This window comes from [Clostridium] citroniae WAL-17108, from assembly GCF_000233455.1.
GTDB lineage: Bacteria > Bacillota > Clostridia > Lachnospirales > Lachnospiraceae > Enterocloster > Enterocloster citroniae.
In genome coordinates this window covers 1,727,777-1,785,447 of the sequence record NZ_JH376420.1, presented here as the reverse complement: position 1 = coordinate 1,785,447, position 57,671 = coordinate 1,727,777, and the positions used below count along the sequence as shown (strand labels likewise).

Annotated in this window: 49 protein-coding genes (1 of these 49 cut by a window edge); 40 read left to right on the top strand and 9 right to left on the bottom strand. The window is 52.8% G+C overall.

From position 1 onward, the window contains the following. From hflK to HMPREF9469_RS08010, 9 genes are all read left to right on the top strand, one after another. Positions 1–333: the final stretch of an FtsH protease activity modulator HflK gene (gene hflK, locus HMPREF9469_RS08050; RefSeq protein ID WP_007860824.1), read on the top strand. Its footprint begins 738 nt before the window's first position; the window shows 333 of its 1,071 coding nt (coding positions 739–1,071); its start codon lies off the left edge, out of view; it ends in the stop codon at positions 331–333. Beyond that, positions 333–1,211, top strand: a complete 879-nt coding sequence (gene hflC / locus HMPREF9469_RS08045; RefSeq protein ID WP_007860823.1) for a protease modulator HflC — start codon at positions 333–335, stop codon at positions 1,209–1,211. The genes hflK and hflC overlap by 1 nt, the downstream gene beginning before the upstream one ends. Positions 1,212–1,595: 384 nt before the next feature. Next, on the top strand, positions 1,596–2,855 hold the full coding sequence (locus HMPREF9469_RS08040; protein ID WP_007860822.1) for an MFS transporter: 1,260 nt from the start codon (positions 1,596–1,598) through the stop codon (positions 2,853–2,855). A gap of 22 nt (positions 2,856–2,877) precedes the next feature. Next, entirely contained in the window at positions 2,878–4,062 is a 1,185-nt protein-coding gene (locus HMPREF9469_RS08035; protein WP_007860821.1) for a CaiB/BaiF CoA transferase family protein, read from the top strand. A 5-nt stretch (positions 4,063–4,067) separates the two neighbouring features. Then, on the top strand, positions 4,068–4,853 hold the full coding sequence (locus HMPREF9469_RS08030) for an SDR family NAD(P)-dependent oxidoreductase (protein WP_007860820.1): 786 nt from the start codon (positions 4,068–4,070) through the stop codon (positions 4,851–4,853). A gap of 33 nt (positions 4,854–4,886) precedes the next feature. After that, a complete protein-coding gene (locus HMPREF9469_RS08025) occupies positions 4,887–5,939 on the top strand; it encodes a zinc-dependent alcohol dehydrogenase (protein ID WP_007860819.1) in 1,053 nt (350 codons plus the stop codon). A gap of 110 nt (positions 5,940–6,049) precedes the next feature. Then, positions 6,050–7,438, top strand: a complete 1,389-nt coding sequence (locus tag HMPREF9469_RS08020) for a hypothetical protein (RefSeq protein WP_007860818.1) — start codon at positions 6,050–6,052, stop codon at positions 7,436–7,438. Next, on the top strand, positions 7,435–8,724 hold the full coding sequence (locus tag HMPREF9469_RS08015) for a CaiB/BaiF CoA transferase family protein (protein ID WP_007860816.1): 1,290 nt from the start codon (positions 7,435–7,437) through the stop codon (positions 8,722–8,724). The genes HMPREF9469_RS08020 and HMPREF9469_RS08015 overlap by 4 nt, the downstream gene beginning before the upstream one ends. A gap of 77 nt (positions 8,725–8,801) precedes the next feature. Continuing rightward, entirely contained in the window at positions 8,802–9,710 is a 909-nt protein-coding gene (locus HMPREF9469_RS08010) for a LysR family transcriptional regulator (protein WP_007860814.1), read from the top strand. 18 nt (positions 9,711–9,728) lie between these two features. Here HMPREF9469_RS08010 and HMPREF9469_RS08005 read toward each other — a convergent pair whose 3' ends face one another. Further along, positions 9,729–10,127 carry a PaaI family thioesterase gene (locus HMPREF9469_RS08005; RefSeq protein ID WP_007860813.1) on the bottom strand — a complete coding sequence of 133 codons (399 nt, stop codon included), beginning with the start codon at positions 10,125–10,127 and terminating at the stop codon, positions 9,729–9,731. 260 nt (positions 10,128–10,387) lie between these two features. Between HMPREF9469_RS08005 and HMPREF9469_RS08000 the strand changes: the two genes are divergently transcribed. Genes HMPREF9469_RS08000 through HMPREF9469_RS07970 form a run of 7 tightly spaced genes read left to right on the top strand, consistent with a single transcriptional unit; the run spans position 10,388 to position 16,874 of the window. Next, entirely contained in the window at positions 10,388–11,572 is a 1,185-nt protein-coding gene (locus tag HMPREF9469_RS08000) for an acyl-CoA dehydrogenase family protein (RefSeq protein WP_007860810.1), read from the top strand. A 15-nt stretch (positions 11,573–11,587) separates the two neighbouring features. Beyond that, positions 11,588–11,767 (top strand): hypothetical protein, encoded by a 180-nt coding sequence (locus tag HMPREF9469_RS32385; protein WP_040415186.1) that lies wholly within the window; start codon positions 11,588–11,590, stop codon positions 11,765–11,767. Next, positions 11,731–12,873 (top strand): acyl-CoA dehydrogenase family protein, encoded by a 1,143-nt coding sequence (locus tag HMPREF9469_RS07990; protein WP_007860809.1) that lies wholly within the window; start codon positions 11,731–11,733, stop codon positions 12,871–12,873. Before HMPREF9469_RS32385 ends, HMPREF9469_RS07990 begins: the two co-directional genes overlap by 37 nt. 14 nt (positions 12,874–12,887) lie before the next feature. Continuing rightward, a complete protein-coding gene (locus HMPREF9469_RS07985; protein WP_007860807.1) occupies positions 12,888–13,676 on the top strand; it encodes an electron transfer flavoprotein subunit beta/FixA family protein in 789 nt (262 codons plus the stop codon). 15 nt (positions 13,677–13,691) lie between these two features. Continuing rightward, a complete protein-coding gene (locus HMPREF9469_RS07980; protein WP_007860805.1) occupies positions 13,692–14,693 on the top strand; it encodes an electron transfer flavoprotein subunit alpha/FixB family protein in 1,002 nt (333 codons plus the stop codon). Between the two features lie 8 nt (positions 14,694–14,701). Continuing rightward, positions 14,702–16,324 carry an AMP-binding protein gene (locus tag HMPREF9469_RS07975; protein WP_007860804.1) on the top strand — a complete coding sequence of 541 codons (1,623 nt, stop codon included), beginning with the start codon at positions 14,702–14,704 and terminating at the stop codon, positions 16,322–16,324. Between the two features lie 4 nt (positions 16,325–16,328). Then, positions 16,329–16,874 carry a hypothetical protein gene (locus HMPREF9469_RS07970; protein WP_007860796.1) on the top strand — a complete coding sequence of 182 codons (546 nt, stop codon included), beginning with the start codon at positions 16,329–16,331 and terminating at the stop codon, positions 16,872–16,874. 63 nt (positions 16,875–16,937) lie between these two features. On the opposite strand, the gene HMPREF9469_RS07965 is transcribed toward HMPREF9469_RS07970, so the two are convergent. Beyond that, positions 16,938–17,867, bottom strand: a complete 930-nt coding sequence (locus HMPREF9469_RS07965) for a LysR family transcriptional regulator (RefSeq protein ID WP_007860795.1) — start codon at positions 17,865–17,867, stop codon at positions 16,938–16,940. A gap of 83 nt (positions 17,868–17,950) precedes the next feature. On the opposite strand from HMPREF9469_RS07965, the gene HMPREF9469_RS07960 reads away from it, so the two are divergent. The 7 genes from HMPREF9469_RS07960 to HMPREF9469_RS07930 all read left to right on the top strand — a co-directional run bounded on the left by HMPREF9469_RS07960 (position 17,951) and on the right by HMPREF9469_RS07930 (position 26,119). Continuing rightward, positions 17,951–18,400, top strand: coding sequence for an Lrp/AsnC family transcriptional regulator (locus HMPREF9469_RS07960; RefSeq protein ID WP_007860794.1), 450 nt, complete (start codon positions 17,951–17,953; stop codon positions 18,398–18,400). A gap of 36 nt (positions 18,401–18,436) precedes the next feature. Continuing rightward, positions 18,437–19,288: an aminotransferase class IV gene (locus HMPREF9469_RS07955; RefSeq protein WP_007860793.1), complete on the top strand. Its 852-nt coding sequence runs from the start codon at positions 18,437–18,439 to the stop codon at positions 19,286–19,288. A 79-nt stretch (positions 19,289–19,367) separates the two neighbouring features. Continuing rightward, positions 19,368–20,333, top strand: coding sequence for an FAD:protein FMN transferase (locus tag HMPREF9469_RS07950; protein ID WP_040415728.1), 966 nt, complete (start codon positions 19,368–19,370; stop codon positions 20,331–20,333). A 120-nt stretch (positions 20,334–20,453) separates the two neighbouring features. Next, positions 20,454–20,876, top strand: coding sequence for a GtrA family protein (locus HMPREF9469_RS07945; protein ID WP_007860791.1), 423 nt, complete (start codon positions 20,454–20,456; stop codon positions 20,874–20,876). Between the two features lie 25 nt (positions 20,877–20,901). After that, the gene (locus HMPREF9469_RS07940) at positions 20,902–23,847 is read left to right on the top strand and encodes a YfhO family protein (RefSeq protein ID WP_007860790.1); all 2,946 of its coding nucleotides are present in this window, start codon (positions 20,902–20,904) and stop codon (positions 23,845–23,847) included. A gap of 5 nt (positions 23,848–23,852) precedes the next feature. After that, positions 23,853–25,232 (top strand): argininosuccinate lyase, encoded by a 1,380-nt coding sequence (argH, locus tag HMPREF9469_RS07935; protein ID WP_007860785.1) that lies wholly within the window; start codon positions 23,853–23,855, stop codon positions 25,230–25,232. A gap of 194 nt (positions 25,233–25,426) precedes the next feature. After that, positions 25,427–26,119: a Crp/Fnr family transcriptional regulator gene (locus tag HMPREF9469_RS07930; protein WP_007860784.1), complete on the top strand. Its 693-nt coding sequence runs from the start codon at positions 25,427–25,429 to the stop codon at positions 26,117–26,119. A gap of 41 nt (positions 26,120–26,160) precedes the next feature. Here HMPREF9469_RS07930 and HMPREF9469_RS07925 read toward each other — a convergent pair whose 3' ends face one another. From HMPREF9469_RS07925 to HMPREF9469_RS07910, 4 genes are read right to left on the bottom strand one after another with little or no spacing between them, the layout of a single operon-like run. Then, entirely contained in the window at positions 26,161–27,171 is a 1,011-nt protein-coding gene (locus tag HMPREF9469_RS07925; RefSeq protein ID WP_007860782.1) for a DUF4340 domain-containing protein, read from the bottom strand. Positions 27,172–27,184: 13 nt separating this feature from the next. Further along, entirely contained in the window at positions 27,185–28,576 is a 1,392-nt protein-coding gene (locus HMPREF9469_RS07920; protein WP_007860781.1) for a GldG family protein, read from the bottom strand. Between the two features lie 33 nt (positions 28,577–28,609). Continuing rightward, complete coding sequence (locus HMPREF9469_RS07915; protein ID WP_007860779.1) at positions 28,610–29,476, bottom strand: ABC transporter permease subunit; 867 nt, start codon at positions 29,474–29,476, stop codon at positions 28,610–28,612. After that, a complete protein-coding gene (locus HMPREF9469_RS07910; RefSeq protein WP_007860777.1) occupies positions 29,460–30,575 on the bottom strand; it encodes an ABC transporter ATP-binding protein in 1,116 nt (371 codons plus the stop codon). The genes HMPREF9469_RS07915 and HMPREF9469_RS07910 overlap by 17 nt, the downstream gene beginning before the upstream one ends. Positions 30,576–30,837: 262 nt before the next feature. On the opposite strand from HMPREF9469_RS07910, the gene tkt reads away from it, so the two are divergent. The 5 genes from tkt to HMPREF9469_RS07885 all read left to right on the top strand — a co-directional run bounded on the left by tkt (position 30,838) and on the right by HMPREF9469_RS07885 (position 40,542). Then, positions 30,838–32,820 (top strand): transketolase, encoded by a 1,983-nt coding sequence (tkt, locus tag HMPREF9469_RS07905; RefSeq protein ID WP_007860775.1) that lies wholly within the window; start codon positions 30,838–30,840, stop codon positions 32,818–32,820. A 168-nt stretch (positions 32,821–32,988) separates the two neighbouring features. Beyond that, a complete protein-coding gene (locus tag HMPREF9469_RS07900; protein ID WP_007860774.1) occupies positions 32,989–33,909 on the top strand; it encodes an AAA family ATPase in 921 nt (306 codons plus the stop codon). A gap of 82 nt (positions 33,910–33,991) precedes the next feature. Next, complete coding sequence (locus HMPREF9469_RS07895) at positions 33,992–35,782, top strand: vWA domain-containing protein (RefSeq protein ID WP_007860773.1); 1,791 nt, start codon at positions 33,992–33,994, stop codon at positions 35,780–35,782. After that, positions 35,773–39,984, top strand: a complete 4,212-nt coding sequence (locus tag HMPREF9469_RS07890) for a DEAD/DEAH box helicase (RefSeq protein ID WP_007860772.1) — start codon at positions 35,773–35,775, stop codon at positions 39,982–39,984. Before HMPREF9469_RS07895 ends, HMPREF9469_RS07890 begins: the two co-directional genes overlap by 10 nt. 66 nt (positions 39,985–40,050) lie before the next feature. Next, a complete protein-coding gene (locus HMPREF9469_RS07885) occupies positions 40,051–40,542 on the top strand; it encodes a GNAT family N-acetyltransferase (RefSeq protein ID WP_007860771.1) in 492 nt (163 codons plus the stop codon). A gap of 10 nt (positions 40,543–40,552) precedes the next feature. Here the strand turns inward: HMPREF9469_RS07885 and HMPREF9469_RS07880 are convergent, their stop codons facing one another. Next, positions 40,553–41,785, bottom strand: coding sequence for an argininosuccinate synthase (locus HMPREF9469_RS07880; RefSeq protein ID WP_007860770.1), 1,233 nt, complete (start codon positions 41,783–41,785; stop codon positions 40,553–40,555). 290 nt (positions 41,786–42,075) lie between these two features. On the opposite strand from HMPREF9469_RS07880, the gene argC reads away from it, so the two are divergent. The 11 genes from argC to HMPREF9469_RS07825 all read left to right on the top strand — a co-directional run bounded on the left by argC (position 42,076) and on the right by HMPREF9469_RS07825 (position 53,479). After that, positions 42,076–43,116 (top strand): N-acetyl-gamma-glutamyl-phosphate reductase, encoded by a 1,041-nt coding sequence (gene argC, locus HMPREF9469_RS07875; protein ID WP_007860769.1) that lies wholly within the window; start codon positions 42,076–42,078, stop codon positions 43,114–43,116. 50 nt (positions 43,117–43,166) lie between these two features. Next, positions 43,167–43,631 carry a GNAT family N-acetyltransferase gene (locus HMPREF9469_RS07870; RefSeq protein ID WP_007860768.1) on the top strand — a complete coding sequence of 155 codons (465 nt, stop codon included), beginning with the start codon at positions 43,167–43,169 and terminating at the stop codon, positions 43,629–43,631. 72 nt (positions 43,632–43,703) lie between these two features. Continuing rightward, positions 43,704–44,948 carry a bifunctional glutamate N-acetyltransferase/amino-acid acetyltransferase ArgJ gene (argJ, locus tag HMPREF9469_RS07865; protein WP_007860767.1) on the top strand — a complete coding sequence of 415 codons (1,245 nt, stop codon included), beginning with the start codon at positions 43,704–43,706 and terminating at the stop codon, positions 44,946–44,948. A 177-nt stretch (positions 44,949–45,125) separates the two neighbouring features. After that, complete coding sequence (gene argB / locus HMPREF9469_RS07860) at positions 45,126–46,016, top strand: acetylglutamate kinase (protein ID WP_007860765.1); 891 nt, start codon at positions 45,126–45,128, stop codon at positions 46,014–46,016. Further along, the gene (locus HMPREF9469_RS07855; protein ID WP_007860764.1) at positions 46,009–47,250 is read left to right on the top strand and encodes an aspartate aminotransferase family protein; all 1,242 of its coding nucleotides are present in this window, start codon (positions 46,009–46,011) and stop codon (positions 47,248–47,250) included. Before argB ends, HMPREF9469_RS07855 begins: the two co-directional genes overlap by 8 nt. A 279-nt stretch (positions 47,251–47,529) precedes the next feature. Beyond that, positions 47,530–47,718, top strand: a complete 189-nt coding sequence (locus HMPREF9469_RS32885) for a hypothetical protein (protein ID WP_007860761.1) — start codon at positions 47,530–47,532, stop codon at positions 47,716–47,718. A gap of 56 nt (positions 47,719–47,774) precedes the next feature. Next, a complete protein-coding gene (locus tag HMPREF9469_RS07845) occupies positions 47,775–48,959 on the top strand; it encodes an efflux RND transporter periplasmic adaptor subunit (protein ID WP_007860760.1) in 1,185 nt (394 codons plus the stop codon). Between the two features lie 13 nt (positions 48,960–48,972). Beyond that, a complete protein-coding gene (locus HMPREF9469_RS07840) occupies positions 48,973–49,875 on the top strand; it encodes an ABC transporter ATP-binding protein (protein WP_007860758.1) in 903 nt (300 codons plus the stop codon). Then, a complete protein-coding gene (locus HMPREF9469_RS07835) occupies positions 49,865–51,079 on the top strand; it encodes an ABC transporter permease (RefSeq protein ID WP_007860756.1) in 1,215 nt (404 codons plus the stop codon). Before HMPREF9469_RS07840 ends, HMPREF9469_RS07835 begins: the two co-directional genes overlap by 11 nt. A 47-nt stretch (positions 51,080–51,126) precedes the next feature. Then, positions 51,127–52,350, top strand: a complete 1,224-nt coding sequence (locus HMPREF9469_RS07830; RefSeq protein ID WP_007860754.1) for a TolC family protein — start codon at positions 51,127–51,129, stop codon at positions 52,348–52,350. Between the two features lies 1 nt (position 52,351). Further along, entirely contained in the window at positions 52,352–53,479 is a 1,128-nt protein-coding gene (locus tag HMPREF9469_RS07825) for a hypothetical protein (RefSeq protein ID WP_007860753.1), read from the top strand. Positions 53,480–53,497: 18 nt separating this feature from the next. Here the strand turns inward: HMPREF9469_RS07825 and HMPREF9469_RS07820 are convergent, their stop codons facing one another. Further along, a complete protein-coding gene (locus HMPREF9469_RS07820) occupies positions 53,498–54,196 on the bottom strand; it encodes a response regulator (RefSeq protein WP_007860752.1) in 699 nt (232 codons plus the stop codon). Next, a complete protein-coding gene (locus tag HMPREF9469_RS07815) occupies positions 54,189–55,748 on the bottom strand; it encodes an ATP-binding protein (RefSeq protein WP_007860751.1) in 1,560 nt (519 codons plus the stop codon). The genes HMPREF9469_RS07820 and HMPREF9469_RS07815 overlap by 8 nt, the downstream gene beginning before the upstream one ends. A gap of 330 nt (positions 55,749–56,078) precedes the next feature. Between HMPREF9469_RS07815 and HMPREF9469_RS07810 the strand changes: the two genes are divergently transcribed. Next, on the top strand, positions 56,079–57,371 hold the full coding sequence (locus HMPREF9469_RS07810; RefSeq protein WP_007860750.1) for a TrkH family potassium uptake protein: 1,293 nt from the start codon (positions 56,079–56,081) through the stop codon (positions 57,369–57,371). The last annotated feature ends 300 nt before the right edge of the window (positions 57,372–57,671 follow it).

Below are 57,671 nucleotides of genomic sequence, written 5' to 3'. Positions count from 1 at the left end.
AAGCAGGGCATGGACACCAAGATCAATGAGGCCAAGAAGTACCAGTCAGAGCAGCTTCCGGCCGCTAATGCAAAGGCGGATAAGGCTGCCAGGGACGCGGAAGCCTACAGGCAGCAGCGTATCAGTGAAGCCGAAGGCCAGGTGTCCCGCTTTAACGATATGTACGAGGAGTACGCAAAGTATCCCCTGATCACCAAGAAGAGGATGTTCTATGAGACCATGGAGGAGCTTCTGCCAACCCTGAAGGTGATCATCAATGGCTCTGACGGAACCCAGACCATGCTGCCCCTGGATTCATTTGTCAGTGAAAATCAGAACGGAGGTGCCCGGTAATGAAAACCCTAGGAAAATTTATGAGAAATATTGGGATCGTGGTGGTGATCCTGCTTGTGGCCACCATATTTAATCCGATCGTTGTGACCAGGGCCAATGAATACAGCCTGATCATCCAGTTTGGAAAGGTGGTCCGTGTGGAGGAGGCCGCAGGGCCATCCCTGAAAGTGCCTTTCCTGCAGTCTGTGCAGAAGATACCCAGGTACAAGATGATCTCCGACCTGTACCCCAGCGATGTCACCACCAAGGATAAAAAGGTGATGACCGTGGATTCCTTTGTGATCTGGGATATCAACGATCCGGTGAAATACCTCTCCTCCCTAAATGCCAGCAAGGAAAAGGCAGAGGTCAGGCTGGGGAATGTGGTCTACAACTCCATCAAGAACGTGCTGAGTTCCACCAACCAGGCGGATATCATATCAGGCAGGGACGGCGACCTGGCTAAGACCATAACTGATAATATAGGAAGCGCCATGGATTCCTACGGCATCCATATCTATGCCGTGGAGACCAAGAAGCTGGACCTGCCTGATTCCAACAAGGAATCGGTTTACCAGAGGATGATCTCTGAGCGAAACAACATTGCGGCCCAGTACACGGCGGACGGAGACTACCAGTCTTCACTGATTAAGAATGAGACGGATAAGACTGTGAAGGAAACCATAGCAAAGGCCGATGCGGAGGCTGAGAAGATCAAGGCCGAGGGCGAGGCCAAGTATATGCAGATCCTCAGCGAGGCCTACAATGATGAGTCCAAGGCGGATTTTTACAATTATGTCCGCTCCCTGGACGCCCTGAAGGCTTCCCTGAAGGGGGATAACAAGACCGTTATCCTGAATCAGGACAGTGAACTGGCAAGGATATTATCCGGGAACTGATTCAAAAATATTTATATGAAGAAACAGAGCGCATTGGCGAGGGATTGCCAATGCGCTTTTTGTTGCTTTAAATGACAGCATAAAATAAACCTGATAAGCCGGCTGAAATTATGTGCAAATAATATAAAAATGGACAAAAATATGGAACAAAATAATGCATAACTTATATACGAAAAGGTCCACATATAGAAAATACCTATTAAACATGCACGAAACCACCATTGCTTTCAATTGGATATGTATAACAATCGGCTATATAATAAAGACAACCTAAGATTGCAGTTCATCAAATATACCACCCCCTGGCATATAATGCAATCCCCGGGAGATATCTGAGCAGTGATTGTTAAAAAAATAACAAAACGTATTAAAGGAGGGTGTTATATGGCAACAGCACAAGATTACAGCTTAAGAAAGAAGGTATTTGCAGCAGCCTGGGTGGTCATTTTTGTGGCGGCAGGGATTTCGGCCTATTCCGTGTTTAAGGCATCCATCATGGAAGCCACAGGTGGGACGGACAGCCAGATATCCATTGCATATACCATACAGCAGCTGTTTGCGGCCACGCTTGGGATTTTTTCCGGCAGGGCGGTTGACAAGATCGGGCCAAGGATCGTGATATACCTGGGCGGCTTTCTTTATGGGTTTGGATGGCTTGTGGGAGGACTCACCACCTCAGTGCCCATGTTTTATCTGTTTTTCGGCGTGGTCAATGGAATTGGTTCAGGACTTATCTACAACTCCTCGGTTGCCACGGGCCTTAAGTGGTATCCGGAAAAGAAGGGGACCATGTCGGGACTGCTGCTTATGTCCGCATCCATAGGGCCTTTCCTGACTTCCAGGTTCGGGGAGATTTTGTGCAACGGATTGGGGCTTGGAGCCAAGGGCTTGTCGGTGATCGGGGCAGCCTACATTGTTCTTGTGTGGGCAGTGGGCTGGATCATGACTGTTCCGGGCAAGGACTGGGTGGCGCCTCCCATACCTGCTTCTGTCACAAACACGGAAAAGGCGGACCGGGAGTACGGACCGTTTGATATGTTAAAAACACTGCGGTTCTGGCTGATGATTGTGCTCATGTGTCTGGCCAGCATGACGGGGATCATGTTCGTGGGCGCGCTTTCAGGGATTGCCCAGGCCCAGCTGGGGGTGGGGACCGCGGCTGCCTCATGGATCGTTGGTATCAGCGCATTGGCAAACTTTGTGGGAAGAATGGGCTTTGGCCGTGTCTGCGACAGGCTGGGTGAGGCCAAGACGGTTTTGATCATCCTTGTGGTCACTATTTTGTCCCTGTTTGTTATGAGAAATGCGTTTACAATCCCTATGTTTATTGTCTGTCTTATATTTATCGGCGCTGCCTTTGGCGGAGTCCTTGTCTGTTTCCCGCCTTTTACACAAAAGGTATTTGGAATGGAAAACAGCGGGGTCAATTACGGGATCATGTTTTTGGGTTATGCGTCCGGTTCTTACTTCGGCCCCCAGATCGCGGCCAAGACAAAGATGCTGGGACCGGATGGGGCGGTGATGGCCACCTCCTATGCCAATGCCTACAGCATTGCCATTGCAGTGGGGGTTGCGGGAATTGTGGTATGCTTCCTTCTTATGTATGTAAAAGACCGGTATGCAAAGCAGGCAAAAGCCGCATAGGGAAGAACAGGAGATGGAAACAATGAAAAAAAACGAATTTTCAGGACTGACAGTGCTGGATCTGTCCCGGTACCTTCCCGGGGGATACGCCACCCAGGTCCTGGCCGACATGGGAGCGGAGGTCATCAAGGTGGAGGATACGGCGAGGGGGGATTTCTGCCGCTATGATGAGCCCGGGATCAATGGGGTGAGCTATTATTTTACAGCACTGGGCAGGAATAAGAAAAGCCTGTCCGTCAATTTGAAATCAGACGAAGGAAAGGAAATTTTTTACAGGCTGGCAAGAAAGGCTGACGTGATCCTGGAGAGCTTTAGGCCGGGGGTCACCAACCGTCTGGGGATCGGATACCAGCAGATCAGGGAGATAAAGCCGGATATCATATACTGTTCCCTGTCCGGATACGGGCAGTTTCATCCCAGCAGCCTGAAGGCCCTTCATGATATCAACATGCAGGCCCAGTCCGGATACCTGTCCCTGAACGGGGGAAAGACCAGCCCGCTGCATTTGTGCGACCTGGCCAGCGGAATGGTGGCGGCCCAGGCCATACTGGCGGCCCTTTACCAGCGCAGTGTGAGCGGCAAGGGGAATTATATCGACATTTCCATGTTTGATTCCTTTGTGTGGTGGAACAGTATGCTGGACAGCCGCTATTACTTTTACGGGCGTCAGCTGGAGGCCAAGGACCTGGAGTATCCGGCCGTGTGCTACAACATCTACGACACATCCGATGGCGGGAAGATAGCGGTCGGAATGGTGGAGGAGAAATTCTGGAAGGAATTCTGCCGCCTTACGGACGCGCCGGAGCTGGTGCCTGTCCAGATGTGCCGCAGGCATGAGGCGCCGGAAGCATTTGCCAGAATGGAAGGGATCATGGCTTCCAAAACACTGAAAGAGTGGGAGGAATGGCTGGGTGACAAGGACCTGTGCATGGCTCCGGTCCTGAACAAGGACCAGGCTGTCTCCAATATATTAAAGCAGGAAAATGGGCTTATTGAGTATCACACCTTCCCTGGTACAGGCAAGGTACTGCAGACAAATATCCCCCACAAAATGTCAAACCTTCCCCTGTCCCTGGATGAGGCGCTGCCTCCGCCGGTACTGGGAGAGCATACCCTGGACCAGCTGACAGAACTGGGATATACCGGGGAACAGGCTAAGGAACTGGCAGAAAAAGGGGTTATTAGATTATCAATAAAGGAGGAATAGATGATATGGGTAAGAATTGGTTCAGCGTTGACCCAAGGGAGCACCTTGGGGGGAAAGTAGCAATCGTAACAGGCGGAGGAACCGGAATCGGGGCAGCCTGCGCCGAGACCCTGGCGGCAGCCGGAGCAAAGATCGTTGTGGCGGCCAGGAGAAAGGAGAAGCTGGAGGGTACTGTTGCAGCCATCAGGGAGGCAGGAGGAGAGGCGGTCGCGGTGTCCGCGGATGTTACCAAGCAGGAGGATATTGACCGGATCGTGGCTGAGACCCTGAAGGCATATGGGAGGATCGACATCCTTGTATCCAATGCAGGCATGGCTCTTCCCAGGTGCCATACCTTTGATTTTACCAGGGAAGACTGGCGCAGGATCTTTGATCTTAACCTGGATGCGGGGTATTTCCTGGCACAGGCGTGCGGCAGGGAGATGGCTAAGACAGGAGGAGGACGGATCGTGTTCATGACCTCCCAGAGAGGCATTTCCGCCATGCAGAACATTGCCCCATACTGTATTACCAAGGGCGCTGTGATGGCCATGATCAAGGCGCTGGCCATTGACCTGGCTCCTTATCAGATCAATGTAAACGGCGTAGCGCCCGGCTATGTTATGACGGACATGGTATCCGGCCTGCTGGCCGATGAGGCGCGCCTTAAGAACGTGCTGGATAAGACCCCCCTGGGGAAAATGGGAACCACGGATGAGATGGCTGCTGCAGTGCTGTACTTCTGTCTGCCACAGTCATCCTACACAACAGGACAGACCGCTATTTTGGACGGAGGATGGTCCTGCCAGTAAACCGATGTTTAAAAATTGAGAGGAGATAATAATATGAGCGAAACAATGGCAGCAATTATCAAAACAGCCCCAAAACCAGGATGTATGGAGTATGTAACGGATTTTCCAAAGCCGGAGATCAAGGAAGACGAGATCCTGGTGCAGGTAAAAGCCTGCGGTATCTGCGGCACGGACCACTCCCTTTACGGATGGAACGAAGCCATTGCCAAGAACTATAACATTCAGTTCCCAGGCATATTCGGACATGAGTTTTCAGGCGTTGTGGCTGAGATCGGGCCTGCAGCCCCAAAGAACTTTAAGATCGGCGACAGGGTGGTGGTGAATCCGGTCCTGTTCTGTAACGTGTGCTCTTACTGCGCAAAGGGACAGATCAATATCTGTGATAACCGTCCGTTCTATGGAACAGACCTTCCGGGGGCGTTTGCAGAGTATGTGGCGATCCGCGGCACCAACCTGATCCCCCTTCCCGACAATGTATCCTTTGAGGAGGGCGCTCTTTTGGAAGCATTGGGCGTGGCTATCAATGCAGTGGACCGCGTCAATCCCCAGATGGGCGACTGCGCAGTTGTGCTGGGATGCGGGGCCATCGGCCTTCTGATGCTCAAAGTGCTTAAATACATAGGGGTCGAAAAGGTGATGATCACCGGACTCGGCATTGATAAAAAGCGCCTGGCCCTTGCAGAGAAAATGGGCGGGATTCCCATTAACTGTGATGAGTGCGATCCGGTGGAACGTGTAAAGGAACTGACCGGCGGACGGGGCGTACAGGTGGCTTTTGATGCGGCAGGTAACGCCCGTGCCGTGGAGCAGGGCGTACAGATGCTGGCTAAGAACGGAAAGATCGGCATTTCCGGCCTTCCAAAGGAAAAATCCACACTGGATATGACCACCATCTCCATGCGCCAGTTAAGTATCATCGGCAACAGGGCATATGAGAGAAAGACATGGTTCCAGGGACTGGATATGATGGCCAACGGACTGGATATCAAGGAGATCGGAAGCCATACCCTCCCATTCTCGGAATTTGAGAAAGCAATGAAGATGCTGGACAACAGGGAAGGCCTGAGGATCATTTTGGTTCCATAAGGATCAGGGGTATTGGGAAAGACTGCTTGTAAAAGGCCGGGAGGCACATTGCCTGTCCACGCCTCCCTGAGGGGGGCGTCCCGGCCAGATACCAGACTGGAGGGTTACATATGTCAGTGTTAAAAAGAGAATATGGAAAAGAGCAGCCTTACATAGGATGCGGCATGTTTAAGATCAGGCTGCCCTTGATCCATTTTCGTTTTACCGGGCCGGAGGCAATCACCGGCCTTTGCAACAGCGTCACCTCCCTGGCGGCCATTGCCACCCTGGTGGGGATACTGGGGATTGAAGACCGTCAGGCGTGGGCCGTGATCGTGTTCAGCTGCCTGGCTTACTGTCTTCACTGGCTGTTGGGGGACGCCACGGTGGGAGGCTGGATCACTCCGGCCCTGGCCCTGGTCATTGTATATCTCAACGGGTATGGGGAAGGGATCCCAAGGATGCAGGCCATGTGCGCCCTGCAGCTGGAATTGGCTGTTATCTTTATTGTGCTGGGTGTGACCGGAGGCGCCAGGAAGATCACCGGTATGGTGCCGCCCTCCATCAAATCAGGGATTGTCATGGGGACGGCTGTCACGGCGGCCTTTAGCCAGTTTAAGGCAGGGGCAGGGTTGTACACTTACCCTATTACCATTTTTGCCGGTTCCATGGTGGTGTTTTACTTCATGTTCAGCACCTATTTTAAAAAACATTCAGACCGGATCCATCTGTTTAAGATCATGGGCCGGTTTGCATTTGCCTGCGGAGTGTTTGTCTGTCTTCTGGTGGGAGCCGTCACCGGGGAGATCGATTATTCTTCCGTCAGTTTTTCCCAGGTCCTGGCAGTTCCTGATTTTGCAGGAGCAGTCAGATCCATGTCGCCCTTTTTTATCGGCTTTGCGCCCCTAAGGATCTGGCTTCAGGCGCTTCCCATTGCTTTTGTGGCCTATATTATTGCCTTTGGTGATTTTATTACGGTCAAGCAGCTGGGGATGGATGCCGCCCGCGAGGATGAGCTGGTGGATTACAACACAAACAGGACCAATGTGGTGTGCGGACTGAGAAACCTGTTTCTGGGGCTTCTTACCCCGTTCCCTCCTCTGGGCGGTCCCATGAGCGCCCCCTATGCGGTTTCCACCTTCCAGCGCTATAAGAATTCAGGGCGGGAGGGCATGGACAGCATCTGGGACGGATACGGAACCAATATGATCCTGGCAGTGCTGGGCCTGTTCTGTTATCCCCTTTACCTGGTGGCCCTGGCCGGGTCCGGTGCGGTTCTGGCAGTGCTGGTAATGATCCAGGGCTATGTGTGCACCCAGATCGCCGTATCCCTTTCAGGAGATAAGACAGACTTGGGAATTGCCGGTATGATGTCGGGCGTCATGGTGGCAAAAGGAGGCGCATGGGGAATCGGGATCGGGATCCTTTTGTATTTCCTCCTGTGCGGTCCGGAAAAGATCAGGAAGGATTACCAGTTTAACCTGCAGAAACAGAGAGAAGAGGATGAGGTGTTGCAATGAATGGATTAGAGGGAATCAAGGTAGTGGACCTGACCGCCTATGTGGCGGCGCCTGCCTGTCCGCGTATTTTGGGAGAGATGGGGGCCACGGTATATAAGATCGAGCCCTTTACAGGAGATGAGCAGCGCACCCAGGGAGCCAGCTGGGGGATGAAATCCAAAACGGAATTTGACGACCAGGCATATGACCTAAGCTCCATGAATAAACAATGGCTCAGCGTAAACTTAAAAACCGCCCAGGGGCTGGAGTTTGTGTACCGGCTGATCGGGGATTCAGATATTGTTGTCACCAGCTTCCGGGATAAGGCCCTTAAAAAGCTGGGGCTGGATTATGAGACACTGAGTGAAAAGTTCCCCCACATTGTCTTTGGACAGATGCGGGGATATGGGGAGAGAGGGCCTGAGAAGGATTCCAAGGGCTTTGATGCCACTTCCTATTCCTCCAGAGGCGGCCTGGTCATGGCCTTTCCGCAAAAGGGGGAACACTTTGAGCCTGCCAACGTACCTGTGGCCTTTGGGGACTGGAACGCATCCGTGGCCCTTACGGCCGGGATCTTGGCAGCCCTGGTGCGCAGGCTGAGAAGCGGTGTGGGAGATAAGGTGGTGGTAAATCTGTACCACTGCGCCGTATGGGGCATGTCCAGCGCCGTGGCGGTTTCGCAGCAGGGGGGAGAGTATCCGCGTTCAAGGAAAGAAGTGCCCTGTCCCACCAACAACTGTTACCGATCCAGGGACGGCATTTGGTTTTTAATGTGCTTTGGCCATTACAACAAATATTTTGAGCTGGTCATGAGGGTCATGGGGCTGGACCATCTTATTGGAAACAAGGAATACGATACCCTGGAGGTGCTCAACGAGACAGGGAACAATGTGCAGATGATCCGGTGGATGGAAGAGGCCTTTGAAAAACAGGATTTTGCCTATTGGGAAAAGGCGTTTAAGGAAAACGACATCCCATTCCAGAAATGTTTTACCATGGACGACATTTTAAATGACCAGGAGGCCTATGACAACGACATCCTGAGAAAGATCCCTTATGATTCCCTGGGGGAAGTCAGCGTGCCCACCAGCCCCATCCGCCTGAAAAGCGTGGGGGATCCTGTCCTTGTAAGATCCAGACCCATTGGGGCGGATACCAGGAGGGTGATGGAGGAATACGGTTACAGCCGGGAGGAGATCACATGCCTGGAGCAGGCCGGCGCTGTCAAATGCTATGACGGCCCGCCGCTGCCGGAAAGCGTCACAGCCCCCAGCTACGGACCGGGATTTTCTGAAGCAGGAAACTGAAAAAAGGGGTTTTTGCCCTGCCGGAACATGGGCAGGGCAAAAGCCCTCAAGGCGCTTTAAAAAGGAGGTATTTTGTAATGAACCTTTCACAGCTTTATTATTTCCGCAAGCTGGCTGAAGTACAGCACTATACCAAGGCGGCCCAGGAGCTTTACATCACCCAGCCCAGCCTCAGCGCCTCCATCCTGTCCCTGGAGCGGGATCTGGGCATTGACCTGTTTCAGCGGGAAGGGAGGGGAGTGAAGCTGACCAAGTATGGGCGGGACTTCTACGTCCATGTGTGTAAGGCCCTGGTTGAACTGGAAGTTGGGATCGACAATGCAAAGGAAAATTCCGGAACCATAGGAGGTATGATCGATGTGGCCTGCATCCCCACCCTTTGCGGGGATTTTCTGCCCAGGTCCATTAACAGCTACATGCAGGAGTGCAATCCCACGGTCAAATTTAATGTGTTTAACGGCATGACCCCGGCCATTGTGGAGGGGGTCCGCTCGGACGCGTATGATGTTGGATTCTGCTCCATGTCGGAGGGGGAGACGGACCTGTGCTTTACCCCCATTCTGTCCCAGGAGTACACGGCCATTGTCAATAGTACCCATCCTCTGGCTGCCTTTGAGGGCAAGCCCATGAAGCTGGAGGATCTGGAGCCCTATGAGATCCTCACCTATCCGGAGAACAGCCCTGTGGGAAGGATCATAAAAAAGGAACTGAGAAAGCATAACCTGAAAGCCACCCACTATGGCTATGATGAAACCACCATTGGGGGATATGCCGCCATTAACCAGGTGGTTGCCATTGTGGCCGACACCCCGCTTTTAAAACAGTTTGACAACCTGGTCCACCTGGATGTGAAGCTGGAGGCAGAAGCCAGACTGGTCTATATGGTGTACCACAAGAACAATTACCTGACCCCGGCCGTGAAGAATTATATCCAGCATGTACTGGACAGAGGCCCGGAATTTGGCGGGGTATCCACCCTGGCGTAAGCTGTCCCGGGACAGGACCTACACCGGGTCAAAGAGGAACATGGTAAAGGTGGCGTCCGCCACCACTTTTCCCTCCGGGGTGGTGACCCCAACGTGGTGGATGACGGTCCGGCTCCCCTTGTGCACCGCGTCCGCCTGCACATACAGTTTTCCGGAGTTCACGCTTTTGATAAAGTGGATACAGCCCTGCTGGGTCACGTTGGACACCTCGTAGGCATAGGTGGCCATTCCTGCGGCCATGTCACAGAGGGCGAAGATCAAACCGCCGTGAAGATTGCCGTAAAGATTCAGGGCGGACGGATGAACGTCCCAAGCGATTTTGGCATGGCCCGGCGCGATTTCCAGGATCTGGACATGCTCCAGCCCTTCCAGGGATTGGACATGACGCCTGATGCCCTCCAGTATTTCCTGTCTCATGTGAATCATTACCTCCTGCCTTTGAATTGTTATGATTTGGATTGGGATAAATGTATCATATTACCCATTGTGATGGAGACAATATAACACATAAAGGTGAAGTGCACAATAGAAAAAAGATATGATAGACATAATCTATAGATTGTGCACAAAAGTGAGGAAAAGGACGATTGGATATGTGGATCAGATTATATTATAATGGAAACATCAAGAGATTGTTAAAAAATTGATAAAACAATACAGCAAGGAGGAATCACCCTATGAGTAAATTATCACCCCAGCAGTTCCAGGACTATCTGATGCAGATCCGGGCGCTTGCCGAAGGCCCGCTGGAAGAGATCCAGAAGGAAGTGGAAGTGACCAACAAGTTTCCCCAGGAGTTTTATGACCTGGCCATTGAGAATGATCTATACCGGTGTGCACTGCCCGAGGAATACGGCGGATACGGGCTGTCGGAACTTGAGATCCTTCAGGTCCAGGAGGAGTTTTCCAGGGGCCCGGGCGGAATGAGGATGCATCTCCACTATGCAATGGATCTGAACTGGAGAATCCTGGATGATTATGGAAATGAAGAGCTGAAAGCGGAGTATATGCCTAAATTCCAGGATAAGTCGGTCTTTACCTGTTTTGCCCTGACCGAGGCAGCCGGCGGCACCGGCGCCGACCTGCACACCACAGCGGTAAGAGACGGAGACAGTTACATACTGAACGGGGAAAAGACACTGATCTCCCACACGGACTGCTGTGAGTTTGCTTATGTGATCGCAGTGACCAATCCGGAGTCCGACAAGGCCGACCGTTTATCCGCTTTCTTTGTTCCCATGGATGCTCCCGGATTTGAGGTCATTAATATGCCTCATATGATGGGATGCCGGGGAGCCGGACACGGGGATCTTAAGTTTACGGACTGCCGCATTGACAAGAAATACCTGTTGGGAAAGGAAGGACAGGGACTTGAGATCGCCCTTCACTCCCTGTCTGTTTCCAGGGCCCATATAGCGGCCAGCAACCTGGGAATGGCCCAGAGGATGCTGGAAATGTCCTTAAAGTACGCGGCTGACCGTGTAACCTTTGGAAAACCCATCATCACACGTCAGGCGATCAGGATGAAGATCGCCAACATGCAGATGAATATCCATGCCCTGCGCTGTATGGTATATGATTTTGCCAGGGATTACGAGGTGGAGGCAGAGGGACCGTACATTGAGGAAAAGGCTGCCATGTGTAAGCTGTTCAGCATTGATACCGTAAGGCTGGTAAGTGACGAGATGCTGGAGATCTTTGGCGGCGTGGGATACTTTGAGGACAATCCTTACGGGCCTGTTGAGCGCATGTACCGGGACTGCCGCGCCATGTGGCTGGAAGAGGGCGCTCCCACCGTGCAGCGCATCACCATTTCAAAGAGTGCAGTTAAGTTCGGCGGTCAGGTCAAGTATGTGATCTAACCGGACGGCCCTGGGATGTGGCCCAAAAGATCCCGTGGGAGCAGGGCAGCCAGCCAGGATGAACAGCCGGATCTGGCTGCCCTGTCCTCTTATTCCAACAGTGTGGGAAACGGAATAGGGAAGATGTCTCATTATAACGAGAAGGAAGGGGAAAGAAAATGGCATTACTGTATACCGAGGAACAAAAAGAACTGATCGCCCTGGTACGGGATATGGCAGAGCATGAGATCAAGCCTTTTGTTCAGGAAGCGGACGAGAAGGGCGAGTGCCCCAGGGAATTGTTTGACTGGGGATTTAAGATGGGCCTCCACATGCTGGAGATTCCGGCCCAGTACGGCGGAACGGGTCTGAGCTATGAGACCACGGCCATGATTTTTGAGGAGCTGGCAAAGGTGGATGCCGGTTACGCGATCACATTTGTCACCACGTTTGTGGCCCTGCGCAACGTGATCCTGGCCGGAACACCGGAGCAGGCCCAGTACTTTGCGGATATTATAAACAGGGGGAGCTTTGCGGGCTTTGCCCTGACCGAACCCAATGCAGGTTCCGATCCTGCGGGCATCAGGGGAACGGCTGTGGCGGACGGTGACGAGTACGTGCTTAACGCCACCAAAACCTTTATAACCAACGGAGCCCTGTCCGATATTTACGTGGGCTTTTTTAAGACCGATCCGGAAGCCGGACACAAGGGGATTTCCGCCTTTATCATTGACAGGGATACGCCGGGAGTTTCCGTGGGCGCCCATGAAGACAAGATGGGGCTCAGGCTGTCCAACACAACGGATCTGATCTTTGAGAATGTGAGAGTGCCAAAGAGCCGTATGCTGGGGCCGGAGGGCTCAGGCTTTAAGCTGGCCCTAAATGCACTTAACCTTTCCCGGGCCTTTGTGGCAACGCTGGCCGTGGGCATTATGCAGAGGGCGCTGGATGAAGCCGTAAAGTACGCAAAGGAGCGCAAACAGTTTAACACTCCTATTATCAAATTCCAGATGGTCCAGGCACTTCTGGCCGACATGGCCATTAAGGTGGAGGCGTCCAGATGCCTTGTGAACAATACCATGAAGCTGATGGATGCGGGAAATCTGGTGCAGAAGGAAGGCTCCATCACCAAGACCTTTGTGACGGACTGCGCCCAGGAGGTCACCTCCAATGCGGTCCAGGTATTTGGAGGATACGGCTACAGCAGAGAGTATCCGGTTGAGAAGCTGATGCGGGACGTAAAGGTATTCCAGATTTTCGAGGGAACCAACCAGATCCAGCGCATGACCATAGCAAATGTCCTGAACAAGGAATACAAATAAGAAGGGGGTTCACGATGAAGATTGTTGTATGTGTAAAACAGGTTCCGGATACAACAGAGATTAAGATCGATCCGGTAAAAAATACATTGATACGTACCGGCGTTCCCAGCATTTTAAATCCCTTTGACAGAAATGCGGTGGAGACGGCGCTTCAGCTAAAGGATACATACGGCGGAGAAGTGACCGTACTTTCCATGGGGCCGCCTCAGGCCAAAGCCGTACTGAGGGAAGCCCTTTCCATGGGCGCTGACAGGGCGTATCTTATCACGGACAGGGCCTTTGGGGGCTCCGATACCTATGCCACCAGCTATATATTGTCCAGCGCCATCCGGCATCTGGGACCCTTTGATGTGGTACTGGGAGGAAAGCAGGCCATTGACGGGGATACGGGCCAGACAGCTCCCAGCATTGCGGAGCATCTGGGGATGATCCGTCTTACCTATATTGTCTCCATGGAGATCCAGGGGGACAAGGTGATCGCAAAACGCCAGGTGGAAGAGGGCGTGGAGGTGATCGAGGCAAAGCTTCCCGTGCTGTGCACCGCCACCAAGGAAACGAATAAGCCGCGTTACGCCACCATCAGAGGAAAGCTGGAATCCCTAAAGGCTGAGATACCGGAGCTGACCCTGGAGGATATGAAGGATATTATAGATACTGCCAAAATAGGATTAAAGGGTTCGCCCACCAAGGTTAAGGCAACCTTTACCCCCAAGCGCACGGCTGACGGGGTATATATAGCAGGCGGTCCCCAGAGCATGGCGGCATCGCTTCTCGACTGCCTGGAAGAGTCAAAGGTATTGTAGAAAGGGGGAAGAATCATGGGTTTTGAACAATATAAAGATGTATGGGTGTTCATTGAATGTTTTGAGGGAACCCCCAAGAATGTGGGACTGGAGCTTTTGGGCCAGGGCAGGAAGCTGGCGGAAGGCCTGGGACAGCAGCTGTGTGCAGTGGTCATTGGCAAAGAGGTGGAGAACGCGGTCCAGGCAGCGGGGATCTACGGCGCGGATAAGATCTATGTGGTGCAGGGGGATGAGTATGACCATTATTCCGCGGACGGATACGGGTATGCCTTCCTGGAGCTGTGCAAAAAGTATGATCCCAACACCATCCTGGTGGGAGCAACGGTCAATGGAAGGGATCTGGGCTCCAAGCTGGCGGTGAGCCTGCACACCGGGCTGACTGCGGATTGTACGGCCCTCAGCGTGGAAGATACAGGGAACGTGGTGTGGGAGCGCCCTGCCTTTGGAGGAAACCTGTACGCCCAGATCCTCTGCAGCGAGACACGCCCGCAGATGGGGACCGTAAGGCCCGGGGCATTTAAAAAACCGGCTCCCCTGGCTGAGAGCCGGGCCAGGATCATCCGCGAGGAGATCCATGCGGACCATATCCGCACACAGGTGATCCAGTTCATACAGGCATGTACGGACGGCACCATCCCGGTGGGGGAGGCGGATGTGATCGTTTCCGGCGGCCGCGGAATGAAGAACTCGGAAAACTTTGCCATCCTTAAGGAACTGGCCGACCTTTTAGGCGGCACGGTGGGCTGTTCCAGGGCAGCGGTGGATTCGGGGTGGATGCCCCAGTCCAGGCAGGTGGGGCAGACCGGCTCTACTGTGACTCCCAAGCTGTACATTGCCTGCGGAATCTCCGGGGCAGTGCAGCATGTGGCAGGCATGAGCGAGTCAGGAACCATAGTGGCCATTAACAAGGATGCTTCAGCCCCCATATTTGAGGTGGCGGATTACTGTCTGGTAGGAGATCTGTTTGAGATAGTCCCTGCCCTGACCAAGGAGTTAAAAGCCAGGAAGCAGGCCTGAGGATCGCGATGGATGGAATGAAGACAGACCAAAAGCAGATGGAGCATTACCTGAAAGAGGGATACTGGAGCCATGAAACCCTGTTGGACCGCTTTGTTCAGATCACGGAGCGGTTCCCGGACAGGGAATATGTGGTGGACGACAGGGGAAACCGCTGTACCTACAGGGAGATGGATATCCTGTCCTCCAAAGTGGCTGCCTACTTAAGGGACATGGGAGTGGAGACCGGGGACTGCGTATCCTTCCAGGTGCCCGTGTGGAGCGAGTTCATTGTCATTGCCTTTGGATGCATGAAGGCCGGCGCCGTAATGCACCCCATTGCCATGTGCTATGAGGAACCGGACCTGATCCACGCCATGAACAAAGCCGATACAAAGATCTTTTTCGGCACTGCCTGGTTTCGCGGCAAGGATTATGAGGCAAGGTTTCAGTCCGTAAGGGAAGAGATAAGGACTTTAAAACATGCGGTATTCCTGGATTCTCTGGGACCGGTAATAGGCGGGTTTACCACGTACGGTGAAATCCTAAAAACGTACCCGCCCCTTCCGCCCCGGGAGTACGGCCGGATGGACGGCCTGGACGTGGCCCTGATCCTGGGCACTTCGGGTACCACGGGTAATAATAAGGGCGTAATGCTGACCCACAGCAATATTATATTCAGTGAGGAACAGTTTAACAGGGAGCTTGGCCTGGATGAAACGGATATTATGTTCATGCCGGCGCCCCTAAACCATGCCACCGGTTTTCACCACGGCATCATCGCCCCCATGCTTTTGGGGGCGAAGGTAGTGCTTCAGCAAAGGTTTAAATGTCCTGAGGCCATAGAGCTTATGAACCGGGAAGGGTGTACCTATTCCATGGGATCCACTCCATTCATCTACGATATCCTAAACTGCCTGGAACAGCAGGGGGGAAGGGTCAAAACCCTGAAGTTTTACCTTTGCGGCGGCGCGCCCGTACCGGAGAATATGGTGAAAAGGGCCGCGGCCTTTGACATACGTCTGTGCGAGGTGTACGGATCCACGGAGAGCGTGCCCCATGTGTTTGTCAGGCCCCAGGAGGCGCCCGCCCTTAAAAAAAGTACGGCAGGACGCCCGCTGAAGGGGATCGAGGTGCGGGTGGTGGATGAGCAGGGAAGGGATGTAAAGCCGGGGACCATTGGCGAGGAGATATCCAGAGGTCCCAATGTGTTTGTGGGATATCTGAAGGACCGGGAGGAAACGGACCGGGTTTTAAAGGATGACGGATGGTTTTACAGCGGCGATCTCTGCGTCATGGATGATGACGGCTGCATACGCATTGTGGGAAGAAAAAAGGATATGATCGTAAGGGGCGGGGAGAACCTGAACTCCAATTATATTAATGACGCCATAGAGGGATGTCCCGGCGTGGCGGACCATGCTGTGATCGGAATGCCGGATGAGCGGCTGGGGGAGCGGATCTGCGCCTATGTGGTGCCCGGGGAGGGGGAGCCACCGGATCTGGGGCAGATGCTGGCCTATATGAAGGAAAAACACGTCCCCAAGCGTTTTTGGCCGGAACGTTTGGAATTGATCGGCAGAATACCGAGAACAGGGAGCGGGAAGGTAAAGAAATATCTGCTGCTGGAAGACTTAAAACAGAGGGGGTGAGACGGTGAAGGAGCAGGTGTTTGGCCCCAGAAGGAGCAGGGCTGCCAGAAAACCTTCTGTCCAGTGCCCCAAGGTCATATTCTACCGCTGTGAGGTCTGCGGCAGCATCTGCCAGCGCACGGGCTGGGCGGAAACAGAGTCCGGGATCAGCTGCTGCGGTGAGGAGATGGAGGTATTGGTCCCTGTCTCCAGCCGGGACCTGGGCAGCGCCGGCTCCATGAGCTACCGGATCGTGGGCGGCTATAATGACAATGCGGTCCAGGTATTCTTTCACATGGAAAAGGGCTATGAGCTGGAGTGGCTCTATCTGAGAACATTTACCGGAGGTTATATGAAATACATCATGCCCGGAAAGCGTCCGCCCTGCGTGTTTGCCCTGGCGGACGAGGATGCATTTTCCTATTGTGATGAAAGCCCGTGCCTGGAATGCACCTTCTGGTGCAAACGGGGCTTTGTGGTCTACGGCTACGTGAAGGGACTGGGGCTTGTGGAAATGCCTCTGGACCAGGTTTCGCCTTATTGGCAGTCAGGGGCAAAAACAAAAGGCTGAGTACTGTACGGCACAGGCACACAAACCGGCAGGCCAAGAGCATGGTCACGGCGTGACCACCGGCTACTGTACGGACAGGCGGCTGATCATACGTGCCAGGCAGTGAAGAAATTCGTTCTCATCCCTGGAAAAACGGTATCCGCTCCTGTAAATAAGCAGGTCCTTGTGTACGTTGCCCGGATAGCTGCAGGGCTTTTGGATCAGGCCCGTGGCCTCCAGACAGCTGTAGGGAACAGGGGAGGTCCACATGTAAGTGCCCGGAATCTGCCGCAATATTTCAAACTGGCTGCCTCTGTCATAGATGGAAATGGTTTTACGTGAATTTCCGCCTGTGGCAGAGGCATCTTGTGTTTCAAAGGTAAAGGAGGGATTTTGTATATCACCCTGGACCACCTCCATGCAGTCGGCAAAGTCCAGATAGGTAAGATGTTCCCTGTCAGCCAGCGGGTGGCCGGCGGACATGAGTACATTGCAGGAAAACTCCCACAGCTCCTTCCAGTCCAGGTTCTCATCCTGGAGCATTTTCATGTAATAGGATTCGTAGAGGGCCTGACACCGTATGATCCCCAGGTCAAAGCTTTTGGAGGACACGCCGCGTATGGTATCCCGGGAATTGGTCTCTTTGTAGCCAAGGCTCACGGAGGGGAATGAACGCATGTCCTTTAAGTAGTCTGTAAACGCATAGGAAATATAGGTGGCCCTGGGCACACTCAGACTGATCTCCAGGGTGCGCTCGCTGTTCTTGACGCACAGGGATTCGATCTGCTCCTCCTGGACCAGGATGGCTTTGGCGTAGCGCAAAAACTCTTCCCCCCGTTTGGTGGGAACCATCCCGCGGCTGGTGCGGTCAAAGATGGGACAGCCCAGATCCCTCTCCAGCTCCCGTATGATCTTGCTCAGGTGAGGCTGGTTCATATAGAAGTTTTGGGCCGCCTTTGTGATGGACCCTGTTTTTTCCACTTCAACAGCATATTTTAAATAAGAAAGATTCATATACAACTCCTGGAATTTTTGTGTTATTATATCAGTATATATCAGAACAACGAATTTGAAAAGGAAAACAGCAGGGGGTCATCATGGATAAGATCGACTACAAAATATTGAATATACTGAAAGAAAATGGACGGGAGACAGCATCGGATATCAGCAAGGCCATTCATTTATCCGTGTCAGCTGTGCTGGACCGCATTAAGAAGATGGAGGAGGCCGGGATCATCAAGGGATATACGGTGAGGGTGGATTCCAAAGCCCTTGGCAATGATGTGACGGCTCTGATGGAGATCAGCCTGGAACATCCAAGGTTTCACGATTCTTTTACCGAAGTGATCATGGGCCATCCCAACATCCTGGACTGCTATTATCTCACAGGGGATTATGATTTTGTGATCAAGATCACCTGTGCCTCATCAGATGAGCTGGAGAGCATACACAGGACCATCAAAAGCCTTCCCGGTGTCTCGGCCACCAGGACCCATTTTGTATTAAAGGAGATCAAGAACGTGTACTCAGCTATTCCTGAGCTGTAGAGCGTGCGTATATGAGGAAAAGGAGATCAGAATGCAATGAAGACACTGGGGTATTACAATGGAACATATGATGAGATCCATAAGATGACCATACCCATGAACGACCGGGTATGCTGGTTCGGAGACGGGGTGTATGACGCAGGCCCCTGCCGCAATTACAACATATTTGCCCTTGACGAGCATGTGGACCGCTTTTTTAACAGCGCGGGCCTTTTACGGATACAGATGCCCTGCACCAAGGAAGAACTGAAAACACTGTTAAAGGATCTGGTTATGGAGATGGACACCGGCGACCTGTTTGTATATTATCAGGTTACAAGGGGGACGGCTGTGCGCACCCATGAATTTCCCGCAGACGCTCCGGCTAACCTCTGGGTCATGTTAAAACCCCTTCCCTCCCCGGAACTCACTGAGAAGATCAAGCTGATCACCGTGGAGGATACCCGTTTCTTCCATTGTAATATAAAGACCCTGAACCTGATCCCCAGCGTCATGGCTGCCCAGAAAGCCAGCGAGGCGGGATGTAAGGAAGCTATTTTCCACAGGGGGGACCGTGTGACGGAATGCGCCCACAGCAACTGCCACATTTTAAAGGAAGGAATCCTGTACACGGCTCCCGCGGATAACCTGATCCTTCCCGGCATTGCAAGGGCCCACCTGATCAATAACTGTAAAAAATTAGGGATTCCTGTAAGCGAGACTCCCTATACCCTTGAAGAACTGATGCACGCCGATGAGGTCCTGGTCACCTCCTCCACCAAGTTCTGCTTGTCTGCCAGCGAGGTGGACAAAAAACCGGTGGGCGGAAAAGCGCCTGAGCTCCTTAAGAGGATCCAGGACGCTGTCCAGGCCGAGTTCATAGAGCAGACCGACCCTCATCTTGACTAATACACATCACAGTGATAGAATGTAAAACATGAAAAATACAGGATTAAAAACAATTGCATGGGTGTGTTCCCTTATATTAATAGGTACGGCTTGGCTGGCAGGATGCAGCAGAAAGAACGCAGATCCTGTCAGTCGGTCGTCTTTTTTGTTAAACACATTCATAACCGTTACCTTATATGATACCCAGGATGAAAAGCTGTTGGACGGCTGCATCCAGCTTTGCTCCGACTATGAAAAGCTTTTAAGCAAGACCATGGAGGGAAGCGAGATATACAGGATGAACCACAGGCAGCCCGGGGACCGGGTGTTTACGGTTTCGGAAAAGACGGCCAGGGTCCTTGCCAAGGGGCTGGAGTACAGCCGTATCTCAGGGGGTGCGTTTGATATTACCATTGAACCCTTAAGTTCTCTGTGGGATTTTACCGCAAAAGATCCACGGGTCCCTGCTGCAAAGGAGATCCAAAAGGACCTTCCCAAGGTAGGATACCAGAATATCCTTTTGGAGGGGGATCAGGTCACCTTTTTAAATGATGACACCACCATAGACCTGGGAGCCATAGCCAAAGGCTATATTGCAGATGAGATGAAGGCTTATTTGGAAGAAAATGGTGTAAAAAGCGCTGTAATCAACCTGGGCGGAAACATCCTGTGCGTGGGAGGGCTTCCAGGGGGAAGGCCCTTTAAGATCGGTCTTCAAAAACCCTATGCCACCCACACGGAGACCGTGGCTGCCCTGAAGATCACGGGAATGTCTGTTGTGTCCTCCGGTGTCTATGAGCGCCACTTTATCCAGGATGGGATCAACTACCACCATATCCTGGATCCGCGGACCGGCTATCCCTATGAGAACGGCCTGGTCCAGGTCTCCATTATTTCACCCAGGTCCATAGACGGGGACGGACTGAGCACCACCTGTTTTGCTTTGGGACTGGAAAAGGGCAGGGAACTGATCGAGTCCATGGAAGGAATCTACGGCGTGTTCATCACCCAGGACGGCGGGCTCCACTATACGGACGGCGCCGAAGACTTCCTATATAATGAATAGAGGATACAGGGGAAAGCGCCGTTTCCTTCAGGTTTTATGACATCTATTCCCCTTTACAATTCAACCCCTCTACCATATAATAGAAGGCGTACTTGAATGAAAAAGAACCAGGAGTAAGAAATGCTGCGTAAAATATGGGAAAAATGCGTGAATTACGAGACTGTGAGCTACCTGATCTGCGGTGTATTGACCACGGCGGTGGACTTTGCCGTATACACGGTTTTAAGAAACGTGGATGTAGGAGTGGGGGTGTCCCAGGCATTGTCCTGGCTGGCAGCTGTTTTGTTTGCCTATGTGGTGAACAAGCTGATCGTATTCCGCAACTATAACATGCGTCCCTCCTACCTTGCCAGGGAAGTGGGGACATTTGTGGCAGCCCGGGCTTTTTCAGGCGTGGTCACATGGGTCCTTATGGTGGTCATGGTCAGACTGGGGGGAGACAGGGGATTTATATATGAACTGTTCTGTAAGTTCACATCTTCTGTGATCAACATGGTCCTGAACTATGTGTTCAGCAAGCTGTGGATATTTAAAAAAGAATAAGCCTGAGTAGAGAAAGGTGACTGTAATGGAACGTGAAGAAATCGAACGGGTTGAACAGGAACTGGATGCAGTTCTGAAGCTTGTGCAGCCGGAACCGCCCATGCAGGATAAAGTGCCGGAAACGGAACATAGGACACATAAGAAACAGGCGGAGGAGGACTCCGCAAAGGAACAGAAGAGAAACAGCCCCCAGGAAGAAGCATGGAAAGAGTATGCCTTTTCCGAGGAGGATGAGATTGGAGTACAGATCATGCCCAAAGAAGATTCCGGTGAAGAAGAGATGTATTTTGATGAACAGCCCCCTTCCCAGGAAATCCTGCCGGAGGATTTTGAGACAGATCCCCGGTGGGATGAAGGGGACGAAGGGGATGAAAGAGAAGAGACAGAAGAAAGAGATGGACAGGAAGAAAGAACCTTGAGGAACCAGCGATGGGAACGGAAACGGGAATGGGCGGAATCCGGCAGGCCTAAGAGGACACTGCGGCTGCTGAAACCTTCCGATGGACTGGTGGCGGCCTTTTTTGTGCCGGTTATTGTAATGATCATCATATTTGCCCAGAGAGGCATCTTCCCCTTTGGGGAGGAAAGCTTTTTAAGGACAGATATGTATCACCAGTATGCCCCGTTTTTTTCCGAGTTTCAGTACAAGCTGACCCACGGGGGAAGCCTGCTGTACAGCTGGGATATCGGCATGGGAGTGAATTTTTCCGCCCTTTATGCCTATTATCTGGCAAGCCCGGTCAACTGGCTTTTGATCCTCTGTCCCAAGCAGTTTATTATTGAGTTTATGACACTGATGATCGTGCTTAAGATCGGACTGTCGGGACTGAGCTTTGCATGGTATCTGAAAAAGCATTTTGGCACAAGGGACTTCGGCGTGGGGCTTTTTGGCATCTTTTATGCGCTCAGCGGCTACATGGCTGCCTACAGCTGGAATATCATGTGGCTGGACTGCATCCTGCTGTTTCCGCTGATCCTTCTGGGTCTGGAGGCACTGGTAAAGGGAAAGAGCGGCCTTTTATACTGCATTACCCTGGGGCTCTCCATTCTTTCCAATTACTATATATCTATTATGATATGTATTTTTATGGTCATCTATGTCATTGCCCAGATGATCATCAACCCGCCGGGGGGACTGTGGGCGTTTGTGAAGACCTGCCTGCGCTTTGCGGTGTATTCCCTGCTGGCAGGAGGGCTGGCCGCAGTGGTGCTGCTGCCGGAGATCTATGCGCTGCAGGCAACGGCTTCCGGGGACTTTGATTTCCCCAAGACGGTTTCCTCCTACTTCTCCATCTTTGACATGGTTGCCCGCCATATCGGGAACGTGGGGACGGAGATCGGGCTGGACCACTGGCCCAATATATATTGCGGCGTGGCCGTGCTGATGTTCTTCCTCCTCTATCTGGGAAGCAGGAAGGTCGCTTTCAGGGAAAAGGCAGTGTACTGCAGCCTTTTGCTGCTGTTTTACGCCAGCTTTTCCACCAATGTGCTGAACTTTATATGGCATGGATTCCACTATCCCAACAGCCTTCCCTGCAGGCAGTCCTTTATCTACATTGCCCTGATGCTGTTCATGTGTTATCAGGCGTACATCCACCTGAAGGAAACCTCCTGGAAGCACATATGCCTGGCCTTCTGGGGAGCTGTCATATTTGTGCTGCTGGCTGAAAAGCTGGTGGACAATTCAGAGCAGTTCCACTTTTCCGTGTTCTATGTGGCGGTTTTGTTTATTGCAGCCTATGCAGGGCTGATCTACCAGTATAAAAAGGGCAGATGGAGCCTGGACGCCATCATACTGACAGCCCTTGCAGTGGTTGCCGTTGAGGCGGCTGTGAATACGGCGGTCACCAGCGTCCCCACCACCAGCAGGACCGCTTATGTAAAGGATAATAAGGATGTGGAGGAACTGGTGTGGAACCTGAAGCCGGATACCTTTTACCGGGTGGAGAAATCCGACAGGAAGACCAAGAATGACGGAGCCTGGATGAATTTCCCCTCCGTATCCCTGTTCTCTTCCACTGCCAATGCATCCCTTTCAGACTTTTTCCGTCTTCTCGGATGCGAGAGCTCTACCAATGCCTACAGCATCACGGGAAGCACACCCCTGGTGGACAGCCTGTTCTCCGTACTTTACGGCCTGTATCCCGACCAGCAGCCTGCATCCAGCCCCATGGACCAGGAAGCGCGAAAGGGCGGTGTGTGGCTTTATAAAAACAGATATACCCTTCCTGTGGCCTTTATGCTGCCAAAGGATGTGGAGGAAAACTGGATCATTGATTCAGGGAATCCGGCACTGGTGCAGAATGATCTGTGCGATGTGCTGGGTACCGGCCGCGTGCTTGTTCCCAATGAGAGTGTGACAGAGGGAAAGAAGCTTTCCTTCACAGCCCAGGAGACCGGGGATTATTACGTATATGTGACCAACAAAAAGGTGAAGGAAGTCTCTGTTGTAATAGGCGAGCATTCAGAAAGCTTTGACAATGTGGACCGGGGATATTTCCTGGAACTGGGCTGTGTTACAAAGGGACAGGAAGTAAACCTGGAATCCAGGGATGACGGGAATCCCACCCTTCAGGCAGAGGTGTGGCGTTTTGATACCCAGGCCCTTAAGTCTGTTTATGAGATCATGAATGCAAACCCTATCACCCTTACAAGCTGGGCTGATACAAAGCTTAAAGGCACTGTTACAGCCAGCCAGCCGGGGGTGATGTACACCAGCGTCCCATATGATAAGGGCTGGAGTATCCTGGTGGACGGTGTGCCGGTAACGCCCAGAAAACTCTTTGACACCTTCCTGGCCGTGGACCTAAGCCAGGGCACCCATGAGATTTCTATGACCTATGAGCCGGAGGGGCTTCGCACAGGCGCATGGATAACAGGGGCATCGGCTGCAATCCTGGGCTGTATTGTACTGGCAGGCTGTTTTAAAAAGAATCAAAAAGATAAGAAATCCAACAAAGCGAGGAGATAAAAGCCATGAAATTATGGGGAGGACGTTTTACCAAGGAAACAGATCAATTGGTGCACAATTTCAACGAATCCCTGTCCTTTGACCAGAAATTTTATCATCAGGACATAGAGGGAAGCATTGCACATGTGAAAATGCTGGAAAAGCAGGGGATCCTGTCAACAGAGGACAGAGATGATATTATCCGCGGATTGGAAAGCATTCTGTCTGACCTGGACAGCGGAGCATTGACCATATCATCCGATTCCGGATATGAGGATATCCACTCTTTTGTGGAGGGGACTCTGACAGAGCGTATCGGGGAAGCGGGAAAGCGCCTTCACACAGGGCGCAGCCGCAATGACCAGGTAGCCCTGGATATGAAACTCTACACCAGGGATGAGATTGATGAGATAGAAAAACTGGTAAAGGAATTGTTAATGGAGCTGCTGGTTATCATGGAGGCCAATACAGATACCTTTATGCCGGGCTTCACCCATCTGCAAAAGGCCCAGCCCATCACCCTGGCCCATCACATGGGAGCATATTTTGAGATGTTTTCCAGAGACCGCTCAAGGCTGCAGGACATCCGTAAGAGGATGAACTACTGTCCTCTGGGGTCCGGAGCGCTGGCAGGCACCACCTATCCTTTGGACCGGGAATACACGGCAGCCCTTTTGGGCTTTGACGGCCCCACCCTCAATTCCATGGATTCCGTGGCTGACAGGGACTATCTGATCGAGCTGTTAAGCGCCCTGTCCACCATTGCCATGCACCTGAGCCGGTTCTGCGAGGAGATCATTATATGGAACACCAACGAATACCGTTTTGTGGAGATCGATGACTCCTACAGCACGGGCAGTTCCATCATGCCCCAGAAAAAGAATCCCGACATTGCAGAGCTGATCCGCGGCAAGAGCGGCCGCGTCTACGGTGCCCTGGTATCCCTTCTGACCACCATGAAGGGGATCCCCCTTGCCTACAACAAGGACATGCAGGAGGACAAGGAACTGACTTTTGATGCCATTGACACGGCCAAGGGCTGCCTGGCGCTGTTCACAGGCATGATCTCCTCCATGTCCTTTCGCAAGGATGTGATGGAGGCCAGTGCCAAGAATGGCTTTACCAATGCCACGGATGCGGCCGACTACCTGGTCAATAAGGGGGTTCCCTTCCGTGACGCCCATGGGATCGTGGGCCAGCTGGTGTTGTTGTGTATTGGGAAGGGGATTGCGCTGGACGACCTTTCCCTGGAGGAATACAGGCAGATCAGCCCGGTATTTGAGGAGGACGTGTACGAGGCCATCAGCATGAAGACCTGTGTAGAAAAACGCGTCACCATCGGAGCCCCGGGACAGGAAGCCATGAAGCAGGTGATCGAAATCTACAGACAGCAGCTGGCCGGTTGACGGCAGGGCAATTGACAGAAGAAAAGGGCAAAGCTTCCAAAAACGCTGTCCTCAGGACAGGCGGCTGCTTTGTCCTTTTATCGTTCGCCGGACCATTGTCAGTACTAGAAAAAAACACCTCTTGACGATTTTTAAGAGGGATTATATAATATTTACATCATGCTAGTTGTAAAAACAACAGAAAGAGGGGCGGAATGGAGGAATATCTTCACCTTGTGAAAAAATCTCCGCTATTCTATGGGATTAATGATGACGAGCTTTACACGCTTTTAAAGTGCTGTGCCGCGGAGCAGATCGCTTATGAGGACAGCGAATATATTTTCCGAATGGGTGAATCTGTGAATAAAGTGATGATCCTGTTAAGGGGCAGGGCCCAGGTCATGCAGGAGAACTTCTGGGGACGCCAGGAGCTGATCTACCATATCAAAGAGGGGGAGCTGTTCGGCGAGTCCTACTCCTGTGCCAGGACCCCGGTGCTTCCGGTGAGTGTGATAACAGAGGGAGCCTGTGAGGTGCTGTTCCTCAATTATCAGAGGATGATCACCTTCTGCTCCCTGGCCTGTGAGTTCCACACCAGGTTTATCCATAATATGCTCCGCCTGGTATCGGAGCACAATGTAAAACTGGAGAATAAGCTGGAACATGTGTGCAGGAAAACTACCAGGGAAAAGCTTTTGTCCTACCTGTCCGAGCAGGCTGTTGCAAGAGGCGGACGGGATTTTGACATTCCCCATAACCGGCAGGAACTGGCGGAGTATCTTTGCGTGGACCGCAGCGCCATGTCCAGTGAACTGAGCAAGATGCGGAACGAGGGAATCCTGGACTTCCAGAAAAATCATTTTGTGCTCCACGACAGGTATGACGGCGGGCGCAGAGAGGGCGCATAAGCAGCTGACTGCTGATGCGCCCTGTTCCTCTTGGGTGACGTTTATTCCGGAAAAACCGCATTGAGGCATTTTTCCGCTGCTTCTTTGGAGATCAGGTTAATGGCCCTGGAGTCATCCTTTCTGGTGTAATAGCCGGTTCCCTCATCATCGGGACTGCCGATGGCAAGGGTGACGGTGCCTGAATCTTCGCCCTTTTCATAGGTCCAGGACAGGGTCATGACCGGGGCGGACAGGCCGAAGCTGCCCAGCTCCTCATCCGTGGCCTTATAGGTGGTACACGACTGGATGGACAGGCCGCCGATGGCCTGGGCCAGATTATTGAGGGCAGCATTGTCAGGCAGGCGGTTTTCCTCCCGGTCCGCGGAATCTTTGTACCAGGCGATATTATCCTCGCCGTCAATGGTCTTCTTTAGAAAATGTGATGTCTTCCCTTCCTTTGTAACCGTGATCTCCCTGATATCAGCACCGGTCACATAGGGGAGGGATTCTGTTTCCACAAAGTCGTAAAGCCCCTTTCCCGCAGTATCTGTCAGATAGTTCCCAATGGTATATACCTGATCGCTGCCTTCCACGCAGGCGTAGTATTCCGCGGCCGTGCTTGCGTAACCGGACGCCGTATCCCCGGTGCCGGCAACCTGGCTGCCCACCAGGATGGTCCGGGCAGTGCCGTCTTTTGACCGGGTCTCAAACCGGACAGACGGTGTATCAAGTCCGTAGGAAGCCAGGCTGTCCGGAGTGTCCAGGCGCCGTTCGGCCCTGAGCTTAGACAGGGTATCCGCCAGTGTGGACAGGGTATACTGGCGGATGGGGCAGTCCCTGTCTGTCTGATAGTACCATGTGTCGCCCTCCTTTTCAAAGGACAGACCCTGCCCGTCCTTTTCCCACGACAGGGAGGAAATCCCTTCGATGTCTGTCATATAGATCTGTTCCTCCTCCCGGCGTTGGCTGCTCTCACCGCTTTTCTTCTGCTGCCAGGTGATCAGGCCATAGGCGGCGCAGAGCAGAACCAGGATGGCGGCAGCCGGCACAAGGGCGTTTGTCTTTTTCTTCATATGCTGATCCTCCTTACAGTTTGCGGCGTTTCATCCAGACCACAAATCCGGTGATCAGGAATACCACGGGAATCACAATGATAAACAATGCGCTCCATAACCCGCCCGATGTTATCATATTATAGGTAATATCCAGACTCTTGCTTGGAATGGACAGGGTGGTCACTCCCGGCATTTTGTAGGAAACCGCGTTCATGAATATGGTCAGATTGGTAATATTTGGAAAACTGGTAAGTATGTCGTCTGAGATCAGTTCAGGCGCTGCGATCACAGTGAACACAGACGCCGTATTCTCCTCCTCATTGACGGTTTCCACAGCGGCTGCGGCCAGGACGTAGGTGCCCTCTGTCTTTTCCTGTGTGGCAGGGTCAACCAATATGCCGGAATCCGAAGTGGTCAGGAAGGGGGTTACGGTCAGGCCGTCCCTCAGGTCTTCCTGAATGGTCATGCCTGAGGGCTGAATTGCCAGGGCAGCCTGTTTGGAGTCCACCCCGCTTAACAATCCGCTGGAAAAGTCATATTCAGGGATTACATAGAATGGATTGTTGTTGTAAAAATGCCGGGGGGCCGAGTCTGCCACAAACCCGTTCTTTATATCCATTCCATACTGTGAACACAAGCCGGACAGGTTGGCAAGGCGATTCTGGGTCACTCCTGACAGGAGCAGCAGATGACCGCCGTTTTTCAGATAATCTGTGAGGGCGGTTGTTTCATCCTGGCTTATATCCGTCTGGGGATTGTTGATGATCAGCAGGCCGCAGTCCTGCGGGATCGTGCTGTCCGTCATCAGGTTCAGATCCGACAGTATCATGCCGGACTTTTCCAGGGCATCCTTTACCGTGGCTGACAGAGCGGATTCCTGGTGTCCTGTGAGTGTGTACACCGCAGTCTCATTGTCGTTGGTCACATAGCTTACAGCGCTTGTGATCTGTCCTTCTCCGTCAAAGGCGGTTTCCTTGATCTGTTGGTACTGATAGTAGGCCATGAGGTCGATCTGGATGATATCATTAAATGAGACAGCTGTCTTCTTGCCTGTCTCTTCGCAGACCACCAGCACCTGGCCCGGCTGGGCATCCAGGGTGGTCAGCACATCCGGGTGCAGGACAGGGTCGTCCTCCACCACACGGATGCGGGGAGACTGGTCAGCGTACAGGCTGACAAAGGATCTGATCCTTTCATCCACCGAGTCCGGACTGGCTATGATGTGGATGGTAACATCCTTGTCAAGCTTAGACAGGATATCCTTTGTGGTGTCTCCCAGGGTAAGGATCTGGTTAGTGCTTAAATCCCATTTCCTGTATTTGGCCGGGATCTTCCCTATGATTAAGTTGGCTATGATAATGGCAGCAATGACCACAATGGTAAACAGCGCCATATAGCTGCCCTTTTTTAATTTCCTTGTCATGTTTTCCTCCTTGATATGGTGAATCCTGTTATGTCAACTCCATCTGCGTTTTTGTGTGGACTGGACCGTGAGAAAAAGAAGGATAGCGGCAGCGCTGACATAGTATACCAGGCCCCCGATATCCAGTATATGGGTGCCGGCGATATTGTTAAATACATCGGTTAGCACGATCTTTCCCAGGATGTCCGTGAGGGCATGCTCTAACAGGCTTTGTTTCACCAGGTAAGTGCCTGCCAGGCCCATAACGCCCAGGGCTTCCAGACCAAGGGCCAGGGGCACATGGCTTGTGAGGCGGTACATGACAAAGCAGACCAGGCTCCAGAGAATCAGCAGCCCGGCCAGGGAGCCAAGGGCAGTGGTGGGCATGAAGCTTAAAAGCCCGGGCCACAGGATCAGGAGGAGAAGGATGCCAAAGGTCCCGGCCGCCGCAATGAGCTGGCTCTCGGTAAGGGAGGAGATAAACAGCCCGATGGCGATGTACACGCAGCCCAAGAGGAAAAATGCCAGAATAGAGGCGTAGTCCTCAGCCAGATAGGCGGTCCCGTTGGCCTTGATGATCAGCGGGCAGAGGCAGGCAATGGCCATAGGAACCGCGAATACGGTGATCATGGACAGGTATTTCCCCATAATGATCCCCCACAGGGATACCGGGGATGTGAGAAGCATCTGATCAGTGCGGGAGCGCCGTTCATCGGCCATGCTGCGCATGGTGAGGATGGGGACCGCGATCATGAGTATCATCAGGGTGGAGTTCAGTGTGTATGAAAAGTAGGGGTATCCGTTTATCATGTTATATACCATGAAGTAAATGCCCATAAACATGGTCAGGAACGCAATGAACACATAACCTGTCATGGAATAGAAATAGGATTTCAGTTCACGTTCATAGATCGCTCTCATGGGTTTCGTCCTCCTTTTCCTGTGTTGGGGAATCCATAGCCCGGTCAAGGGAGGATCCGGTGCCTGGATCATTGGTTTCGTCTTCTGAATAATTAGTTTCGTAACCTGGATCTTGGCTCTCCGTCAGTGTTCCTTCTGTCAGTTCCAGGAACACCTCCTCCAGGGACGCCTTAGATGCGCTCATGGACAGGATGGGCATGCGGTTTTCGGCAAAGGCATAGAAGAGCTGTTCCCGCACATCCATGGACGCATCCATGGACGCATCTGCGGACGCATTCCCGGCATTGGTTCCGATCTGAAGGTTCAGGCGGCAGACAGGGTTTCCCTCCTCCTGGGACACTGCGCCTATCGATACGGATGGGATATCCTTAAGAACACGGCAGATGGAATCCGCATCACCCTTTACATCCAGCTCCAGTGCGGCTGAGCCCTCCAGCCGTTGCTCCAGATTTTCCGGAGTGTCGCTGGCGATCAGCTTTCCCCGGGAGATGATCATAATATGGTCACAGACAGCGCTGACTTCCGAAAGAATGTGGGAGCTGAGGATGACCGTGTGCTTTTTCCCCAGGTCGCGGATCATATCCCGGATCTCAATGATCTGCTTGGGATCCAGTCCCACGGTGGGTTCATCCAGTATGATCACATCCGGTTTCCCCAGAATGGCCTGGGCCATCCCCACTCTCTGCCTGTAGCCCTTGGAGAGGTTCTTGATCAGGCGTCCCTGTACGTCCGTGATCTTTACCAGTTCCATAACCTCCTGAATGGACTCTTCCCGTTTGTCTTTTGGAATTTTTTTTAGTTTCGCAGCAAATTCCAAATATTCCCTTACAGTCATATCCAGATAAAGGGGCGGTACTTCAGGAAGGTAGCCCATGCGTTTTTTTGCTTCCCCCGGTTCATCCAGTATATTGTGGCCGTCTATGAGGACTTCCCCCTCCGTGGCGCCCAGATAACCCGTCATGATGTTCATGGTGGTTGACTTTCCCGCGCCGTTTGGTCCCAGGAAGCCGTAGATCTGACCGTCTTCCACCGTAAAACTCAGATGGTCCACGGCCAGGCGGCCGCCGTAATCCTTTACAAGATTTTTTACTTCGATCACTGATTGAATCCTCCCGTCTGTTTTTATTCATCTCATAGTTGTAAAATTAAAATGTGATGAAAATGTGATTAATTTATAATATTTTTAATAAGATTCCGTTTTCATTTGGCAAAGTATCGCATAAACACGCAAAATATCGCACAAAATATTGCAAGAAAACTCTTGCCCTAAGTAGCTGATGTTGGTATAATATAGGACAGTTGGTAAAAATATAACATATAAGATGTACGAGATGCCTTCGGGCATCAGAATGGAGGGAACAATGAATCAGATTGATACCATGTCGGTCAACGCAATCCGCGTTCTGGCAGCAGATGCTGTGCAGAAGGCAAAGTCAGGCCATCCAGGACTTCCTTTAGGTTCAGCGCCAATGGCTTATGAACTTTGGGCAAACCATATGAACCACAACCCTAAAAACCCCCAGTGGAAGAACAGGGACCGTTTTGTACTTTCAGGAGGCCATGGATCCACTCTTCTTTACTCACTGCTCCATCTCTTTGGATATGGCCTTACAAAGGAAGATATAATGAACTTCCGTCAGATGGATTCCCTGACCCCGGGACATCCGGAATATGGCCATACGGTGGGTGTTGAGGCCACCACAGGACCTCTGGGCGCCGGTATGGGCATGGCGGTGGGCATGGCCATGGCTGAGGCACATCTGTCGGCCGTATTCAACAAGGACGGGTATCCGGTGGTAGACCACTATACATACGTCCTGGGCGGAGACGGGTGTATGATGGAGGGGATTTCCTCTGAGGCATTTTCACTGGCAGGGACCCTGGGTCTTGGAAAGCTGATCGTGTTCTATGATTCCAATCAGATCTCCATTGAGGGAAGCACGGATATTGCATTTACCGAGAATGTCCAAAAGCGCATGGAGGCATTTGGCTTCCAGCTGCTGATGGTTGAGGACGGCAATGACCTGGATGCCATTGGAAAGGCTATCCAGGAGGCAAAGGCTGATACCACACGTCCTTCCTTTATCACGGTTAAAACACAGATCGGTTACGGCTGCCCGGCTAAGCAGGGCAAGGCCAGCGCCCATGGCGAGCCTCTGGGTGAGGACAACGTGGCCGCTATGAAGGAAAACTTAAACTGGCCGTCCATGGAGCCGTTTTATGTACCGGATGAGGTATATGCCAATTATAAGGCACATAGTGAAAAGGGCGCTGAGACAGAGGCAAAGTGGAACGCATTATTTGATGAATACTGTGGTAAATACCCTGAGATGAAGGAACTTTGGGACAAGTTCTATAACCCGGAACTGGGTAACGAGGTATATGACAACGAGGAGTACTGGGCGTATGACGAGAAGCCGGATGCAACCAGAAGCTTATCAGGAAAGCAGCTTCAGAAGCTTAAGAACCTGATGCCCAACCTGATCGGCGGCGCGGCCGACCTGGCTCCCTCCACCAAGACATATATGGCGGATATGGGAGATTTTTCCAAGGATAATTACGCCGGACGCAACCTGCATTTTGGTGTCCGGGAACTGGCAATGGCAGCAATCGGTAATGGTCTGATGCTTCATGGAGGCCTTCGGGCATTTGTCTCCACCTTCTTTGTGTTCAGTGATTACACCAAGCCAATGGCAAGACTGTCCGCGCTGATGGGAGTTCCCCTGACCTTTGTATTTACCCATGACAGCATTGGCGTGGGTGAGGACGGGCCTACCCATGAGCCCATTGAGCAGCTGGCCATGCTGCGCTCCATGCCCAATTTCCATGTGTTCCGTCCCGCGGACGCAACAGAGACAGCCGCCGCCTGGTACAGCGCTGTCTCCTCATCCAAGACGCCTACCGCCCTGGTGCTTACAAGGCAGAATCTGCCGCAGTTAGCCGGGTCCGGCAAGGAAGCCTTAAAGGGCGCGTATATTCTGGAGAATTCCGCCAAGGAAGTTCCGGACGCCATCATCATTGCAACCGGTTCAGAGGTGGAACTGGCTGTTGGAGCAAAGGCAGAGCTGGCCAAAGAGGGTATGGATGTGCGCGTTGTCAGCATGCCGAGTATGGATGTATTTGAGGAGCAGCCTGAGGAGTACAAAGAGGCAGTGCTTCCTAAGGCAGTGAGAAAGAGGGTAGCAGTGGAAGCCCTGGGCGATTTCGGATGGGGCAGATATGTGGGCCTGGACGGAATAACCGTTACCATGAAGAGCTTTGGCGCCAGCGCTCCTGCAGGGCAGCTGTTTAAGAAGTTTGGATTTACAGTGGAGAATGTGGTGGCTGCGGTTAAATCCCTGTAATCCCATAGCAAAAAAAGAAAGCGTTGATCATAAGGGAATCCCTGACCGGAAAAAGAATGGCGGTCAGGGATTCTTTTGTATAGGGCTTTCATATCCGGAAGGGGGATGTTGAACATTTTCGTTCTCAATGGTATAATCTGGTCAATACAGGATAAAGAGGGCAGGCACATGATCAATTTCTTAAAAGAAGAGCATGTAAACAGTGATATTATCAGGGGAATTGAGGGATTTCGGGCTGACTATCCGGCGGATGCCGGGGATCAGGAACGGATTCCTGCGCCCAAATGCCAATACTATGGGCGGGAAATATGGGAACAGGCTGCAGCGGCCCTGTTGTGCGGCCAGAATCTTTTGCTGGCAGGGCCAAAGGCAACGGGAAAGAACATACTGGCCGAGAACCTGGCGGCGGCGTTTGGCCGCCCTCTTTGGGACATTTCTTTTCATGTGAATATGGATGGAGCGGCCCTGATCGGAGCAGATACCTTTGAGGATAACCGGGTGGTGTTCCGCCCCGGGCCCGTGAGCTGCTGCGGGGTGAGCGGCGGCTTTGGAATCCTGGATGAGATCAATATGGCCAGGAATGAGGCCCTGGCAGTGCTCCACAGCATATTGGATTTCAGAAGGGTCATTGATGTGCCTGGTTATAACAGGATCAGGCTGAGGGAGGAGACCCGGTTTATTGCAACCATGAATTACGGTTACGCCGGGACCAGGGAATTGAATGAGGCATTGGCTTCCCGGTTTGTGGTCATAAACATGCCCGTGATCTCCCAGGACAGCTTGGAACGCCTGCTGAGAACCCAGTTCCCCCGTCTGAGAGACAAGTATGCCAGGCAGTTTGCCCTTTTGTTCCAGGAGATCAGGATAAAGTGCCAGAGCGGTGAGATCTCCACCAAGCCCCTGGACCTGAGAGGGCTGCTGAGCGCCCTGGAACTGATGGAAATGGGAGTGGGGGCATATCAGGCACTGGATATGGGGATTACCAACAAATCCTTTGATCCCTATGAACAGACTCTGATAAGGGATATGATCCGAAGCCGGATACCAAAGGGGCTGGACGGGGAAAAACTGTTTTCAGAGCGGATATGAGGAAGAACATCCACCTAAAGAGGAGGGAGTTTCAATCGAAGGGAAAGAGGAATACAGATTGCAGCGCCGGAGAGCGCTGAATATGATATGGACAGCGGCGGAGGATTATTCCTTCCGCCCGGTTTTCATGGCCTTTGACAGGGAGGGAAAGGCGGATTTGTATCTCAACAGTGTGATCGGATGGACCCACAAATGGTACGGGGGCGGAAGTCTGGAGGCATTGCCCCGCGCCTTTGAGGGCGCGGCCTTTCAGGATCTGTACGATACGGTGTACTGGCTCTGCATGGAGACGTGCGTCTATGAGCAGGAGCGGGAAGACCGTCCTGCGGTTCCGGAATTAAGGCGGGAATATGCCCGGCGGATATTGAGGGACTCTGGGAGTGACGGGGAGCAGGAGCTGGCAGTTACCCTGAGAAATGCCCACTTTGGCAAGGCGCTGGGGGTCAGGACCGTGCTGCTGCCCAAAGAGCAGCGGCTGGTCCGTGACATGGATATGAAGGGAAAGCTGACAGAGGCGGAAGTGGAAGCCCGGATCCGGATGATCCTGAGGGAATATTTTCATTTTCGGTGTGATGTGCCTGAGGAAGGGATTGGGACTGGGCGGCGGAGGCATTTCCGGAGGGGAAAGCTGTTTTTGAAAAAGCCGGCTGTCCGTTTTATGATAACACGCCTGGATGATCCGGAGGAGGATTATGAGGAGGAGGCCGGGGAAGAAAAGGACAAAGATCCCGGTAGAAAGAACGGCAAAAAGCCCGGGGAAAAGGAAGGTGAGGGAAAGGAAGGCCGTACAGGCCGGCTGGGGAATTTCCTGGGCGAACTGTGGGAAGCCGGCAGGGATGAGTGGAGCCGGGAATATATAGAGACATGTTTTGGAAGCCCGGTGTACCATGTGCGTGAACTGCAGCGGATCGAATCACTTCTGTGCACGGGCAGCCATGAGGGCTGCCATCTGTACTTTACCAAAGGGGAGAGACGGATTACGGCCGGTTCGGGCAGTCCCCGGGGCAGGCTGGAAAAAGAAGCCCAGGGCCGGCAGCGCATAGCCCTGGAGCAGGAAAAGAAGAACCGGGAATACTATGAGGCTCACAGGGATGTGCACCAAAACTGTATTCTCAGGCTGAAGGAACAGATTGCAAATACCCTTCTTATTGAGCAGGAACCGGAATCAGTGACTGCAAGAATGGGAAAACTGAACGGAAGAAGGGTGTGGAGGGAGCGGTGCCTGGGGGATATGCGGGTGTTTGACAGGGAGATTATCAATGACACGGCTCCTTTTTCCGTGGATATTATGCTGGACGGTTCCGCCTCCCAGCTCCACAGGCAGGAGATGATCGCCTCCCAGGGGTATATCATAGCCGAAAGCCTGCGCCTTTGCCGCATCCCGGTTCAGGTGTATTCCTTTTGCAGCTTTTGCGGGTATACGGTTTTTAATATATTGAGGGAATATAAAGACAGGGACGGGAACCGGGATATGTTCAGGTATTCCGCCTGCGGATGGAACCGGGACGGACTGGCTTTAAGAGGGGCGGGATATCTTATGGAGCAGTCACAGTACCCCAACCGGCTTCTTATCATACTCACAGATGCCAGCCCCAATGACGATAAAAAGATCCCCTCACAGGGAGTGTGGTTCAAAAAGACGGAATATGAGGCGGAGACAGGGATCCGGGATGCGGCGGATGAGGTGAGGAAGCTGAGGAAAAAGGGGATTCGGGTCATAGGTGTCTTTTATGGCCTGGATCAGGAGCTGGAGGGAGCCAGGAAGATATATGGCAGCAGCTTTGTAAGGATCAGGGATGCCGGACAGCTGGCCGACACGGTGGGCGGGTTGATCCGGGAAGAGGTGAGAAGAATGGAGGAATCATGCCAGTAGATGCGTTAGAGCTATTTTCGCGGCCAACGGCCCGGTGGTTTTTAAAGACATTTGGAGCGCCCACAACAGTCCAGGAGGAGACCTGGCCCGCCATTGCCGCCGGCCGCTCCGTGCTGGTCAGTGCGCCTACGGGAACAGGAAAGACACTGTCCGCATTTCTTGTATTTATAGACAGGCTGAATGCCATGGCCCGGGAGGGGAGGCTGAAGGAGGAGCTGTACCTGATCTATGTGTCTCCCTTAAAATCCCTGGCAGGGGATATCAGGGAAAACCTGCGCCGCCCCCTGGATGGGATCTGCCAAGAGACGGAGCTGATGGGAGAGGGGAAGATGCCGGATGGTCTCCGGGTGGCGATCCGCACCGGGGACACGCCCCAGAAGGACCGGCAGAGAATGGTCAGGCATCCGCCCCATATCCTTATCATCACGCCGGAATCCCTGTATCTGATGCTCACCTCCAAAACAGGGCAGACCGTGCTGAGAACGGCAAAGGCAGTGATCGTGGATGAGCTTCATGCCCTGATCGATACAAAAAGGGGCGCCCATCTGATGCTTTCCATTGCAAGGCTGGACTGGCTCTGCAAAAGGCCGCTCCAGCGCATCGGACTGTCGGCGACCATTGAACCCCTTGACCTGGCCGCGGCATATCTGTCCCCGGAGCCGGCCCTGATCTGCGCTCCGGCCATGGACAAGCAGGTGAGGATCCAGGTGCTGGGGACCATGCCGGCCCAGGGCAGGAGGAAGGATCCTGTGTGGGAAGAACTGGGACAGGCAGTTTACCGCCAGTGCCTGCAGTACAGGAGTGTCATTGCCTTTTCCGAGGGCCGCCGGTATGCGGAGAAACTGGCTTACTATGTCAACCTTTTGGGAGGGGACGGTTTTGCCAGAGTGCATCACGGCAGTCTGTCCAAGGAGGCTCGGGCCGGGGTGGAGCAGGCTTTAAGGGACGGAAGTCTGCGGCTTCTGTGCGCAACCTCCTCCATGGAGCTGGGGATCGATGTGGGCGAGCTGGACCTTGTTCTGCAGATCGGCTGCCCGCGCACCGTGTCCAGCACCATGCAGCGTTTGGGACGGGCCGGTCACAATCCGGGGAAGGTAAGCGTTATGTATATGTATCCCCGGACCGCGCCTGAGAGTGTGTACTGCGGAATGACGGCCCAGGTGGCCAGGCAGGGAGGAGTGGAGCACACCAAGCCGCCGCGGCTGTGCCTGGATGTGCTGGCCCAGCATCTGGTCTCCATGGCAAACGGGGAAGGCTACACGGTGGAGGATGTGATGGAGATCCTTGCCAGGGCCTATTCCTTTCAGGATGTGATCAGGGAGGATGTGAAGGACCTGCTTTGTATGCTGGCCGGGGACTATGAACACAGAAGGGATGTTCCGGTCCGTCCAAGAGTCCTGTATGACAGGATCCATGAGCGGGTGGACGGGGACGCATACAGCCGGATGCTTGCAACGGCAGCCGGAGGTACCATACCGGATAAAGGCCTGTACACGGCCAAGACCGAAGACGGGGTTAAATTAGGTGAACTGGATGAAGAGTTTGTCTATGAGTCCCAGCGTGGGGATAAGTTCATGCTGGGCTCCTTTGCGTGGAAGATCGCAAGGATCGATAAGGATACGGTTTATGTCACCCAGGTGTCAGCAGAGGGAGCCAGGCTGCCTTTCTGGAAAGGGGAAGCCAGGGGGCGCACCTTAAAGACCAGTCTGGCGTTTGGCAGGATCCTGGGCAGGCTGGGGGAGGCCGGGGAACAGGGAAGGCTGGGGGAAGAACTGGCCGGCCTGGGATTGGACAAGGCATCGGTGATCAGTGCCGAAAGCTTTCTGAAACGGCAGATGGAAGCGGTGGGAGGGCTTCCTGACCACAGGACCATAGTGGCGGAACATTTTACCGACCACACAGGTTCACACCAGGTGATGGTCCACGCCCTTTTTGGACGCAGGGTCAACGGACCGTTATCCCTTCTGCTGCAGCACATGGTAAGGACCGAATACGGGTTTGACACAGGCTGTGTGGATGAGGAGGACGGGTTTATGCTGTACCCCTACGGGCAGGAGACGATCCCGGAACAGCTTTTATACCGGCTGGATCCGGACCGGGTACGGGATATACTGGAAGCACTGCTGCCCGTCACCCCTCTGTTTAATATGACATTCCGGTATAATGCTGCCAGGGCGCTGATGATGGGCATGAAACGAAACGGCCGCCAGCCTTTGTGGATGCAGCGGCTGAAGAGTACGGAAATGCTGGATTCCCTGATGCATGAGAAAAACCATCCCCTGATCCGGGAGACAAAGCGGGAATGTCTGGAGGATCACTGGGACATAGATGGAGTGATGCAGATCATCCATGGGATCCGCGCCGGCTCCATAAAGGTGCGGGAGGTCTGTACCGATGTGCCTTCCCCCATGTCCCTGCCTCTCCAGTGGCAGGCGGAGTCGGCGGAAATGTATGAATATTCCCCCACCACACCCGGGATCCGCCAGGCGGTCTATGACGAATTAAAATACATGGAGGGGATCAGGCCTGCATCCAATGTCCTGGAAAAGCAGCAGGAACGGACAAAGCTGCCAGGGGATGAGAAGCAGCTCCATTCCCTGCTGATGATAGAAGGGGACCTGATTGCAGGAGAACTTGAGGTACCGGTGGAATGGCTGGAACTTCTGGCAGGGCAGGGGCGGACGCTTTACATTGAGCCGGGGCTCTGGATCGCTGCGGAGCAGGAGGAACTTTATGAAAAAGCCCTGTCCGAGGGGGGACTTGAGGAAGCTGCCTCCATTGTGCGCAGAATGCTGCGCTACCGCGGGGGACAGACCGCGGACCAGATCAGGGAGCGATATTTCCTGACCCCGGAGAGGACAGAGGCAATCCTTGCCCGTCTTCTGGAGCAGGATGAGATCGTGGAGTGGGAGCATGTTTTCTACCATAAAAAGCTGTACGACAGAGCCAGACAGTCCACACTTCGCAGTATGCGTCTGGAGACATCCACCCAGCCCGGCGCCCACTACGGCGCATTGCTGGCCCGGAGGGCAAAGCCATATACCACGCCCGGGGACCAGTTAAAGAAGACCCTGGACCTGTATTACGGGAGAATGTTCCCTGTCAGGCTCTGGGAGTCGGTGATACTGCCCCGAAGGGTCAGGCATTACAGCGGGGGGATGCTGGATAAGCTGCTGGCGGAGGGGGATTATTTCTGGAAAATGGGAGAGGACGGCGCGCTGTGTTTCTGCCGGTATGAGGATATTGACTGGGATGCCCCGCTTCCTGATGCAGAGGAACAGCTGGAGGGGGATGAAAGGCTTTTGTACGGGGAACTGAAACGCAGAGGCGCCAGTTTTTTAAGATTTCTCACAGACATCCCAAAAGAAAAAAGCGCCCAGGAGGTGTTGCTGAGCCTGGCGGAAAAGGGGCTGGTATGCGCGGACAGCTTCGTGCCGGTACGCCAGTGGCAGAACCGGGAAAAGGTAAAAAAAGCCACTGCAAGGCAGCGGGCCAATGCCCGGGTAATGGCCTTGTCAGCAGGGCGCTGGGATATTGTGCGCCCATTAAAAGCAAAGTCCATGGAGGAGTGGCTGGACCTGTTTTTCCTTGAGCAGCCTGTCATGTGCAGGGAGACATTTGCAAGGGCTGCTGCGGCCTGCGCCGGTTCGCCTTACGGTTTGGCGGGTCACGATCCTGCGGGTCCTGGTTCCGTTTCCGCCGGGCCCTCATGGAGTTACCAGCAGGCCATGGAACTGCTCAGGATCTGGGAGTATACCGGAAGGGTGCGCAGAGGGTACTTTGTGGAAGGAATGTCAGGGGCCCAGTTCATACGGAAGGAAGAGTATGAGGGGATCACAGCTGTGCTGAAGACGCCGGAGGACGAGGTGGTATGGCTGAATGCATGGGACCCTGCCCAGATATGGGGAAAGGCTCTGGAACAGCCTGAGGGCAGGGATTTTTTAAATGTACCCGGAACCGCAGCCGGCCTCCGGTCAGGACGCATTGCCGCGGTTATGGAACGCCAGGGCAAGGTGCTGCGCGTATTTGAGACAGAGGTGTTGGAGCAGGTACTGAAGGAATTTATTAAGGAGTTCCAGGGAAAGGCCCTGTTTCCGGAATTAAAGCGGCTGATCCTTAAGGAATATCCAAAGGAGTCTGAGGATGTGCTGAGGGGAGCCGGTTTTGTGAAGGAAATGAACGACTATGTGCTGTACCGGTGAGAAAATTAAAAGGAATCGTCTGTCCTAAAAATCCCCAGGGCAGACTGCAAGGGAGGAAAATCTTACATGGATATGATCATAAGAGAATACACAAGGGACGATGCAGAGGAAGCGGCTGTGATCTGGAACCATATTGTGGAGGAGGGGATCGCATTTCCCCAAACGGACTGCCTGACCAAAGAAAGCGCGGATGCATTTTTTTCAGAACAGTCTTTTACGGGAACTGCATTTGACAGGCACAGCGGGGCCATGGTAGGCCTGTATATCCTGCACCCCAACAATGTGGGACGGTGCGGCCACATCTGCAATGCCAGCTATGCTGTGAAATGGGATATGAGGGGCCGGCAGATCGGGGAGAAGCTGGTGCGCCACTGCATGGAAAAGGGAAGGGAGCTGGGCTTTGGCATCCTTCAGTTTAACGCCGTGGTCAAAACAAATGAAGCCGCCCTTCATCTGTACCAAAAACTGGGATTTACGCGGCTGGGCGTAATACCAGGAGGTTTCCTGATGAAGGACGGCAGGTATGAGGATATTATTCCCCATTATATTGTGCTGTAACAGACTGTGATCAGTTCCCCTTATTCTCAGCCTTCACCTCGGCCATCTTCATGGCGCGGACCTTAAGAGGCAGGCCGAACAGCGTGATGAAGCCATCGGCATCGTGGTGGTCATACAGGTCGCCTGTTGTAAAGGAGGCCAGGGACTCGCTGTATAAGGAGTAGGGGGATGTGGTTCCGGCCTTGATGATATTGCCCTTGTACAGCTTGAATTTTACTTCGCCTGTGACATATTCCTGGGTGGACTCAACAAATGCCTGGACTGCTTCACGCAGCGGCGTGAACCATTTTCCCTCGTATACGATCTGGGCCATCTTATTGCCCATGTCTTTCTTGGCATCCATGGTGGCGCGGTCTAATACCAGTTCTTCCAGCTGCTGATGTGCTTCCATCAGGATGGTTCCGCCCGGAGTTTCATATACGCCGTGGGACTTCATGCCAACCACACGGTTTTCCACGATATCCACTATACCGATGCCGTGCTTGCCGCCCAGCTCATTTAATTTACGGATGATGTCGGCCACTTTCATCTTTTCGCCGTTCACGCTGGTGGGAACGCCTTTTTCAAATGTCATGGTCACATATTCGCCCTGGTCGGGAGCTTTCTCAGGAGATACGCTCAAGACCAGCAGATGGTCGAAGTTGGGCTCCAGGGACGGGTCCTCCAGTTCCAGGCCTTCGTGGCTGATGTGCCACAGGTTGCGGTCACGGCTGTAGCTGGAATCAGCTGAAAAGGGCAGGTCAATACCGTGCTGCTTGCAGTACTCGATCTCATCTTCACGAGACTGAATGGTCCATACATCGGTCATACGCCATGGAGCAATGATCTTAAGATCAGGAGCCAGAGCCTTGATGCTCAGCTCAAAACGGATCTGGTCATTGCCTTTTCCGGTAGCGCCGTGGCATATGGCGGTGGCGCCTTCCTTGCGGGCGATCTCCACCAGGCATTTTGCAATGGCAGGACGTGCCATGGAAGTGCCCAGAAGGTATTTATTCTCATATACTGCATTTGCCTTAACACAGGGCATAATGTAGTTTTCACTGAAATCATCTACTAAATCTTCAATATATAATTTGGAAGCTCCGGATAATTTTGCTCTCTCCTCAAGGCCGTCCAATTCATTGCCCTGACCGCAGTCGATGCAGCAGCAGATTACTTCATAACCAAAATTTTCCTTTAACCACGGAATAATGGTGGTGGTATCAAGCCCGCCGGAATAAGCTAAAATTACTTTCTCTTTCATATCTATATCCTCCTGATATTGCTCTCTAATTGAACTTTCATAAATATACAACATTATGCAGGAAAATGCAAGCACTAAAATAAAAATTTTAAAAAATGTTGCATATTATGCATTTGTAATGTATAATTATGAAAATCAAGAGAAACACGGTGAAAAGCCGGTCCTAAAAGATACTTTCCTTTTGTGGGAAAAGTTACTATAATTAGGGTATTGGTGTATTTTCCGGATAAGAAGACGAGTTATTCTGAGCAGTTACAAATACTTTATAAATATGTATAAGGAGAATGGATATGGTTAAGGCAGGAATCATCGGTTCCACAGGATATGCAGGAGGAGAGCTGGCAAGGCTTCTGCTTCAGAGGGATGACATAGAGATCAAATGGTATGGCTCCAGAAGCTACATCGGGCAAAGTTATGCATCCTTATACCAGAATATGTTCCGGATCGTGGACGCGGACTGCATGGATGATAATATGAAGGAACTGGCCGGGCAGGTGGATGTGATCTTTACCGCAACGCCCCAGGGGCTGTGCGCTTCCCTGGTGGATGAGGACATTTTATCAAAGTCAAAGGTGATCGACCTGAGCGCTGACTTCAGGATCAAGGATGTTGCCGTTTATGAAAAGTGGTATAAACTCACCCATGGGTCGCCACAGTTTATTGAGGAGGCCGTGTACGGTCTTCCTGAGATCAACAGGGAGAAGATAAAGAAAGCCAGGATCATTGCCAATCCGGGATGTTTCCCCACCTGTTCCTTCTTATCCGCATACCCCCTTGTTAAGGAAGGGCTGATCGACCCCAATACCCTGATCATTGATGCCAAGTCAGGGACCTCCGGAGCGGGCAGGGGCGCAAAGGTGGACAGTCTGTACTGTGAGGTGAATGAGAATATCAAGGCATACGGCGTGGGATCCCACAGACACACGCCGGAGATCGAGGAGCAGCTGTCCTATGCTGCAGGGAAGCCGGTGACCATCAGCTTTACTCCCCACCTGGTGCCCATGAACCGTGGGATCCTGGTAACCGCCTACGCTTCCCTGACAAAGGAAGTTACCTATGAGCAAGTAAGGGCAGCCTACGACAAGTATTATAAGGAAGAATATTTTGTCCGTGTGCTGGACAGGGATGTGGTGCCCCAGACCCGATGGGTGGAGGGAAGCAATTTTGCAGATGTGAATTTTAAGATCGATCCAAGAACAAACCGTATTGTGATCATGGGAGCAATTGACAATATGGTCAAAGGCGCCGCGGGCCAGGCCGTCCAGAACATGAACCTGATGTTCGGATTGCCGGAGAATACGGGGCTTAAGCAGATTCCGGCATTTCCCTAAGAAGGAAATCGGAACGGGTTTGAAATTTCCATAGAAAGGGAATGCTTATCATGGCAGGAACAATGGATATCCTCATCCGGGAGATGACGATCGAGGATTACGAACAGGTCTATGAGCTTTGGACAGATATCAAAGGCTTTGGGATCAGAAGCATTGACGATTCCCGGGAGGGGGTGGAGCGTTTCCTTAAAAGAAACCCGACCACCAGCGTGGTAGCTGTCCAGAATGGACTGATCATCGGAAATATCCTCTGCGGGCATGACGGAAGGACCGGGTGCTTTTACCATGTGTGTGTGGCTCCGGGGTACAGGAAGCATGGAATCGGATACCGTATGGTCCGGACAGCCATGGAAGCCCTTCAGCGTGAAGGGGTGAGCAAGATCAGCCTGATCGCATTTAAAAACAATGAGGTGGGAAACGCCTTCTGGCAGGGGATTGGATGGACCGAGAGAGAAGATGTCAACAGTTATGAATTTATTTTAAATGAGGAAAATATAACGCGTTTTGTGCGCTGACACGGCTGTGGCCGCGGTTACCAAAGATGTTGGAGATCGCTGCATAAGCGGAATAAACGGAGGAATCAAGTGATGAGCGGAAATGTGGATGGAATCAGGAAGATAGCAGGCGGTGTGACTGCTGCCAAAGGATTTAAGGCAGCATCCACTGCGGCAGGGATCAAATACAGGGACAGAAAGGATATGGCCCTGATCTACAGCGAGGCGCCCTGTAAGTCGGCCGGTACATTTACCAGCAATATTGTGAAGGCAGCTCCTGTGAAATGGGATAAGAACCAGGTTACCGGCAATGTGCCGGCCCGTACCGTTGTTATCAACGCGGGCATTGCAAATGCATGCACCGGTGAGGAAGGCATGGGATACTGCAGCCAGACTGCGGATGCAGCCGCAGCAGTGCTGGGTATTCCGGCAGAGAGCGTGCTGGTGGCTTCCACCGGAGTGATCGGAAAGCAGCTGCCCATGGATAAGATCAAGGCGGGCATCGAGGCCATGGCGCCTTTACTGGACGGCGGGACGGACAGCGGGACGGAGGCATCCAAAGCCATTATGACCACGGATACTAAGAATAAGGAAGTGGCCGTACAGTTTGAGCTGGGCGGGGTTACCGTGACCATGGGCGGGATGTGCAAGGGCTCAGGCATGATCCATCCCAACATGTGCACCATGCTCAGCTTTGTGACCACGGACGCGGCGATCAGCAAGGAAATGCTCCAGGAAGCCCTCAGTGAGGACATTAAGGATACATATAATATGATCTCCGTGGACGGTGATACCTCCACCAATGACACAGTGCTCCTTCTGGCCAACGGACTGGCAGGGAATGAGGAGATAAGGGAAAAGAACAGTGATTATCAGGTGTTCTGCAAGGCGCTTAACTATATCAATGAAACTCTGGCCAAGAAAATGGCCGGGGACGGCGAGGGATGCACGGCCCTGTTTGAGGTGACCATTGTGGGCGCAAAGACAAAGGACCAGGCCAAGGTGCTGGCCAAATCCGTCATCACCTCCAGCCTGACCAAGGCTGCCATCTTTGGCCATGACGCCAACTGGGGCAGGATCCTCTGTGCCATGGGGTATTCCGGAGCCAGCTTTGACCCGGAAAAGGTGGATCTGTTCTTTAAGAGCGCTGCCGGTGAAATGCAGATCATAAAGGACGGCGTGGCCGTGGACTACAGCGAGGAGCAGGCCACAAAGATACTGTCCCAGCCCCAGGTCACCGCAGTGGCGGATATCAAGATGGGAGATGCCCAGGCAACGGCATGGGGGTGTGACCTGACTTTGGACTATGTGAAGATCAACGCGGATTACAGGTCTTAAGCGGCCAAGCGGAGATGTCATGTGTCGCACGTAAGAGACCAAAACACGGTCTCTAAGTGCTCATAACGAGCCACTCCACTAGGTTCGTAAGATACCTCACCAAGTGGAGATGTCATGTATCGCACGTAAGAGACCAGAGTACGGTCTCTAAGTGCTCATAACGAGGAGGAGAATGAGATGAATTTGGAACCGATGCAGAAAGCGGCTGTGCTGATTGAGGCACTGCCTTATATCCAGAGGTTTAACAGGAAGATCGTGGTTGTCAAGTACGGCGGCAGCGCCATGCTGGATGAAGAACTGAAGAAAAAGGTGATCCAGGATGTGGTGCTTTTAAAGCTGGTAGGCTTTAAGCCCATTATTGTCCACGGCGGGGGCAAGGAAATAAGCAAATGGGTAAATAAGGTGGGTATGGAGGCCCAGTTTATCAATGGGCTCAGGGTCACGGATGAACCTACCATGGAAATAGCGGAGATGGTGCTGAACAAAGTGAATAAAAGCCTGGTCCAGCTGGTTAATGAGCTGGGCATCAAGGCGGTGGGGATCAGCGGCAAGGACGGCATGATGCTGAAGTGCCATAAGAAGTATTCAGGGGGCGAGGACATCGGATACGTGGGCGAGGTGGAGAAGGTCGATCCCAAGATCATTTATGACCTGCTGGAAAAGGATTTCCTGCCCATCATATGTCCCATTGGGTTTGATGACGAGTTCTTAAGCTATAATGTGAATGCGGATGACGCTGCTTGTGCCATTGCAACCGCAGTACAGGCGGAAAAGCTGGCATTCCTCACGGATGTGGAGGGAGTTTATAAGGACTTTGACGACAAAGAGTCCCTGATCTCCGAAATGACGGTGCAGGAGGCGCAGAGCTTTGTGAGCAGCGGAATGCTGGGAGGCGGAATGCTTCCAAAACTCCAGAACTGCATCAATGCCATAACCAGCGGGGTATCACGGGTACATATACTGGACGGCCGCATCCCGCACTGCCTGCTGCTGGAGATTTTCACGGACCGGGGCATTGGGACCGCCATATTTAATTCTGAGGAAGATGAGAGGTACTATCATGGCTGACAAACAGTTGATCGACCGGGCGGAACACGCCCTTTATAAGACATATAACCGTTTTCCTGTGGTGTTTGACCACGGACAGGGCGTAAAGCTTTACGACACAGAGGGCAATGAATACCTGGATTTTGGCGCGGGAATTGCCGTTATGGGGCTGGGATATGGGGATGAGGAGTATACAAAGGCGGTGGAAGAGCAGCTTCACAAGCTGACCCATATATCCAATCTGTTCTACAACCAGCCCGCGGTGGAGGCTGGAGAGAAGTTGTTAAAGGTATCCCGGATGGATAAGGTATTCTTTACCAACAGCGGGACAGAGGCCATTGAAGGCGCCTTAAAGATTGCTAAGCGTTATCACTATAACAAACTCCATGAATCCATGGGAGATGGGGCTGAGGGATGTGAGGACGTGGATGCGGACATGACCGGTGAGATCATTGCCATGAACCACTCGTTCCACGGGCGCAGCCTGGGGGCCTTGTCTGTTACCGGCAATGCCCATTATCAGGAGCCCTTTAAGCCCCTGGTTCCCGGCATCCGTTTTGCGGATTTTAATAATCTGGACAGCGTCAAGGCATTGATCAATGACAAGACCTGCGCGATCATCATGGAGACTATCCAGGGAGAGGGAGGTATTTACCCTGCAGAGGAAGGGTTTATAAAGGGCGTCCGGGCCCTCTGTGATGAACATGACCTGCTTTTGATCCTGGATGAGATACAGTGTGGTATGGGGCGGTCAGGTGAAATGTTCGCATGGCAGCATTACGGCGTGAAGCCGGATGTGATGACCGTGGCAAAGGCCCTTGGAAACGGCCTTCCCGTGGGCGCATTCCTGGCCCGGGGCAAGGCGGCGGACGCCATGGTGCCCGGTGATCACGGGACCACCTACGGGGGGAATCCCCTGGTGACAGCGGGTGCAAGCGCGGTGCTGGATCTATTTGAAAAGCGCCACATGGTGGAGCATGTGAGGAAAATAGGCGCTTACCTGGCTGAAAAGCTGGATGGATTGGTAAATGAATTTGATGTGGTAAAAGAACGCCGGGGAATGGGCCTGATCCAGGGACTGGAATTTGCCGGTCCGGTGGGTCCCGTGGTGTCCGGCGCACTGTTGGAACAAAGGCTTGTGCTCATCAGCGCGGGAGCCGACATCATACGTTTTGTACCGCCTCTGGTGATCAGGGAGGGGGATGTGGACGAGATGATCCTGAGACTTAGACGGGCGATTAAGGCCTCATTTTAGAGGAAAGAGATGATAAGAGAAATGCTTCGGGAAAGGAATGATCTTCCCGGAGCATTTCTTTTTCCACCTTTTATTAGGCTGCCTTAAGTAATTCTTTCGTTTTCATTTATAAATTGTTATGAAAATACTGGATGAAATATTTAGCCCAACCCTCTATAATGGCCTTATGGAATGAACAAAGAAAGGCATTATGTTTATTTTTCTTGTAGCATAGTAAGAAATGTGATATAACTGTATTAATATAAATAGTACAGTAAAGGATGGATTCAGGAGGGCGGCATGGAGCGTGAGAAAAGAACAGAGGATGTGGATTTGGATGCCATACAGGCTGAGATGAAAGAATCAGAGGAGATAGACCGCAGGGTGGAGGCGTTAATGGCGCCTGAGGAAGATGGAGGAAACGGTAAGAAAAAGAAAAAAGAAAGAAAAATAAAGGAGAAAACGGATATTCGGAAAAACAGGGTCTGATAAAACGGATCAAGGGATGGAGCCGCAGACGCAAGATCATTACAGCAGCGGTTATTGTGATCGCAGCCGTGTTCATAAGTTCCCGGTTTGGGGGAAGCAGCAAGAACACGGGGCTGATGGTGGATGTCCTTCCTTTGTCAAAGCAGTCCATACAGGAAAAGCTGTCCTTAAGCGGCCCGGTGTCCGGGACGGACAGCGTGGATGTTGTATCCAATATCCATGCCGAGATCACGGCCATGAATGTAAAGGAGGGCGACCAGGTCCATAAGGACCAGGTGCTGGCAGTGCTGGACAGCACGGACCTGGAGCGGGAAGTGCGGATTGCCCAGAACGCCTATGACCTGGCAGTGAATAACAAGCAGGAAAAGGATAAGGAAGCTGCTCTGGGATATGAGAAAGCGGCACAGGATTTCCAGAAGGCCGGCATGGACCACAGCCGCAACAGCCAGCTGTTTGCCACCGGGGATATTTCCCAGATGGATCTGGAGGCCAGCGCCAATGCGTTAAATGATGCAAAGCGCACCATGGATGGCTATACGGTGGTCAATGGAAAGGGCGTGGCGGATAAGTCATATGAACTTCAGATAGAAAATGCCCGGTATGACCTGGAAAAGAAGATGGAAGAACTGGAAAATACCCAGATCAAAAGTACCATTGACGGTACGGTCGTCAGGGTCAATTCCAAGGTGGGTCAGTTTGCCGACAAGGTGGAAGATGACAAACCTATATTCAGCATAGAGAACCTGGAACAATTGGAACTGGAGATCAAGGTCAGCGAGTTCTCCATCGGAAAGGTAAAGGTGGGACAGTCGGCTGTGATCAGCGCAGACATCCTGGACGGCGGCACGGTAAACGGCGAGGTGATCAAGATATCGCCCACCGGCGAGGAAAAGGGAGGCGGCTCCACGGAGCGGGTCATCCCCACTACCATCCGTGTGGATGGGCAGGACACAAAGCTGATCGCCGGCATTACAGCCAAGGCGGAACTGCTGATCAAGGAGTCGGAGGATGCATTTGTGGTTCCGACAACCGCCCTTCTGGATGACGGGGACACTACATATATTGCCATTGTGCAGGATTTGAAGGTCAAGCGCATACCGGTTACCATTGGCGTGGACGGTGATGTGTTAGTGGAAGTGATACCAACGGACGATACGGTACTGGAAGAGGGCATGCAGGTCATCCAGAATCCCAATCCCATGATGGTGGATGGCGCGGATGTGATCGTGCGCCCGCAGTAGCAGGAGGCGTCCAATGAAAATAGACAAAATAAAACAGGGCTTTCAAAAGGGATTTACCCAGGGATATACATATAAAAAAATCACCTTCCGCCTGGCGCCGCACATACACCCGGCCTGGCTCAGGCGGCTGCTCCTTCCCCTTCATGCCCCGCACCAGGAGGCCGGGGACGGTCCCCTGCTCAAGCTGGAAAACCTGGTAAAGATATATGATACCGGAGCCATCAAGGTTCTGGGACTTAAGAAGATCAACCTCACCATAGACCGGGGCGAGTTTGTGGCCATTATGGGTCATTCCGGTTCTGGAAAATCCACCCTTATGAATATTCTGGGGTGCCTGGACCGCCCTACGCTGGGACATTATTACCTGGATGGCGTGGATGTGGCGGAGATGACACCGGATGAGCTGTCCGATATCAGGAACCGGAAGATAGGGTTTGTGTTCCAGTCCTTTAACCTGATTTCCAGGACATCGGCTCTTAAAAATGTGGAGCTGCCCATGACTTATGCCAGGGTACCAAAGGCAAAGCGTCTCCAGAGGGCCGGAATGCTGCTGGAGCGGGTGGGCCTGGGGACAAGACAGGACCATATGCCCAACGAGCTCTCAGGAGGACAGAGGCAGAGGGTGGCCATTGCAAGGGCTTTGGCCAACGAACCGCCCCTGATCCTGGCTGATGAGCCAACAGGCAACCTGGATACGGCTTCCTCCATTGAGATCATGGAGCTGTTCAGCCAGCTGCACCAGGAAGGGGCCACCGTGGTGGTGGTTACCCATGAGGAAGACATAGCCGCATTTGCGGACCGGGTTATCCGGTTCAGCGATGGGCAGATACAGAGCGACACGCTGAATGTCCATGGGGACGATTTCCATGGAACGCGTGCCTGCGGCTCCGGAAAGGAGGCAGAGGATGCTGATTGAGAATATGAAGATGGCATTTTCCGCCATCCGCGCAAACAAGATGCGTTCCGCCCTCACCATGCTGGGCATTATAATCGGTATTGGTTCTGTTATATCCATTGTATCCATTGGGGATACCATGAGAGGGCTTTTTGCAGACCTGTACAAGGACGTGGGCATTACCCAGGCATATGTATCCGTTGGTTACTGGCTGGATGATGTAAGGCAGAGCGATTATTTTACATTAGATGAGATGGAGCGGGCCAGGGAGGCATTCAAAGATGAAGTCGCTTACATTGACAGCAGCGCCTATACCAGCGCTGACGCCAGTTACAAGCGTACCAAGATCAAGTTTGAGTTTCAGGGGATTGACTATAATTACCAGGATGTACAGCCGGTGAACATGGTTTACGGCCGGTATCTGAATGAGGGAGATATACTTGGCAGGAAGAAAAATGTGGTTATGGACACGGACAGCGCCCTGAAGCTCTTTGGCATAGAGAATGCAGTGGGAAAATCATTCCGCACCACCATATACGGCAGCACGGAGGATTTTACAGTGGTGGGCGTGTACCGGAAGAATGTCAATGCCTTTCAGGCACTGATGATGGGCGGCAGCAACAGCGATAAAGGGGCTGCGTTCATACCATATACCCTTCTCACCTGGCCCAATGACTATTTCTACCAGCTTCACGTATATGCCAAGGATGATGTGAACCTGGACCAGTTCTTTGAACAGTTTAAGGCATATGCGGCCAAGATGCACGGCAGGCAGGCGGAGGATATGTACATGTACACGGCCATGCAGGAGATGACCTCGGTGGATGCCATGATGGGAGGTCTATCCATGGCAGTTGGCGGTATTGCAGCCATTTCCCTTCTGGTAGGCGGCATCGGCATCATGAATATCATGCTGGTATCCGTTACGGAGCGGACCAGGGAGATCGGTATCAGAAAGGCCCTGGGAGCCAGGACGCAGGATGTGCTGATCCAGTTTCTCACAGAGTCGGCAATCCTGTCGGCCTGCGGCGGGATCATAGGCGTGGTCATGGGCGTGGGGCTTGTGTCCCTGGGAGGCTTGGCACTGGGAATGCCGGTCATTATAAAGCCGGGAGTCATCCTTGTGGCCGTATCCTTTTCAGCGGTGGTGGGTATTTTCTTTGGACTTTATCCCGCGTCCAAGGCAGCTAAGTCAGACCCCATTGACGCGCTGCGCTATGAGTAACAGGAAGGTAACAGAGGAAAGGTTTTGACTAGAAAAGAGGTTTGTTAATGATAGATAACAGCAGGAAGGACAAAAGGAGGATCCGGGCGTGCCTGAGACATCATGGCACCCGCCTTGGCGCCATGTTTCTGGCGGTGTCCGTCAGTGCAGCGGCACCGTTTACTGCCTGGGCCAGTCCGGAGTTTGCCTATACTGGGGAAAAGTGGGCGTCCCTTCGCGACAATGTGCTGGAATATGATGAATTGGCGGACCTGATTCATGAGTATAATGTAACTGTGATCAATAACAGGATAGAGTATGACGAGTACAGGGGCAAGGACCATGACGATATGAAAAATGCCTATCAGGACATGGCGGATAAGCTTTACGATTCCAGTGATAAGATGATGGACGCCACGGACGAGGACCAGCCTGGATACGGCAGTATGGCGGCAGGTGCGATCGGCGCCCGGCTTCAGGCCGAGCAGAACCAGGACATGGCGGATTCCCAGAACGAAGACGGCTATGTAAAGAAACTGGAATATGACAGGCAGGAGGCATCCCTTGTAAAGGAAGCCCAGGCCAAGATGAACTCCTATTGGCAGAAATTTAAAGCAATGCCCGCCCTTGAGGAAGCGGCAGCCACAGCCCTTTCCCAGTATCAGTCAGCGGCAGTGAAAGCAGGCCAGGGCATGGTGACCCAGGCTGAGCTTCTGTCCGCCCAGGAGAAGGCGGAAGCAGCCCAGGCGGCAATCCAGACCAATGAAAAGGAGATGGACGCCCTCCGCAGGGAACTGTGCGTTATGACGGGCTGGAGCTATGATGCCCGGCCGGATATTCAGGAGATCGTTGTACCTGATTCCGGTGAGGTGGATTCCATTGATCTGGCAGCTGATAAGGAAAGAGCCAAAACCACCAATTACACCCAGGCGGCCAACGAACGCCGCCTGAAATATACCGGTGTGGGAAACCAGTATGATGTGATGGAGCGCAAGGTAGAAAGCGGACGCCGGCAGATTGAGGCGGATGTGGAAGCCAAGTATAAGCTTTTAAAACAGGCTCAGGCAGACTATGACCAGACACGGGGGGAGCTGGAGCTGGCGGTGAGAAATGCCCAGGCAGCTGAACGCCGCTACAGCCTTGGCACTATTTCCAGAAACGAGTACCTGCAGCAGCGGGACGGGCTGGCATCCAAACAGTCTTCAAATGATGTGGCCGGACTCAGGTTCAGACAGGCCATGGAGGATTACCGGTGGGCTGTGAATGGACTGGCGCAGACGGAGGGAGCATGATATGGTCAGGATCAGACGAATCGTTCCGGCATTGATGAGCGCCTGCCTGGCATTTTCCGCGGCAGGGGCTGTGAGCAGTAATGGCCAGACGGCCTGGGGAGCCCAGGTCATCCAGTACAGCGATTTGCCGGAGTTGGTAAAAACCCATTCTCCCCAGGTCCAGATGGAGCGGACCCTGTATGAAACCAGGCTGGGACGTTATGAATCCGCAAGGGAAGAGATGATGGAAACAAGACGCCGCCTGCGGGAGGAAGCGGAGGATATGGAGAAAAATGGGGATTCCGATGGGGCAAGCAATTACAGGACCCAGGCAAAGGTCCTGGAGGAGGCTGCAAAGGATATGGATAAGCAGATCCGCTCAGCCAAGGGAAGTTCCAGCACCATGTCCCTGCGCAGGATGGAAGATACCATGATATGGACCGCCCAGAGCCTTATGGGGACTTACCACAGTCTCAGGGCAGAGCAGGAAGGCGCCCTTGCAGAAGCCGAGCTTATGCAGGGGAAATACGAGAAAGCAATGCGTCAGGCCGGCCTTGGAATGGTATCCCAGGCAGCGGCGGATGAGGCGGGAAAGGCAGCAACAGCGGCAGCCAACAAGGCACAGTCCCTTCAGGATGATATGGAGCGTGTCAGGAAGGAACTTCTGATGGTTACGGGATATCCCGGGGATTCCCAGGTCCAGATCGGCATGTTACCCGCTCCGGATCAGAGCCGTGTGGATAGGATCACCCTGGAGGCGGATAAGTGGAGAGCCCTTGGGAATAACTACGAACTGAGACAGCAGAGGGGCAGCTCCTCCGGAGGAACCATTAAAGAGCACCATGTCCGCCAACGGACAATAGAGGAGGGCGAAGCAACCATGTACGGCCAGATGGATACACTGTACCAAAATGTTCTGGCCGGACGCACCATGTGGCAGAGCGCTGTAACGGCCCAGGCAGCCCGGGAGGCAGAGTGGAAGGCCGCTTCCAACAAGATGGACCTGGGCATGCTCTCCAGACAGGAATACCTGGAAGCCAGATCATCCTATCTGGACGGGGCGGCAGCCAAGGCCCAGGCAGATGTGAATTTTCAGCAGGCCATGGATATGTATGACTGGGCGGTGAAGGGATTGATGGCCACTAACTGAATTCTGCCCGATGCTCCGTCACTGCCTGAGCATCCGGTATCCGACTCCCACGTGGGTCTGTATGTACTGGGGCTGTGACGGGGTTCTCTCGATTTTCTTCCTAAGCGAAGCCATAAATACCCGCAGGGAGGCCACATCCCCCTCCCAGGCAGCGCCCCAGATTTCCCTGGTGATATAGGAATGGGTCAGGACCTTGCCTACATTGTGGGCCAGGAGGCACAGGAGTTTGTATTCGTATGGGGTCAGGTGGAGCTCTTCACCGTCCAGGGTGGCATAGCCGGCCGCATAGTCGATAATCAGGCCTCCGTTGATAAAGGTGGAGGACTGATCCTCCTTCAGGCTCTGCATATAGCTGAGCCGCCTTTGGGTAGTGCGAAGCCTGGCCAGCAGCTCATCCACTGAGAAGGGTTTGGTGAGATAATCATCCGCACCAGCGTCCAGGGCAGCTATCTTGTCGTCATCCTCGCTTCTGGCGCTGATGACGATAATGGGGATCTTGGACCAGGAACGGATTTTCTTAATTACATCCACCCCGTCCATATCAGGCAGCCCCAGGTCCAGCAGTATAATATCGGGCCGCTGGGAAGCCGCGCTCAGGATTCCCTGCTCCCCCTTGTCAGCCCACATATAGTGGTAATCGTGCATCTCCAGGGTGGTGGCGATCAGGTTCTTGATCGCTTTGTCATCTTCTATGATCAATATTCCGGTTTTATTCATGGATGGAAACCTCCTCAGCAGGTAATGTGATCCGGAATATGCTTCCGGAAGGCGTGTGATCCAGAACCTCAATGGTTCCCTTGTGTGCATTCAGGATCGCCCTGCACAGGGGCAGCCCCAGGCCCATGCCGCGTTTTCCGTCAGCAGATTTGTAGCCTGTGGTATAGAACATCTGGAAAATCTTTTCTTTGGAATCATCCGGTATTCCCGGACCGTTATCCGTAACTTCAATTATAGCACAATTTCCCCTCTGATAACTTTTCACCGTAATATCAGAGTTTTCAGGGGTATATTTGATGGCGTTATCCACCAGGTTGGTGACCACCTGGATGATGAGCTGGGCGTCCACACTGACCAGGATATAATCTCCTTCCTGGGTCACCCGGACCTTGCGGCTTTCATGGCGCCTGTGAATATGGCGCATGGCTTCATCGATGATCTCCTCCAACAGTTCAGTCTCCATGTGCAGCTGTACAGCCCCGCCCTCTACCCTGGTAATGGAGAGCAGATTTTCCACCAGGCTGATAAGCCACATGGAATCATCATGGATATCCTTATATATACGCTGCCTGTGCTCATGGTCTAGGCTGTCCGCGTCATTCATAAGGACCCCGGCGTTGCCGGAAATGCTGGTAAGAGGGGTGCGCAGATCATGGGAAATGGAGCGCAGCAGATTGCTTCGGAACTGCTCTGCCTGGGCCATGGCTGCCTCCTCCTCCCTTTTGCGGGAGATGTATTCCTTTTCAAGGGCTGTGGCGCACTGGTTCAGTATCGCAATGGCCAGGCTGTTCTCAAAGTCGTCAGGAACCACAAGGCCAACCCGGATCCCCATTACTGCGTACACCAGGTCGCAGCTTTTTACCGGAAGATAGTGGAACGCGGCGGTGGACAGGATCTGTGTGGTAGCTCCTGTCTCGCAGTGCCCCATATAGCACTTCCTGGCAGCGGTCATTTCCTCCAGGGTCTCAGGAGAAGGTCCGCGGCTGTCGGGATGTTCTGAGAATTCCGTAAATCCCACAGGGGAACACAGTCCGCGTGCATCCGCCTGAAAGCAGGCAATGTCCCGTTTTAAAAGTTTGTTCAGCTGGATGGCCGCAGTTCTCAGAATATCCTCCTGGTTTCCGGCCTTTTGAAGCATCTGGCTGGTGTCCAGGATCACGCCAGAGCGGTAGGCATCCTGTCTGGATATGCGGGCATTTTCCTTGATCTGGACCGCGTAGGAGCTGGTAAAAACAGCGGCCAGGAATGTGATCAGCAGTGTAAGCTGCGTGCCCGCATCATCTGCTTTAAACGCAAACATGGGCTCTGTGAAGATATAGTTGAACAAAAGGATGCTGGCAAGGGAAGCGGCTGTGCTGTACCACCGGCTGGCGGTAAGGGCGGCCACAACCAGGACACCCAGGATATATACGGTAATGATATTAGTCTGCGGCAGGCCCATCTCCTCAAACAGGAACCCTAAGGCTGTTGACAGCGCCAGCACAGAAACCGTGATCATGGTGTCCGTGCATCTGGTATGCTTGAGCGTGTGCCCAATATGTAGTAACTTCATGGATCAAATGCCTCCTTTACAGTGAAGTGTACTCTCGGAGTCTCCGCGGCACCCATCTTTGCGGCTGATTTCCCGCCGGCCGCACATAAATTGATTCAATGTACACACCGTGTACGCCTCATAAATTTATGTACAACCGACAAAAAATCATCTCGCAAATCTGAGTACCAGGAAACTCCGAGAGTACACTGAAATAATTATAGCACAATCCCCAGGCAATCAACAGGGATTTGGATATTTCTTTACATAATCTTTATAGGCTGGCCCTTTCCATTATACCTGTTTTATGCCTTCCGTGATAAGCTTTAGCCAACAGGAGGAGTTGATGATATGAAATCCATAGAAAAACAAACCCCTGCCAGGATCATAGCATTGGGCTTTATGGCAGTGATCCTGACTGGGTCATTTCTCTTAATGCTGCCCGTGTGCGTGAAGCCGGGGGTCAATCTTCATTATGTGGACGCCCTGTTTACATCCACCAGCGCAGTATGTGTAACCGGACTGATCGCAGTGGACACCGCGGACACGTACACGGCCCTGGGTCAGGCCATTGTCGCCTTTCTGATACAGGTCGGCGGTCTGGGAGTGACATCCGTGGGAGTGGGCGTGATCCTGGCACTTGGACGCAGGGTGAACCTGAAGGAACGTCTGCTGATAAAAGAGGCCATGAACCTGGATTCGGGAAAAGGGATCGTATGCATTGTAAAGAATGTACTAAAGACCACCCTGTGTTTTGAAGGGGCGGGCGCTGTTCTCAGCTATCTTGTGTTTTCCAGGGATTATCCCCCTTTAAAGGCTCTGGGGATCAGCCTGTTCCATTCGGTGGCTGCATTTAACAATTCAGGCTTTGACATTCTGGGAGGGCTTCAGAATCTGACAGGGTATAAAGATAATATCCTGTTAAACCTTACCACCTCCGGCCTTATTATATTTGGCGGCCTGGGATTCCTGGTAATCATGGACATTGCGGGAAAACGTTCATTTAAAAAACTCTGTCTTCATTCCAAAGCAGTGATCGTCACTACTCTGATCCTGCTGGCAGTGGGGACCGTGCTGCTGCGGCTCACAGAGGACATCACATGGCTGGGCGCTTTTTTTACCAGTGTTTCAGCCAGAACAGCGGGATTTACCACATTTCCCTTAAGTGATTTTACCACGGCGGGACTTTTGACCGTTACTGTGCTGATGTTTATCGGTGCATCACCTGGGTCCACAGGAGGCGGGATCAAGACCAGCACCTTGTTTACTCTGTTCCACACCATAAAGGGAGCTGCCACCAACACCCAGCCCCATGCATTTCACTACAAGATACCCCAGGAGGCCTTTTATAAAGCCGCGATCGTGACAGCCCTGTCATCCCTGGTGGTGATCTCCGGTATTCTGTGCATGTGTGTGCTGGAACCGGGGCTTCCCTTTGAGGACATCATGCTGGAGATCACATCCGCCTTTGGCACCGTGGGACTGTCCACCGGCATCACACCCGGGCTGAGCCCCTTAAGCAAGCTGTTGGAGGTCCTGATCATGTACATCGGAAGGCTTGGACCATTGACAATTGTCACTATCTGGATTTTTAAGCCGGATACATCCGTATCCTTCCCTGAGGGAAGCATATCCATCGGATGAGTCCCATCGCACTTAGGGACCAAGGTACGGTCCCTAAGTGCTCATAGCGAGCCACTCCACTAGGCTTGTGGAAGACCGCGCCAAGTGGAGATGACATGCATCGCACGTAAGGGACCAAGGTACGGTCCCTAAGTGCTCATAGCGAGCCACTCCACTAGGCTTGTGGAAGACCGCGCCAAGTGGAGGTGACATGCATCGCACGTAAGGGACCAAGGTACGGTCCCTAAGTGCTCATAGCGAGCCACTCCACTAGGCTTGTGGAAGACCGCGCCAAGTGGAGATGACATGCATCGCACGTAA

Excerpts from the sequence above, each read along its gene's own strand:
- hflC (WP_007860823.1), top strand. The coding sequence starts at position 333 with ATGAAAACCCTAGGAAAATTTATGAGAAATATTGGGATCGTGGTGGTG.
- HMPREF9469_RS08040 (WP_007860822.1), top strand. The coding sequence starts at position 1,596 with ATGGCAACAGCACAAGATTACAGCTTAAGAAAGAAGGTATTTGCAGCA.
- HMPREF9469_RS08035 (WP_007860821.1), top strand. The coding sequence starts at position 2,878 with ATGAAAAAAAACGAATTTTCAGGACTGACAGTGCTGGATCTGTCCCGG.
- HMPREF9469_RS08030 (WP_007860820.1), top strand. The coding sequence starts at position 4,068 with ATGGGTAAGAATTGGTTCAGCGTTGACCCAAGGGAGCACCTTGGGGGG.
- HMPREF9469_RS08025 (WP_007860819.1), top strand. The coding sequence starts at position 4,887 with ATGAGCGAAACAATGGCAGCAATTATCAAAACAGCCCCAAAACCAGGA.
- HMPREF9469_RS08020 (WP_007860818.1), top strand. The coding sequence starts at position 6,050 with ATGTCAGTGTTAAAAAGAGAATATGGAAAAGAGCAGCCTTACATAGGA.
- HMPREF9469_RS08015 (WP_007860816.1), top strand. The coding sequence starts at position 7,435 with ATGAATGGATTAGAGGGAATCAAGGTAGTGGACCTGACCGCCTATGTG.
- HMPREF9469_RS08010 (WP_007860814.1), top strand. The coding sequence starts at position 8,802 with ATGAACCTTTCACAGCTTTATTATTTCCGCAAGCTGGCTGAAGTACAG.
- HMPREF9469_RS08005 (WP_007860813.1), bottom strand. The coding sequence starts at position 10,127 with ATGAGACAGGAAATACTGGAGGGCATCAGGCGTCATGTCCAATCCCTG.
- HMPREF9469_RS08000 (WP_007860810.1), top strand. The coding sequence starts at position 10,388 with ATGAGTAAATTATCACCCCAGCAGTTCCAGGACTATCTGATGCAGATC.
- HMPREF9469_RS32385 (WP_040415186.1), top strand. The coding sequence starts at position 11,588 with ATGTGGCCCAAAAGATCCCGTGGGAGCAGGGCAGCCAGCCAGGATGAA.
- HMPREF9469_RS07990 (WP_007860809.1), top strand. The coding sequence starts at position 11,731 with ATGGCATTACTGTATACCGAGGAACAAAAAGAACTGATCGCCCTGGTA.
- HMPREF9469_RS07985 (WP_007860807.1), top strand. The coding sequence starts at position 12,888 with ATGAAGATTGTTGTATGTGTAAAACAGGTTCCGGATACAACAGAGATT.
- HMPREF9469_RS07980 (WP_007860805.1), top strand. The coding sequence starts at position 13,692 with ATGGGTTTTGAACAATATAAAGATGTATGGGTGTTCATTGAATGTTTT.
- HMPREF9469_RS07975 (WP_007860804.1), top strand. The coding sequence starts at position 14,702 with ATGGATGGAATGAAGACAGACCAAAAGCAGATGGAGCATTACCTGAAA.
- HMPREF9469_RS07965 (WP_007860795.1), bottom strand. The coding sequence starts at position 17,867 with ATGAATCTTTCTTATTTAAAATATGCTGTTGAAGTGGAAAAAACAGGG.
- HMPREF9469_RS07960 (WP_007860794.1), top strand. The coding sequence starts at position 17,951 with ATGGATAAGATCGACTACAAAATATTGAATATACTGAAAGAAAATGGA.
- HMPREF9469_RS07955 (WP_007860793.1), top strand. The coding sequence starts at position 18,437 with ATGAAGACACTGGGGTATTACAATGGAACATATGATGAGATCCATAAG.
- HMPREF9469_RS07945 (WP_007860791.1), top strand. The coding sequence starts at position 20,454 with ATGCTGCGTAAAATATGGGAAAAATGCGTGAATTACGAGACTGTGAGC.
- HMPREF9469_RS07940 (WP_007860790.1), top strand. The coding sequence starts at position 20,902 with ATGGAACGTGAAGAAATCGAACGGGTTGAACAGGAACTGGATGCAGTT.
- argH (WP_007860785.1), top strand. The coding sequence starts at position 23,853 with ATGAAATTATGGGGAGGACGTTTTACCAAGGAAACAGATCAATTGGTG.
- HMPREF9469_RS07930 (WP_007860784.1), top strand. The coding sequence starts at position 25,427 with ATGGAGGAATATCTTCACCTTGTGAAAAAATCTCCGCTATTCTATGGG.
- HMPREF9469_RS07925 (WP_007860782.1), bottom strand. The coding sequence starts at position 27,171 with ATGAAGAAAAAGACAAACGCCCTTGTGCCGGCTGCCGCCATCCTGGTT.
- HMPREF9469_RS07920 (WP_007860781.1), bottom strand. The coding sequence starts at position 28,576 with ATGACAAGGAAATTAAAAAAGGGCAGCTATATGGCGCTGTTTACCATT.
- HMPREF9469_RS07915 (WP_007860779.1), bottom strand. The coding sequence starts at position 29,476 with ATGAGAGCGATCTATGAACGTGAACTGAAATCCTATTTCTATTCCATG.
- tkt (WP_007860775.1), top strand. The coding sequence starts at position 30,838 with ATGAATCAGATTGATACCATGTCGGTCAACGCAATCCGCGTTCTGGCA.
- HMPREF9469_RS07900 (WP_007860774.1), top strand. The coding sequence starts at position 32,989 with ATGATCAATTTCTTAAAAGAAGAGCATGTAAACAGTGATATTATCAGG.
- HMPREF9469_RS07895 (WP_007860773.1), top strand. The coding sequence starts at position 33,992 with ATGATATGGACAGCGGCGGAGGATTATTCCTTCCGCCCGGTTTTCATG.
- HMPREF9469_RS07890 (WP_007860772.1), top strand. The coding sequence starts at position 35,773 with ATGCCAGTAGATGCGTTAGAGCTATTTTCGCGGCCAACGGCCCGGTGG.
- HMPREF9469_RS07885 (WP_007860771.1), top strand. The coding sequence starts at position 40,051 with ATGGATATGATCATAAGAGAATACACAAGGGACGATGCAGAGGAAGCG.
- HMPREF9469_RS07880 (WP_007860770.1), bottom strand. The coding sequence starts at position 41,785 with ATGAAAGAGAAAGTAATTTTAGCTTATTCCGGCGGGCTTGATACCACC.
- argC (WP_007860769.1), top strand. The coding sequence starts at position 42,076 with ATGGTTAAGGCAGGAATCATCGGTTCCACAGGATATGCAGGAGGAGAG.
- HMPREF9469_RS07870 (WP_007860768.1), top strand. The coding sequence starts at position 43,167 with ATGGCAGGAACAATGGATATCCTCATCCGGGAGATGACGATCGAGGAT.
- argJ (WP_007860767.1), top strand. The coding sequence starts at position 43,704 with ATGAGCGGAAATGTGGATGGAATCAGGAAGATAGCAGGCGGTGTGACT.
- argB (WP_007860765.1), top strand. The coding sequence starts at position 45,126 with ATGAATTTGGAACCGATGCAGAAAGCGGCTGTGCTGATTGAGGCACTG.
- HMPREF9469_RS07855 (WP_007860764.1), top strand. The coding sequence starts at position 46,009 with ATGGCTGACAAACAGTTGATCGACCGGGCGGAACACGCCCTTTATAAG.
- HMPREF9469_RS32885 (WP_007860761.1), top strand. The coding sequence starts at position 47,530 with ATGGAGCGTGAGAAAAGAACAGAGGATGTGGATTTGGATGCCATACAG.
- HMPREF9469_RS07840 (WP_007860758.1), top strand. The coding sequence starts at position 48,973 with ATGAAAATAGACAAAATAAAACAGGGCTTTCAAAAGGGATTTACCCAG.
- HMPREF9469_RS07835 (WP_007860756.1), top strand. The coding sequence starts at position 49,865 with ATGCTGATTGAGAATATGAAGATGGCATTTTCCGCCATCCGCGCAAAC.
- HMPREF9469_RS07830 (WP_007860754.1), top strand. The coding sequence starts at position 51,127 with ATGATAGATAACAGCAGGAAGGACAAAAGGAGGATCCGGGCGTGCCTG.
- HMPREF9469_RS07825 (WP_007860753.1), top strand. The coding sequence starts at position 52,352 with ATGGTCAGGATCAGACGAATCGTTCCGGCATTGATGAGCGCCTGCCTG.
- HMPREF9469_RS07820 (WP_007860752.1), bottom strand. The coding sequence starts at position 54,196 with ATGAATAAAACCGGAATATTGATCATAGAAGATGACAAAGCGATCAAG.
- HMPREF9469_RS07815 (WP_007860751.1), bottom strand. The coding sequence starts at position 55,748 with ATGAAGTTACTACATATTGGGCACACGCTCAAGCATACCAGATGCACG.
- HMPREF9469_RS07810 (WP_007860750.1), top strand. The coding sequence starts at position 56,079 with ATGAAATCCATAGAAAAACAAACCCCTGCCAGGATCATAGCATTGGGC.